This window comes from Stenotrophomonas sp. DDT-1 (assembly GCF_001580555.1).
GTDB lineage: Bacteria > Pseudomonadota > Gammaproteobacteria > Xanthomonadales > Xanthomonadaceae > Stenotrophomonas > Stenotrophomonas sepilia.
Genome location: NZ_LEKR01000038.1, coordinates 1 through 46,636, shown reverse-complemented (window position 1 = coordinate 46,636; position 46,636 = coordinate 1). Strand labels below are relative to the sequence as shown.

Here is a 46,636-nt window from a genome sequence, read left to right as displayed (position 1 = left end):
GTTCTGATGAATGCGACCCTGGCAACCCGTGATCGGCCCTGGGGCCTGATCGCGCTGGCGCTGGCTGTTCTTGCCTGGGCCGGCCTGATGGCAGCTGTATTCGCCTTCGCCGCCAGTTTCGGTTCGCCCGGGGATGGCAGCCATGGCATGCAGGCCATGCAGTACTGGATCCTGGCTGCACTGACCATGCTCGTGCTGTCCTTTGTTGGCAGCCTGGTGGCGATGGTGATGGCCTGGCGTTGCCGCCGCGGCGGCGTATTGGCCGCCATTGCCGGTGGCCTGCTGGTGGTACTGGTGTCGTTGATCCTGATGGTGATCGGGGCCACTCTGGCCTGACGGCGCCTGCGCCATTTGGCAAGTGGCGGGCAGCCGGGGATAATCACGCGGCATTCGTTTTGTCGCCCCCTCTCCAGACAGGTAACCGGCCCGACCATGAGTACGATCCGCAGCATCCACGCCCGTGAAATCCTCGACAGCCGTGGCAATCCCACGCTGGAAGCCGAAGTCATCCTGGAGGACGGTTCGTTCGGTCGCGCCGCGGTTCCCTCCGGCGCCTCGACCGGTACCAAGGAAGCGGTCGAGCTGCGTGACGGCGACAAGACCCGTTACCTGGGCAAGGGCGTGCGCAAGGCCGTGGACAACGTCAACACCACGATTGCCGCCGCGCTGAAGGGCTTCGAAGCCACCGACCAGGCCGGCCTCGACCGTCGCCTGATCGATCTGGACGGCACCGAGAACAAGGGGCGGCTGGGTGCCAACGCGCTGCTGGGTGTTTCGATGGCCGCCGCGCACGCCGCCGCCGCATCCAGCAAGCAGGCGCTGTGGCAGTACCTGGCTGCCCGGACCGGCGTGGCGCCGTCGCTGCCGGTGCCGATGATGAACATCATCAACGGCGGCGCGCATGCCGACAACAACGTCGACTTCCAGGAGTTCATGGTGCTGCCGGTGGGCTTCACCTCGTTCTCCGAAGCATTGCGCGCTGGTACCGAAATCTTCCATTCGCTGAAGTCGGTGCTGAAGGGCCACGGCCTGAGCACGGCGGTGGGCGACGAAGGCGGATTCGCGCCGGACTTCCGCAGCAACGTCGAAGCGCTGGACACCATCCTCGAAGCGATCGGCAAGGCTGGCTACACCGCCGGTGAAGACGTGCTGCTGGGCCTGGACGTGGCCTCCAGTGAGTTCTTCGAGAACGGCAAGTACAACCTGGTCGGCGAGAACAAGCGCCTGACCTCCGAACAGTTCGTCGACTTCCTCGCCGACTGGGCCGCGCAGTACCCGATCATCACGATCGAAGACGGCCTGGCCGAGAACGACTGGGCGGGCTGGAAGCTGCTGACCGACCGCATCGGCAAGAAGGTGCAGCTGGTCGGTGACGACCTGTTCGTGACCAACCCGAAGATCTTCCAGGAAGGCATCGACTCGGGCACCGCCAACGCGATCCTGATCAAGGTCAACCAGATCGGCACCCTCAGCGAAACCCTGGAAGCGATCGCCATGGCCGACCGCGCCGGCTATGCCGCCGTGGTCTCGCACCGCTCGGGCGAAACCGAAGACACCACCATCGCCGATATCGCGGTGGCCACTACCGCCACCCAGATCAAGACCGGCTCGCTGTGCCGCAGCGATCGCGTGGCCAAGTACAACCAGCTGCTGCGCATCGAGGAAGCCCTCGGCGCCCGCGCGCGTTACGCCGGTCGTGACGCGTTCGTTTCGCTGAAGCGCTGAGCCGATGCGCGACTGGCGCTGGATGCTGCTGGTGCTGGCCCTGTTGCTGGGCTGGCTGCAGTACCGCTTCTGGTTCGGTCCGGGCAATTCGGGTGAAGTGATGATGCTCGAAGCCCAGGTCGCCAACCAGGAGCGGGACAATGAGGGCCTGCAGCAGCGCAACGACGCGCTGGCCGCCGAAGTGAAGGACCTCAAGGAAGGCCAGTCCGCCATCGAGGAACGCGCGCGCAGCGAGCTGGGCATGATCAAGCCCGGCGAGAAGTTCTACCGCGTGGTCGAGGATGCGCCGGTCCGTCCGGCGCAGCCCGCTGCAGGCGTCACTGTCCAGGCCGGCGATCACCCGGCGGACGTTCCATGAGCGCGGCGATCTGGGTGGTGGTTCCGGCTGCCGGCCGTGGCGCCCGCTTTGGTGCGCCGCTGCCCAAGCAGTACCTGCAGGCGGGCGGGCAGATCCTGCTCGCCCATACCCTGGACGCGCTGCTGGCGCATCCGGCCGTGGCCGGCGCAATGGTGGTGATCGGCCAGGACGATGGCGACTGGCCGGGCTGGAGCGAATGGGCCGGCAAACCGGTACTGACCTGCATCGGTGGCGCGACCCGTGCCGCCTCGGTGCTGGCCGGGCTGCAGGCACTGCCGGACTCGGTGCGCGCCGACGAATTCGTGCTGGTCCACGACGCCGCGCGACCCAACCTGTCGCTGGCCGATCTTGGCCGCCTGCTTGAAGTCGGGCGTGCCGATCCGGTCGGGGCGATCCTGGCCGCACCGGTGCGCGACACCCTCAAACGTGCGGGCGACGACGGTGGCATCGATGGCACCGAACCGCGCGAGCGGCTGTGGCGTGCGCTGACACCACAGCTGTTCCGCCGCCACCAGCTCAGCCGCGCGCTGTCTGACGCCGCCGCTGCCGGTGTTGAAGTCACCGACGAGGCCATGGCCATGGAGCGCCAGGGCCAGCGCCCGCTGCTGGTGGAAGGCAGCGAGGACAACTTCAAGGTCACCACCCCGGCCGATCTGGACCGGTTCGAATTCGTACTTTCCCGCCGCGCCGGCTGACTGCCTGCGCGGCCCTGCTGCAAGGGCTGCATCCATGAGCACCGCACCGTTCCCGCCCGTCCGTATCGGCCAGGGCTACGACGTCCATGCCTTCGGTGAAGGCGATCACATCATGCTCGGCGGGGTGAACGTGCCGCACAGCTGCGGCGTGCTGGCGCACAGCGACGGCGACGTGATCCTGCACGCCTTGTGCGATGCGATGCTCGGTGCGCTGGCGCTGGGCGATATCGGCCAGCATTTCCCGCCGAGCGATGATCGCTGGAAGGGCGCCGACAGCAGCGATTTCGTGCGCCATTGCGACAGCCTGCTGCGCGAGCGTGGCTGGCGCGTTGGCAACACCGACATCACCGTGATCTGCGAGCGGCCGAAGGTTGGCCCGCATGCGCTGGCCATGCGTGAGCGCATTGGTGGGTTGCTGCAGCTGCCGCTGGACGCGGTCAGCGTCAAGGCCACCACCTCGGAGAAGCTGGGCTTCACCGGCCGCAGTGAAGGCATCGCCGCGCAGGCGGTCGTGTTGCTGGTGGCGGCATGATCCCGCTGCCGTTGGCGTTTGGTGCGCCGCTGTTGACGGCACGCATCCGCACCACGCCGGACGATTTCCAGGTGGATGAACTGCCGGCCTTCGAGGCCACCGGTGAAGGCGAGCACCTGCTGCTGCACATCCGCAAGCGCGGCGCCAACACCGTGCATGTGGCCAAGCTGCTGGCCAAGTGGGCGGGCCTGCCGGAAATGGCGGTGAGCTACGCCGGCATGAAGGATCGGCATGCGGTCACCACCCAGCGTTTCAGCGTGCACCTGCCCAAGCGCATCGCACCGGACCTGGCCGAGCTGGCCAGCGACGAGATCGAGGTGCTCGACGCGACCTGGCACAACCGCAAGCTGCAGCGCGGCGCACTGGCCGGCAACCGCTTCAGGCTGGTGCTGCGCGAGGTGCAGGGCGATGCTGCGGCGATCAGCGAGCGCCTGCAGCAGATCGCCGGGCGCGGCCTGCCGAACTGGTTTGGCGAGCAGCGCTTCGGCCGCGACGGCGGCAACGTGCCTGCGGCATTGGCGATGTTCGGTGGCCGCCGCATGCGCAAGGACCAGCGTTCGCTGCTGCTGTCAGCCGCGCGCTCGGCGCTGTTCAATCGTGTGCTCGCCGCGCGCGTGGAGCAGGGCAACTGGGATCAACCGCTGGACGGTGAAGTGTGGATGCTCGATGGCAGCCGCAGCGTGTTCGGCCCCGAACCCTACACCGACGTGCTGGCCGAGCGCCTGGCGCGTTTCGACATCCATCCCAGCGCGCCGCTGTGGGGCGAAGGCGAGCTGCGCAGCGCCGACGCTGCACGTGAGCTGGAGCTGGCCGCGCTGGACGACGAGGAATCGAAGGCGCTGCGCGCTGGCCTGGAAGACGCACGGCTGAAGCAGGAGCGCCGCGCGCTGCGCCTGCGCCCGGCATTGCTGCAGCATCAATGGCTGGCCAGTGATGTACTGGAACTCTCGTTCGCGTTGCCGCCGGGCTGCTACGCCACCGCCGTGCTGCACGAACTAGGCCCCGTCGAAGACGCCGCGCAGGCCTGACAGAAAAAGGGGACGGAGGGAGTCAACTCGTTTGTGGCACAAACGACTTGATTCCCTCCGTCCCTGTTTCTCAACGCCGTGCCAGCAGCACCAGCACCGCGCCGGTGCCGCCTTGCCCGGCCGGCGCCGAATGAAACGCCAGCACGTCGTTGCGCAGCCGCAGCAGACGATCGACCAGGTTCTTCAGCACCGGTGCACCGCCATCGGACTGCAGGCCCTTGCCGTGGATGATGCGCACGCAGCCATACTCGTGTGCATGCGCTTCCAGCAGGAACTGGCGCAGCAGGGTTTCCGCCTGCGCGGCGGTGGCGCCGTGCAGGTCCAGCTCATCCTGCAACGAATACTGGCCGCGCTTGAGACGCTGGAACAGGCGCGGTGGCAGGTTGTCGCGGCGGTAGCTGGCCACGTCGCCCGCTTCCAGCGGCGTACTGTCGCGCAGCAGCCGGGCGAACTCGCCCGCGGCTTCGGCGTCGTCGCGTTCGGCCATGCGTGCGCGCGGCTTCGGCCGGGGCGCAGCAGGTGCCGGTTCGGCATCCTTGCGCAGCGGCGTCACTTCACCGATGGCCGCACGGAACAGCGCGGCCGGATCTTCGTCTTCAGGGTGCGACATGCGCACAGGGTAAACCGCCGGCGCGGGTCTGCCTATGACGGTTCGATGTCGGCCGTGACCGCCGGCAGGGTAGGACCGGCGGCTCGCATGCGGCACAATAGACGATGCCCTTGCAGGGTCGACGGCTTCCGCAGGGGAGTACGACGGTCCCGCCCACACTGCACGGTGACGGAATCGAATTCTTGGAAAATCAAGCGGTTAAATCGAAGATGCGAATCCTGGTCAGTAATGACGATGGTGTCGACGCCGCAGGCATCCGGATGCTTGCTTCGGTGCTGCGCGAGGCTGGACACGAAGTCACGGTGGTCGCGCCTGATCGCGATCGCTCCGGTGCCAGCAACTCGCTGACCCTGGACCTTCCGATCCGGCTCAAGCGCATCGACCATTACACCGTCTCGGTGGCGGGCACGCCGACCGACTGCGTGCATCTGGCGCTGACCGGCCTGCTTGAATTCGAGCCGGACATCGTCGTGTCAGGCATCAACAACGCCGCCAACCTCGGCGACGACGTGATCTATTCCGGCACCGTCTCGGCGGCGATGGAAGGCCGCTTCCTCGGCCTGCCGGCGGTGGCGGTCTCGCTGGTCACCCGCAACCACGATCCGAAGCACTTCGACACCGCCGCGCGTGCCGCAGTGGAGATCGTGGCCCGGCTCAAGGCCGATCCGCTGCCGGCCGACACCATCCTCAACGTCAACGTGCCGGATCTGCCGTGGAGCGAGGTCCAGGGCTTCGAGGTCACCCGCCTTGGCAACCGCCATCGTGCCGAAGGCTGCATCGCGCAGAAGGATCCGCGCGGCAACGACGTGTACTGGATCGGCCCTGCCGGGCGCGAGCAGGACTCCGGCCCGGGTACCGACTTCCACGCGGTGCGTACTGGCCACATCTCGATCACCCCGATCCAGGTGGACCTGACCCGCTACCAGGCGCTGGAGAAAGTGGCCAGCTGGGTGGGTGGCCTCAGCGCCGCGCTGGACCGGCCGGCATGAGTCCACGCCTGCGACTGCAGCCGGAAGCTGTCGGCATCGGCATGACCTCGCAGCGCGTGCGTGACCGTCTGGTCGATCGCCTGCGCGAAGCTGGCATCGTCGACGAGTCCACCTTGAACGCAATCCGGGTAGTGCCGCGCCACCTGTTCATCGATGAAGCACTGGCCTCGCGTGCCTATGAGGACACCGCGCTGCCGATCGGCCATGGCCAGACCATCTCGCAGCCCTGGGTGGTCGCCCGGATGACCGAGGCGGTGCTCCAGGTCGCGCCGAAGCGCGTGCTGGAAGTCGGCACCGGCTCGGGCTACCAGGCCGCCATCCTGGGCGCGCTGGGCCTGGAGGTCTACACCGTGGAGCGAATCGGTGACCTGTTGCGGCAGGCACGCAAGCGCTTCCGCGCACTGGGCATGAACATCCGCACCAAGCATGACGACGGTCGCGCCGGATGGGCCGAGCACGGTCCGTTCGATGCCATCGTGGTCACCGCCGCGGCGCCTGCACTGGTCGATGAACTGGTCGGGCAGCTGGCTGAAGGGGGGCGCCTGGTGGCGCCGGTGGGTGGCCCGGGCGGACAGTCGCTGGTGCAGCTGGACCGCAAGCCCGATGGCAGCATCGAACAACACGTGCTGGCGCCGGTCACGTTCGTGCCGCTGCTGTCTGGCATGCTCGACTAATCCACGGAGCAGGGTTGCATGAAGATTTTCGGGCCGCTGTACGAGCGGGCGATGAAGTGGGCGGCGCACGAACGCGCGCCGACCTATCTGACGGTATTGAGTTTCTTTGAAGCGATCATCTTCCCGGTGATGCCGGAAGTGATGCTGGCACCGATGTGCGTGGCCCAGCCCAAGCGTGGCTGGTGGTTCGCCACCCTCAGCCTGGCGGGCTCGATGGTCGGCGCGCTGGTTGGTTATGCGCTGGGTCATTACGCTTTCGAGGCGATCAAGCCAGTGTTCGAGGCGCTGGGCATGCTTCCAGCGATCGAGCAGGGCATCACCACCGTGCAGGCGAAGATGGCCGAATCACCGTGGGCGGTGTTCACCTTCCTGGTGCTGGGCGGCTTCATGCCGATCCCGATGAAGGTCTTCACGTGGGCATCGGGTATCGTCGGCGTACCGATGCCGCAGTACCTGTTGAGCATGTTGATCGGTCGTGGCAAGCGCGTGTTCGTGCTGGCCGCGGTCATCCGTATCGGTGGTGCGCGTGCCGAAGCGGCGCTGCGTCGCTGGATTGAACCGCTGGGCTGGATCGCCACCGTGCTGGTGGTGGTGCTGATCGCCTGGCTTGTATGGAGGTCGAAGTTCGCATGAATCCTGATCGTCTGAGCAAGGGAGTGCGCATCGGCGCGCTGGCGTTGCTGGTTTCCACACTGGCCGCCTGCGGTACCGCCACCGTGGTCCGCCCGGGCGGCGGCAACGCTGGTGGCGTGACCACGCCGAAGACCTCGGTACCCAAGCCTGGGCAGACCGTGGTGGTGCGCAAGGGCGACACCATCTATGCGCTGGCCCGCATCCATGACATCACCCCGGCCGACCTGATTGCCTGGAATCGTCTGGACAACCCGTCGACCATCTACCCCGGCCAGGTGATCCGCCTGTATCCGCAGGGGGCCACCAGCGGCCGTGCGCCGACCACGGTGGTCACCCCGCCGCGTTCGGCTGGCAGCAGTGGCGGCAGCACCGCGCCGGCCCCGGCGCCGGTCGGGCCGGTGAAGAGCAACATCGCCTGGCGCTGGCCAGCCGATGGCGCGATCGTCGGCCGCTACGTGGCCGGTGACGCGACCAAGCAGGGCGTGGACATCGCCGGCACCAGCGGCCAGCCGGTCAAGGCAACCGCCAACGGTGTGGTGGTGTACTCCGGTGCCGGCCTGGTCGGCTACGGCGAACTGATCATCATCAAGCACAGCGACCAGTGGCTGTCCGCCTATGGTCACAACCGCAAGCGCCTGGTGAATGAAGGGCAGAGCGTGAAGGCTGGCGAGCAGATCGCCGAAATGGGCCGCACCGGTGCGAACCGCGACATGGTCCACTTCGAGATTCGCTACAACGGCAAGCCGGTCGATCCGCAGCAGTACCTGCCGGCACGCTGATCACCGTGTGATCGGGTAGCGCCGGGTCACGCCCGGCGGCTTTCCGCGCCGCGTCGCGGCGCCGCCCGAGCATGGGCTCGGGCGCTACAGAGTACGTGTGATCCAGGGTACCGCCGGGCCATGCCCGGCGACGCCACGTCAGCCTTCGAGAATGAAGGCGGCGGCGACCTTGCGGCCTTCGCCGGCCAGGATGTTGAAGGTGCGTGCGGCAGCCGGATTGTTCATCACTTCCAGGCCGATGCCGCGGGACAGGCAGGCGGCCATTACCACCGCCGGCGGGAACACCTGGCGGTCACCGGTACCCAGCACGATCAGCGCCGGGTTCAGCGCCAGGATCGGCTCGAGGTCCGCCAGCTGCAACGCAGCGGCACTCGCCACCGGCCAATGCGCGACCAGCTGGTCCGGGGTCAGGAAGAAGCTGCCGTCCAGCACCTGGTCATTGACCTTGGCCGAGCGGCCATCGGCGGCGCGCAGGCTGTAGGCGTAGTCGGGCGGTTCGTGGTTCAGCTGCATGACGGTAGGGCGATCAGCCGCGCGGCAGCACGATCTGGCGCTGTTCCCTGCTCGGGCGGTACAGCACGGCGACGTGGCCGATGCGCTGCACCAGCGCGCTCCCGGTGGCTTCGACGATCTCGCCGATCATCACGTCACGGGCGTCGCGATCCTCGGCGGCGACCTTCACCTTGACCAGTTCGTGGCGCTCCAGCACTTCGTTCAGCTCAGCGATGAAGGCCGGGGTCACGCCCTTGCCGCCGGTCTGCAGCAGGGCCTTCAGGTCGTGGGCTTGGCCGCGCAGGAAACGGGTCTGGGAGGCGGTCAGGGCGATGGACATGCAGGAAAACACGGTTGAATGGGGCGATCAGGGTATCATGAGGACCCCATCAGCCCCTATTTTCAATGGCTACCCGCAGCAAAAGCAGCCAGCGCTGGCTCAAGGAACACTTCTCCGACCCCTTCGTGAAGAAGGCGCAGGCCGAAGGCATGCGCTCGCGCGCCGCCTACAAGCTCGAAGAGCTGCTTGAACGTGACCGGCTGCTGAAGCCGCACATGGTGGTGGTCGACCTCGGCGCGGCACCGGGCGGCTGGTCTCAGCAGGTTCGGAGACAGATTGGCGACACCGGCCGCGTGCTGGCCCTGGACATCCTGGACATGCCGCCGCTGGCCGGCGTGGAGTTCCTTCATGGTGACTTCAGGGAAGAAGCCGTCCTATCGCAGTTTGAAGCCATGCTCGGGGATCAGCCGGTAGACCTTGTGCTGTCGGACATGGCCCCCAATAAGAGTGGTGTAGGCGCGGTCGACCAGCCGCGGATGATGCACCTGGCGGAGCTGGCCCTGGATTTTGCCGACAACCACCTGAAGACCGGTGGGGCATTCCTGATCAAGCTGTTCCAGGGCGAGGGCTTTGACGACTACGTGCGCGAGATGCGCCGCCGGTACGACAAGGTCTCCATCCGCAAGCCGGAAGCCTCGCGCAAGCGCTCTCCCGAGGTGTACGCCTTGGGTCAGGGAAAACGCGCCCACATGAAGTAAGCTCGCAATGTACGCAAGTTCGACCCCCACGCAACGCCAGCACTGAGAGGAACACCGGAGCCAATGAGGATGAACGACTTGACCAAGAACCTCCTGCTATGGGTGGTCGTCGCCGTCGTGCTGATGGTGGTCTTCCAGAGCTTCTCGCCGAAGTCCTCCGGAGCCGGCGCGCAGGGTGCGTCGTACTCGCAGTTCCTGGACCAGGTGGACAGCGGCAACGTGCAGAAGGTCGCTTTCGGCGGCGACATGCGCGGCGGCACCAGCCAGCTGACCTACACCACCCGCGGCGGGCAGACATCCACCATCACCGCACCGTTCGATCGCGACCTGATCAACGTGCTGCGCACCAAGAACGTGGAGATCGTGCAGGAGGAGCCGTCCAGCGGCATCTCCCTGGGCGCGATCCTGATGAATTTCCTGCCGGTCATCCTGATCATCGGCTTCTGGTTGTTCATCATGCGGCAGATGCAGGGCGGGGGCGGCGGTGCCAAGGGCGCGATGTCCTTCGGCAAGTCGCGCGCCAAGCTGCAGGGCGAAGACCAGATCAAGGTCACCTTCGCCGACGTCGCCGGCTGCGATGAGGCCAAGGAAGAAGTGGGCGAGCTGGTCGACTTCCTGCGCGACCCGTCCAAGTTCACCAAGCTGGGCGGCAAGATTCCGCGCGGCGTGCTGATGGTGGGCCCGCCGGGTACCGGCAAGACGCTGCTGGCCAAGGCCATTGCCGGCGAAGCCAAGGTGCCGTTCTTCTCGATCTCCGGTTCGGACTTCGTGGAAATGTTCGTGGGCGTCGGCGCCAGCCGCGTGCGTGACATGTTCGAGCAGGCCAAGAAGCATGCCCCGTGCATCATCTTCATCGACGAAATCGACGCCGTCGGTCGCCACCGTGGCGCCGGCCTGGGCGGCGGTCATGACGAGCGCGAGCAGACCCTGAACCAGCTGCTCGTCGAAATGGATGGTTTCGAGGGTGGCGAAGGCGTGATCGTGATCGCCGCGACCAACCGCCCGGACGTGCTGGACCCGGCGCTGCTGCGTCCGGGCCGTTTCGACCGCCAGGTCGTGGTTGGCCTGCCGGACGTGAAGGGCCGTGAGCACATCCTGAAGGTCCACATGCGCAAGCTGCCGCTCGCCGACGATGTCGAGCCGATGGTGATCGCGCGGGGTACCCCGGGCTTCTCCGGTGCTGATCTGGCCAACCTGTGCAACGAGGCGGCCCTGTTCGCCGCGCGTGGCAACGAGAAGGAAGTCCGCATGGACCACTTCGACCGTGCCCGTGACAAGATCCTGATGGGTGCCGAGCGCCGCTCGATGGCCATGAGCGAAGAAGAGAAGACCCTGACCGCCTACCACGAAGCCGGCCACGCCATCGTCGGCCGCCTGGTGCCCGAGCACGACCCTGTCTACAAGGTCACGATCATCCCGCGCGGCCGTGCGCTGGGCGTGACCATGTACCTGCCGGAAGGCGACAAGTATTCGATGAACCGCGTGGCGATCAAGTCGCAGCTGTGCTCGCTGTACGGTGGTCGTGTGGCCGAGGAGCTGATCTTCGGTGCCGACAAGGTCACCACGGGCGCTTCCAACGACATCGAACGCGCCACCAAGATGGCCCGCAACATGGTCACCAAGTGGGGCCTGTCCGACCAGCTCGGCCCGATCGCCTATGGCGAAGAGGATGACGAGGTGTTCCTGGGCCGATCGGTCACCCAGCACAAGAGCGTGTCCAACGACACCGCGCGCCGCATCGATGAGGAAGTGCGCAAGATCCTCGACGAGGCCTACGCGCGCACCACCGAGCTGATGACGGCCAACCTGGACAAGCTGCACGCGATGTCCCAGCTGCTGCTGCAGTACGAGACGATCGACGCGCCGCAGATCGACGCCATCATGGAAGGCCGCGATCCGCCGCCGCCGGCCGGCTGGAGCAAGTCGAACAAGGATGGTGGCAACGACAAGGACGGCGACGCCCGTCCGCTGCCGCCGATCGCGGGCCCGGCCGAATCGCACTGACGGTCCGCTGCGCGTGACACCAGACGAGGCCGGGGCAACCCGGCTTCGTCGTTTCCGGGCTACCGGCCCATTCCGAAGAACCGAACTGACGCTGGAGCCCGCATGTCTGCCCCGAAGCCCGAACCGATTTCCCACACCGCCGAAATGGTCATCGCCACCGTGGTCGGCGTGGGTGTGGGCCTCGGAGCCGACAATCTGCTGCTGGGCTGCGTGGTGGGTATCGCGGTCGGCATCGTGCTGAGCATCGCCAGGACCCTGTACGTGGACCGCAGGCGCCGCCGCCGTTGAAGGGTGTCGGCAGGGCTGCGCCCTGCACCCGTGGTAGTGCCGGCCACTGGCCGGCAACCTCAATAGCAAAAGCAAAAGCAAAAGCAAAAGCAAAAGCAAAAGCGGGCTTTCCGTGGGATGGCGGGGCGGTGTCGGAGTGCGGGGACGCTGCAAGTACGTCCCTGTAAGCTTGGCAGCCGCATCCATGCGGCTGACACCCCGCCCTCCGACACCGCCCCACCTCTGACAGGTTTCTGCTGCTGTTGGTGGGTGTCGACCTTGGTCGACACGGCAGATCCACGCCATGCGTGGATGCATTTCGATTCCAATTCGAAATATTCGATTCCGATGGAGATTCAGCCACGCATGGCGTGGATCTACTGCAGATCGCGGAAATCTGTCGAAGGCGGGGTGGGTCCGGTTGCGGGGGCGTGAGCCGCATGGATGCGGCGACCGAGCTTACATGGACGTACTTGCAGCGGCCCCCGCAACCGGACCCACCCCGCCATTCTTCAGTGAACCCGCTGTTGCTCCGGCTGTTGCTGTCGCTCTGGCCTCTGCGGGTGCAGGGCGCAGCCCTGCCGAACTAAACTACCTTTCGTTGTCCCAGCAGGATTGCCCATGTTCGATACCTCGCCCCAGCTCGACTGCGCCGGCCGCATCCTGCGCCTCGACCGTGCCCAGGTCATGGGCATCGTCAACGTCACCCCGGACTCGTTTTCCGATGGTGGCGCGCACGACACCACCGAGGCCGCAGTCGCTCATGGCCTGAAGCTGGTCGAGGAGGGCGCGGACCTTCTCGATATCGGCGGCGAATCGACCCGCCCGGGCGCCACGCCGGTATCGGTCGAGGAGGAGCTGGGCCGGGTGATTCCGGTGGTCGAGCAGCTGGCGGCCCGGACCCACGTGCCGATCAGCATCGACACCTTCAAGCCGGAAGTGATGCGCGCGGCCGTGGCCGCTGGCGCCGGCATGATCAACGACATCTTCGGCCTGCGCCAGGAGGGGGCGCTGGACGCCGCCGCGGAAACCGGCGTGCCGGTAGTGCTGATGCACATGCAGGGCGAACCGGGCCACATGCAGGCCGATCCGCACTACGACGATGTGGTCGCCGAGGTGCACGGCTTCCTGGTGCAGCGCCTGTTCGCTGCCGAGATGGCAGGCATCGCGAAGAAGAACCTGCTGATCGACCTCGGTTTCGGCTTCGGCAAGACCACCGGCCACAACATGACCCTGCTGGCGCGTTCGGAGCGCTTTCTGGAGCTGGGCGTGCCGATGCTGGCCGGCCTGTCGCGCAAGCGCAGTCTCGGTGAACTGACCGGTCGCGATACGCCGTCCGAGCGGGTAGCGGCCTCGGTGGCCGCGCACCTGATCGCAGTCCAGCGTGGCGCGCGCATCGTACGCGTGCATGACGTGGCGGCCACAGTTGATGCGCTGAAGATCTGGCAGGCGGTGCAAGCCGTACCGACGCCGCGCGCCGACGCTGCGCCGACAATCCGCTGGCCGGACGAAGACTGATGGGTATCGATCGGCGGCCACTGGCGATCGCCGTGATGGGGCCGACCGCCAGTGGCAAGACCGCCACTGCGATCGCCCTGGCACGGCAGCTGGGTGGGGAAATCGTCAGCGTCGACTCGGCACTGGTGTACCGCCACCTGGACATCGGTTCGGCCAAGCCCGATGCGACGGAGCGCGCGCAGGCGCCGCACCATCTGCTGGACCTGCGTGACCCCTGGCAGACCTACTCGGCGGCCGAGTTCGCCGCCGATGCCGGGCGGGTCGTGGCCGACATCGTGGCGCGTGGCAGGACGCCGATCCTGGCCGGTGGCACCGGCCTGTACTTCCGGGCGCTGCTGCAGGGCCTGTCGCCGATGCCGGAGGCCGACCCGGCAATGCGCGAAGCGCTCAGCGCCGAGGCGGCCGAGCGTGGCTGGGCGGCACTGCACGCCGAGCTGGCCAAGGTCGACCCGGCCGCCGCCGCACGCATCCATGCCACCGATCCGCAACGCATCCAGCGGGCGCTGGAGGTCTATCGCCTGACCGGTATCCCCATTACTGAATGGCAGCGCCGGCCGGGCGTAGGGCCATTGCCGGTGCGCACCCTCAAGCTGATCCTCGCCCCACGCGACCGTGCGGTTCTTCACCAGCGCATCGAGGCGCGCTTCGACGCCATGCTGGGGCAGGGGTTTCTCGACGAGGTGCGGGCATTGCGCGCGATGCCGGAAATGGCTGCCGTGGCGGCGCCCCTGGACCTGCCGGCAGTGCGCGCGGTCGGCTATCGGCAGGCCTGGGAGTACCTGGATGGGGAGGGGGATGCCGCCCGTTTCCGTGACAAGGCGATCTTCGCCACCCGGCAACTGGCCAAGCGCCAGCTGACCTGGCTGCGCGGCGAGCTTGATGCGCGCTGGTTCGACCCCCATGTTGATGGGGAGCGCCTGGCCAGCGCGGTGTCGACCTTCGTCGCACGCTGAATCCCTGCCAGCCGTGTAACATCCATCGGTCGGCGGGCGGCTCGGGGGCCGCGGCAACCGTCGGCAACCCAATAAGAACAATAATCAGGAGTGTGCAATGTCCAAGGGGCAATCGCTGCAGGATCCTTTCTTGAACGCACTGCGGCGCGAACGCGTGCCGGTTTCGGTGTACCTGGTGAACGGCATCAAGCTGCAGGGCACGATCGAGTCGTTCGACCAGTTCGTGGTCCTGCTGCGCAACACGGTCAGTCAGATGGTCTACAAGCATGCCATTTCCACCGTCGTTCCGGCACGCAACGTAAAGGTCGGTCCGGGCGGTGGGTACGTGCAGTCGGGTGAAGGTGGTCAGGCAGGTGATGAAGCAGACGAGTAATACCGGAGCGGTGAATGTTTGACCGCTCGAAAAAGGGTGAACACGCCCTGTTGATCCAGCCCCATTTCGGCAAGCTGGAAGACGATGTGCTCGAAGAATTCGGTGATCTGGCCCGCTCGGCCGGGGCCAGCATCGCCGCGACGATCACTGCGCGCCTGGACCGTCCGAATCCGTCGACCCTGATCGGCAGCGGCAAGCTGGACGAGATCAAGGCTGCGGCCGACGCCAGCGGGGCCGACCTGATCCTGGTCAACCATGCATTGAGCCCGGGCCAGGAGCGCAACCTGGAACGTTTCCTCGAGCGCCGGGTGATCGACCGCACCGGCCTGATCCTGGACATCTTCGCCCAGCGTGCGCACAGCCACGAAGGCAAGCTGCAGGTCGAACTGGCACAGCTGCGCCACCTGGCTACGCGGCTGGTGCGCGGCTGGACCCATCTGGAGCGCCAGCGCGGCGGTTCGATCGGCCTGCGCGGCCCGGGTGAAACCCAGCTGGAAACCGACCGCCGCCTGCTGCAGAAGCGGGTGGAGCAGCTGCAGAAGCGCCTGGAAAAGGTCGAAGTGCAGCGCACCCAGATGCGCCGTGCGCGTGTGCGCAGCGAGCTGCCGCGCGTGGCCTTGGTGGGCTACACCAACGCCGGCAAGTCGACTCTGTTCAACGCCATGACCGGCGCTGAGGCCTATGCCGCCGACCAGCTGTTCGCAACGCTGGATCCGACCGTGCGCCGCATCGCGGTGCCGGGGGGCAACGTGGTGCTGGCCGATACCGTCGGCTTCGTCCGCGATCTGCCGCATGATCTGGTCGCGGCGTTCCGCTCGACCCTGTCCGAGGCGCGCGAGGCCGACTTCCTGCTGCATGTGGTCGACGCTGCCGATCCGCACCGCGAGGAGCGCATCGCCCAGGTTGACGAGGTGCTGACCGCAGTCGGTGCCGGTGACCTGCCGCAATTGCTGGTGTTCAACAAGATCGACCGCATCGACGGCGCCGACGTGCGCCACGATGGCCAGGACGGTATCCCGGATGAGTCGCGTCGTGAGCGGGTCTGGATTTCCGCGCGTGACGGGCGGGGGCTGGAGCTGCTGCAGGCGGTGCTGGGCAAGCGCCTGGGCCTGCAGCATGTCTCCGGCGAACTGCGCCTGCCGCCGGATGCCGGCCGCCTGCGCGCGCGCCTGCACCAGCTGGAAGTGATCCGCAGCGAGCAGGCTGATGAAGACGGTTGGCTGTTGCAGGTCGACCTGCCGATCGCCGAAGCTGAAAAGCTGGCCGCCAGTGCCGATGGCGCCCCGATCCGCGCGCTGCTGCCGGAAAAACCGCCGGAGTGGTGAGGTAGCGGCCGATGCCCGGTAGTGCCGGCCGCTGGCCGGCAACGCGACCGTGCCGGAGGGGCGCGACATCTGGCTGTCATCTGCGGTACAACGTGCAGGTTCTTCACCCCACCGTCATGCCGATGTCCATCCCCACCGACGCTGAACTCAATATCCAGTCCGCCGCGCTTGGGCAGCGCCTGCAGCAGGCCTCGCTGCAGCTGGTGACCGCTGAAAGCTGCAGTGGTGGCTGGATTGCAAAGTGCATGACCGACATCGCAGGTTCGTCGGCATTCTTCGACTGCGGCATGGTGGTCTACAGCTACGAAGCCAAGCAGCGGCTGTTGGGCGTGAGGGCGCAGACCCTGGAGCAGTACGGTGCGGTCAGCCGCGAAACCGTGCTGGAGATGGTGTCGGGTGCGCTGGTCAATTCCGGTGCCGGCATCGCGGTGGCGGTGACCGGCATTGCCGGACCGGGCGGTGGCAGCCCTGGCAAGCCGGTCGGCAGCGTCTGGATCGGCTGGAAGCGGCGCGGCGGCTACGCCCGCGCCGAGCTGTTCCAGTTCGAGGGCGACCGCGAAGCCATCCGCCGGCAAACCGTAGCGGCGGCATTGCGCGGCATCGACGCCCAGCTGTGACATGCTGCTCCGGTAATCGTCCGGAGCACGCATGATGTGGGAAACGCTGGGCACGGTCCGTGACCTGGGCCGACTGCAGGAAATTGCGGTCGTCCTGATCCGCTATGGCTTCGGTGACGTGGTGCGGCGCATCGGCCTGGCCACCACGCTGGAGCGCGCAGGGCGCCTGTTGCACTGGAACGAGGATCGCCAGGAACTGCTGCGGATGACCGCGCCGGTGCGCGTACGCAGCGCGATGCAGGATCTCGGCCCGACCTTCGTCAAGCTCGGGCAGGTGCTGGCGACGCGCGTCGACCTGCTGCCGCCGGAATGGATCGCTGAACTGTCCGAGCTGCAGAACGCGGTACCCGCGCTGCCGTATGCCGATATCCGCGAGCAGCTGGAGGCCGACCTGGGCGCCTCGCCTGCAGACGTGTTCGCCTTCCTCGATGAAATCCCGATGGCCGCCGCCTCGCTGGCGCAGGCCCATCGCGCGCGCCTGCATGACGGCCGCGAGGTGGTGCTGAAGGTGCGGCGCCCCGGTATCCGCGACGTGGTCGAGGCCGACCTGCGGTTGCTGGCGCGCCTGGCCGAAATCGTCGAGGCGCGGCTGCCGGACCTGCGCCGCTATCGTCCAGCCGAGGTCGTGCAGCAGTTCACCGTGTCGCTGCGCCGCGAGCTGGATTTCGCCGCCGAATGCCGCAACGCCGAGCGCATCGCGCGCAACTTCAGTGGTCGTGACGACATCCTGATCCCCAGCGTGCACTGGCAGTGGACCTGCGAAAGCCTGAACGTCCAGGACTTCGTCGACGGCATTCCCGGGCGTGACCTGGCCGGCGTCGATGCGGCGGGCCTGGACCGGCGCGAACTGGCTCGGCGCGGTGCCGGCATCGTGCTCAAGATGGTGCTGGAGGACGGCTGCTTCCACGCCGACCCGCACCCCGGCAACATCCTCTACCTGCGTGACGGCCGCATCGGCGTGATTGACTTCGGCATGGTCGGCGCGCTGTCTGAAGTGCGCCGCTTCCAGGTCGCGCAGCTGCTGCACGGGCTGGTCGAGCAGGACCCGCAGGGCGTGGCCGATGTGCTGCTGGACTGGGCCGGCGGCGTGGAAGTGGACGAGAACCGCCTGCAGCACGACATCAGCCAGTTCGTCGACCAGTATCGCGGCGTGCCGCTGAAGGACCTGCGCATCGGCCTGATGCTGGGTGACATTACCCAGCTGCTGCGCAGCTACAGCCTGACCCTGCCGGCCGATCTGGCGCTGATGATCAAGGCCTTCCTGACCCTGGAAGGCATGGGCCGCCAGCTGGACCCGGATTTCGACATGGCCAGTGCCGCGCGCCCGTTCCTTGAACGGGTGGTGCTGCAGCGCTATGCGCCCAGGGCGCTGCTCAAGCGTGGCCGACGCAGCCTGCTGGGCCTGGTCGACTTCGCCGGGGAATTGCCGCGCGACCTGCGCAAGCTGGTCCAGGCCGCACGCCGCGGCCGCCTCCAGCTGAAGGTGGAAACCACCGCGCTGCAGGGCTTCGGCGAACAGGTGAATCGGGCAGCGAACCGGCTGGTGATGGGTATCGTCACCGCCGCGCTGATCATCGGGTCCTCGATCGTCATGCACAGCGTTGGCGGGGTCTCCAGTCGCTGGCTGCTGGCGCTGGGGGTGTGCGGGTTCATCGGCGCCGGCTTCTGTGGCGTGTGGATCCTGTACTCGATATGGAGGAGCGGCAAGCACACATAGTGTGCTTGCCGCAGCGGTTCCCCACTGGAACCGCGGAATCGCTGCGCGATGCCTGTAGGGCCAATCGCTGGTCGGCTGCTTTTTGCCTTTGCCGCCCGGCCATTGGCGCAACTGCCGAGCATGGCTCGGCACTACAGACCCGGCACTTGCAGTTGTGCGCATTAGTAGTAATACTACTAACCATGGACCTGACCGACACCCAGCAGGCGATCCTGCAGTTGATCGCCGAGCGTATCGAGAGCGAAGGCGCACCGCCGTCGCAGACTGAAATCGCACGTGCGTTCGGCTTCAAGGGCGTGCGCGCGGCCCAGTACCACCTGGAAGCCCTGGAGCAGGCCGGTGCGATCCGTCGCATCCCGGGCCAGGCTCGCGGCATCCGTCTGGTGCAGGCACCGCCGGTCGAAAAGCTCGCCGAGCCGGGCCTTCCGGACAGCGTGCTGCGCTTGCCGGTGCTGGGCCGGGTCGCTGCCGGCCTGCCGATCGGTGCCGACATCGGCTCCGACGATTTCGTGGTGCTGGACCGGGTGTTCTTCTCGCCGGCGCCGGACTACCTGCTGAAAGTGCAGGGCGACTCGATGATCGACGAGGGCATCTTCGACGGCGACCTGATCGGCGTACACCGCACTCGCGACGCCCGTTCCGGGCAGATCGTGGTGGCCCGCATCGATGACGAGATCACCGTCAAGCTGCTGAAGATCGCCAAGGACCGCATCCGCCTGCTGCCGCGCAATCCCGATTACAAGCCGATCGAGGTGCTGCCGGACCAGGATTTTGCGATCGAAGGCCTCTATTGCGGCCTGCTTCGGCCCAATCGTTGACCCGCTCCATAGTGCATTACCCCGCGGTCTTTTGTGGCGATTCTCTGGTTCCACTGAGGTTGGTACGGATGTCCGATAATTCTTTTCAGAGCGCCGGGCAGAATCTCAGCCTGTGCGATACGTCCGACTTAAAGTGAACCCATGGCAAAGAAGACCCCCAAAGACAGCACCCCCAACGACATGACCTCTGCAAGGACCAATACGATGGACGAGAACAAGAAGCGCGCCTTGGCTGCTGCTCTGGGCCAGATCGAGAAGCAGTTCGGCAAGGGCTCGGTGATGCGCATGGGCGACCGCGTGGTCGAGCCCGTCGAAGCCATCCCGACCGGTTCGCTGATGCTCGACATCGCACTGGGCATTGGCGGTCTGCCGAAGGGCCGTGTCGTTGAGATCTACGGCCCGGAATCCTCGGGCAAGACCACCCTGACCCTGCAGGCCATCGCCGAATGCCAGAAGATGGGCGGTACCGCAGCTTTCATCGACGCCGAGCACGCGCTTGACCCGATCTACGCCGCGAAGCTGGGCGTGAACGTGGACGACCTGCTGCTGTCGCAGCCGGACACCGGTGAGCAGGCGCTGGAAATCGCCGACATGCTGGTCCGTTCGGGCTCGGTTGACATCCTGGTGGTCGACTCGGTCGCCGCGCTGACCCCGAAGGCCGAAATCGAAGGCGAAATGGGTGACCAGCTGCCGGGCCTGCAGGCCCGCCTGATGAGCCAGGCGCTGCGCAAGCTGACCGGCAACATCAAGCGTTCCAACACCCTGGTGATCTTCATCAACCAGCTGCGCATGAAGATCGGCGTGATGATGCCGGGCCAGAGCCCGGAAACCACCACCGGTGGCAACGCGCTGAAGTTTTATGCCTCGGTCCGCCTGGACATCCGCCGTATCGGTGCGATCAAGAAGGGCGATGAGATCATCGGCAACCAGACCAAGATCAAGGTCGTCAAGAACAAGCTGGCGCCTCCGTTCAAGCAGGTCATCACCGAGATCCTGTACGGCGAAGGCATCAGCCGCGAGGGCGAACTGATCGACATGGGCGTGGATGCCAAGCTGGTCGAGAAGGCCGGCGCCTGGTACAGCTATGGTGAAGAGCGCATTGGCCAGGGCAAGGACAATGCCCGCGGCTACCTGCGCGACAACCCGACCGTCGCCGCCAAGCTCGAGGCCGAGCTGCGTGAGAAATTCCAGCCGGCCGAAGCGGCCCGCGAGGAAGGCGACGACGAAGGCGACGACGAGTAAGGCTTGCTGTGGGGCAGGGCGGCGCCGTCAGTGACGTCGCCCTGTCCCGCAGGTTCGAATCGCCCAGGGATGGGCAGGGCGCCAAGGACGGCGCCACCCTTGGAGCACCGATGTCCGACGCCGAAGACATTCCCACCGGCCGCAAGCGCCGGCAGCGTGAGCAGACTCCCGTCCAACGGGCGCTGGGCCTGCTGGTCCGCCGCGAGCACTCGCGCAAGGAACTCACCCGCAAGCTGACCGCCCGTGGCATCGAAGACGAAGCCGCGCAGGCCGCTGTCGCCAAGCTGACCGAGGCGGGCTGGCAGGACGACACCCGTTTTGCCGAGAACCTGGTGAGGATGCGCGCCAACACCGGTTATGGGCCGATCCATGTCCGCGCCGAGCTGGGGACCCACGGCCTGGACAGTGCCGCGATTGCTGCAGCGATGGACAGCTACGAAGGCGACTGGCAGGAGAACGCCCGTGATCTGGTCCGCCGACGCTTTGGCGAGGCCGGTCCGCAGGACCTGACGCAGCGGCGCAAGGCCGCCGATCTGCTGGCCCGACGGGGCTTCGACGGCGACAGCATCCGCCGTGCGACCCGCTACGACCCGGACGACTGAGACTGGCGGCGCCGGGCCTGATACCCTTTAGGTTTTCGGCGGTCCCTCGCGACTCTGGCCAACACGGCCGGTGGTCCGGGTCCGCCGGCCCGCAGACTGCCAGCCCCCAATGAACGCATCCGCCAAATTCACGACATCCCAGATCCGCAGCGACTTCCTTGAATTCTTCAAGGGCAAAGGCCACACCATCGTGCCCTCGGCGCCGCTGGTGCCGGGCAATGATCCGACCCTGCTGTTCACCAACTCCGGCATGGTGCAGTTCAAGGACGTGTTCCTCGGCGCGGAGAAGCGTAGCTACGTGCGCGCGGCCGACGTGCAGCGCTGCCTGCGCGCGGGCGGCAAGCACAACGATCTCGACCAGGTCGGCTACACCGCACGCCACCACACCTTCTTCGAAATGCTGGGCAACTGGTCGTTCGGCGACTACTTCAAGAAGGACGCGATCGCCTGGGCCTGGGAACTGCTGACCCAGGTCTGGAAGCTGCCGGCCGAACGCCTGCTGGTCACCGTCTACCAGACCGATGACGAAGCCTATGCGCTGTGGCGCGACATGGTCGGCGTGCCGGAAGAGCGCATCGTGCGCATCGGCGACAACAAGGGTGCGCCGTTCGCTTCGGACAACTTCTGGCAGATGGCCGACACCGGTCCGTGTGGTCCGTGCACCGAGATCTTCTACGACCACGGCGACCATATCGCAGGCGGCCCCCCGGGTTCGCCGGATGAAGACGGCGACCGCTTCATCGAAATCTGGAACCTGGTGTTCATGCAGTTCGACCGCCAGCCCGACGGCACCCTGGTGCCGCTGCCGGCGCCGTGCGTGGATACCGGCATGGGCCTGGAGCGCCTGGCTGCGATCCTGCAGCACGTGCACACCAACTACGAGATCGACCTGTTCCAGGCGCTGATCCGCAAGGCCTCCGAGCTGACCGGCACCGCCGACCTGGAGAACAAGTCGCTGCGCGTGATTGCCGACCACATCCGCGCCTGCTCGTTCCTGATCGTCGACGGCGTGCTGCCGTCCAACGAAGGCCGGGGTTACGTGCTGCGCCGTATCATCCGCCGCGCCCTGCGCCACGGCTGGATGCTGGGCGTGCGCCAGCCGTTCTTCAGCAAGCTGGTGCCGACGCTGGTCGAGCAGATGGGCGAGGCCTATCCGGAACTGCCGGCGGCGGTGGACACCGTCATCCGTGCGCTGCAGGCCGAGGAAGAGCGTTTCGCCGAAACCCTCGATGCCGGCATGAAGATCTTCGAAGACGTGGCCGGCAAGGCCAGCAATGGCGTGATCCCGGGCGTTGACGCCTTCCGCCTGTATGACACCTATGGCTTCCCGCTCGACCTGACCCAGGACATCGCCCGCGAGCGCGACCTGACCGTCGACATCGCCGGCTTCGATGCCGCGATGGAGCAGCAGCGCGAGACCGCGCGCGCGGCCGGCAAGTTCGGTGGCGGCGTGACCCTGCCAGCCGAGCTGGTGGCGACCCTCAGCCCGACCCGGTTCCTGGGCTATGACCGCCTGCAGGCCGACGGCCTGAGCGTGCTGGCCCTGCTCAAGGACGGTCGTCCGGTGCAGTCGGCCGATGCGGGTGACGCAGTCATCGTCATCACCAACCAGACCCCGTTCTACGCCGAGTCCGGCGGCCAGGTCGGCGACACCGGCGTGCTGACCGGCAACGGCGTGCGCATGGTCGTGGAAGACACCCAGAAGTTCGCCGGCCAGTTCCATGGCCATGTCGGCACCCTGTCCGGCGGCGGCCTGAAGGTCGGCGACGTGCTCTCCGGCCAGGTTGATGGCGAGCGCCGCGGCGCCACCATCCTCAACCATTCGGCCACCCACCTGCTGCACGCCGCCCTGCGCGAAGTGCTGGGCACCCACGTGCAGCAGAAGGGCTCGCTGGTCGCCCCGGACCGCCTGCGTTTCGACTTCTCGCACTTCCAGCCGATCAGTGCCGACGAACTGGCGGTGATCGAGCGCAAGGTCAACCAGCAGGTGCGCGCCAACAACGCCGCCGAAGTGCACACCATGGGCATGCAGGAAGCGCTGGACTTCGGCGCGATGGCCCTGTTCGGCGAGAAGTACGGCGAGCACGTGCGCGTGCTGAAGATGGGTGACTACTCCACCGAGCTGTGCGGTGGTACCCACGTCAACCGTACCGGCGACATCGGCCTGTTCAAGATCACCTCCGAGGGCGGCGTCTCCGCGGGCGTGCGCCGCATTGAGGCCGTGACCGGCCAGGGCGCGCTGGACTACGTGGACGCCGAAGAGGCCCGCCTGGCCGAGGCCGCTGAGCTGCTCGGCGGCAGCGCCGCCGACGTGGTCGAGAAGATCCGTGCCCTCGGCCAGCGCCAGAAGCAGCTGGAGCGCGAACTGGAGGCCGTGAAGGCCAAGGTTGCTGCGGGTGCCACGGCCGACCTGTCCGGCCAGGCCGTCGAGGTCGCTGGCGTGAAGGTGCTGGCTGCCCGCCTGGAGGGCTTCGACGCCAAGGCCCTGCGTGACGCCATGGATCGCCTCAAGCAGCAGCTGGGCGACGCGGTGATCGTGCTGGCCGGCGCCCAGGACGGCAAGGCGGCCCTGGTCGCAGGCGTGAACGGCAGCGCAATGGGCAAGGTCAAGGCCGGGGAACTGTTGTCCCATATCGCCGGTCAGATCGGGGGCAAGGGCGGCGGACGCCCGGACCTCGCCCAGGGTGGTGGCGAGGACGGGCCCGCCCTTGCCACTGCGCTGGCTGCAGTCGTCGAATGGGTCAGCCCCCGCCTGTGATGAACCTGGCCGTCCCCCTCCTTGTAGGAGCGGGACGGCTGACGGTACCATTGCGAATCTTTTCCCTTTGTCGTGGTAGCGCTTCTTGACGGAGCGTCAAGCCGGTGGGGGATACCCTTCCACACGGTTCCATGGAGACTTACAAAAATGTTGATCCTGACTCGCCGCGTCGGCGAAACCCTGATGATCGGAGACTCGGTGAGCGTCACCGTGCTTGGCGTCAAGGGTAACCAGGTGCGTATCGGCATCACTGCGCCGAAGGACGTCGCTGTGCATCGCGAAGAGATCTATCAGCGCATCCAGCGTGGTGATGAAGCCGGTGGCACCGGTAGCGAAAATTCTGCCGAATAACGCTTTACCTTCGCACTCGATTAACGTTATGATTCACGCCCCGCTGAGGTGCGACGCACCAGACGCGGAGAAAACCCCGGAGTGATGCCCGAGTGGCCGAAGGGGCTCCCCTGCTAAGGGAGTATAGGGTCAAAAGCTCTATCGAGGGTTCGAATCCCTCTCACTCCGCCAGATACAAAGAAGCGCCTGCAGATCCTCGATCTGCAGGCGTTTTTCTTTGCGCGGGTGCAGGGTCCCGGCGTGCCATCCAGCGATCATTGATCGCTGATGGCGACCGAATCAGGCTCTCCTCAGAGCTTTACCGTCACACCCACCTGGAAGCCCCGCCCCGGCAGCGGCGCGATGTACTTCAGCGGCGAGTTGTGTGGACGCGCTTCCTCATTGAGCAGGTTGCTGCCGTTGACGAACACTTCCATGCCGGCGATGTAGCTGCTGCGCACCGGCAGTTCGCGGCTGACCTGCAGATCAACCAGGTTGAACGCGTCCAGCGGGATTTCCTCGCTGACGTTGCGGCCGAGGTACTTCTGCGTGTCGTAGCAGGTGCTCGACAGCTGCGCCTTCCAACCTTCGCGCTGCCATTGCAGGTTGGCACCGTAGCGGTTGGTCGGCATGTTCGGGAGGTACTCGCCATCGTTGTGGGCGCGCAGCGGATCGGGGTGGTCGGCCTTGTTCTTCACCAGATCGGCGAAGGCAGAGATGTTCAACGTGCCATACCGGCCCAGGTCCAGCACCTGAGATGCGTCGATCTCGAAACCCTTCACCGTGGTGTCGGTCTGCTTCCAGTACTTGAGCGGCAGACGGTTGGCGGTCTGCAGGCCGGAATGGCCGAGGTAGAGATAGTTCTCGTACTTCATCCGGTAAGCGGTGGCCGACAGCTCGAAACCGCCGATGTGGAACAGGCCGGTCAGCTCCAGGTTCTTCGCGCGCTCAGGCTTGAGGTTCTGGTTGCCTTCTTCCTGGGTCATCACCGAATAGTGTGCGTTGCTGGCATACAGCTCGTTGATCTCCGGTGCGCGCTGCGAGGATGCGTAGCGCACCTTGGCGGCGAACAAGGGGCCTAGCTCGACATACGATCCGAGGGTGTAGCTGTTGAGCCGGTAGTCGCGGTCCTGCAATTTCGTGTTGGCGGCATTGCGCGCTGTCTTGAAGCGGCTTGGTTGCAGGTCATGGTCAACGCGCTCGTGGCGCACGCCTGCATCGAAACTGGCCCAGCCGAAGTCCAGCGTCTCCTTCAGGAACACCGCGTTGCTGCGGGTGTCGACGTCGGGCAGGTAGCGCAGTGAACCGCTGCCGGTGACCTGGCGCGACTGGTGGCTGAAGCCGAGCAGGCCGCTGAGCGGACCGACGCGCTGATGGCTCAGAAGCAGCTCGGCCTGGGAGCTTTCGAAGTCGTAGTCATTGGCCTTGGATGCACCGAGGCGCTCGCCCGACGTGTTGTCCAGCCTGGAAACTCGCAGCTCCGCGCGCTCGAACCACGGCAGCGGATCGCGCAGCAGGGCGTCCAGCGCATAGCGTTCGTGCTTGATCACCACGCCCACCGGCAGGCCATCGGCATCGTTCGAACCGAACGACAGGTTCTGCATCGAGAATCCCGGCACGCCGTATTCGCTGTCCTTGGTATCGATGCTGACACCCACGTAGCCACGGTCGAAAAACAGCGTCGAGCCGAAGGCCACCTGCGAGTTGCGTGCGTAGCTGTTGCCCAGCCGGTGATGGTAGTCGGGCGTGACATCGTTGTTGATCTGCTTCTGCACGTACGACGGCGTGCCGGGCACGTAGGCCGGGTTGGCCGGATTGATGTAGGTGCGGCGCTGCCAGACCGAGGTCGGATGGTTGGTGTAGAACGAGAAGTCACCATCGGCCCAGTCCGGATTTTCGCTCATGAACTGGTCGATGTAGGGCTGCGAGGCCTTGTTGTAGATCTGCTGGACGCGCGCCTCTTTCTGGCAGCTGTCGGCCAGCGCCGAGTTGACGCCGCCGCTCGGCGGGAACAGGCGGGTGTTGCAGACGGCGGCCTTGCTGTTGCCCGGGATGTCGTAGTGCGAGATGCGCTGACGCGAGACCTGCAGGTTGGTCGAGAGGTTGCGCTGGTTGTTGAAGTTCATGCGGAAGCCCTGCGCGTCGGCGGCATTGAAGCCCTGGCGCAGGACCAGCTCCATCGACTGCTCCGTGTCTTCCATGCTGCGCGGGATGAGGCCGGAATCGATCTCCACGCTGCCGCCGATCGCATTGCCGCCATAGCGCACGGTATCGGAGGACTTGTTGACGATGACGCTGCGCACGAACAGTGGATCGAACGGAATGTTGATGTCGCCGCTGATCGCGTTCATGCCCAGAATCGACTGGCCGTCCTGCAAGATCTGCACGCGGTTGCCGCTGAGGCTGCGGATGACCGGGGCGCCCGCGTTCGGCCCGAAGGCGCTGCTCTGCACGCCGGAGACATGTTCGAGCAGGCTTCCGAGGGTACGGTTCTGCGCCTGTGGATTGTCGACGGTGACCCGGCTGTCGATGCGCGAGGGCGGGGAGGCCTGGACCTGGAGGGTGGGGAGGGTGGGCTCGTCCGCGGCCTGGGCGGTGTGGACGGCGAGCAGGATGGCAGCAGCAAGCAGGTGGCGACGCATAGCAGGACTCGTGAAATAGGAATGAACTGTTATAACGTAACGATTTGTATCGACAAGGACGTGATGAGGCCATGCCGCCAGACCTGAATCGCGGGAGGCGCGAACGAGGTTGCCGCGCGTTCAGCGCCCTGCCTTGTGCGGGGCCCCGATGCTGTGCACGATCCGAAGCGCTGCGCCCCACAACGCGTCACGCAGCACCTTCTTCACTGGAACGGAGCAACGTATGAAGCTGTTGTCCGCTGTGTTGTTGTGTGCGTGTTCGCTGCCGGCCGGGTTGGCGCTGGCGGTGGAAGCGTCCCCGTCGCCGCTGCTGGGGCGCTGGTCGCTGGACACCGCGACCTCGGCACTGCCCGAGGCGCAGCGTCCGAAGCGTGTGGTGCTGGAGTTCAAGGACGCCGGTGGTGGCCGCTGGAGCTCGCACGTGGATATCGTCCTGCATGATGGCAATACCATGAAGTCCGACGGCACGCTGGCGCTGGACGGTACGCCGGGCCCTTTGTCCGGCACCTATGGCGCGGACAAGGCCAACCTGAAGCTGCCGGCGCCGAACACCCTGGTGATGCAGCTGGTGGACCACGGTACGCCGGCCTCCACCCGTATCTACACCGTGGCCGATGACCAGGCGACGATGACCGAGACCAAGGCGTTCTACGCTCACGACGGGACCCCGATCCTGCAGACCAACCTGTTCAAACGCATGCCGTAGCGATCCTGCGTTCACCACGCCCGCACAACGGGCGTGGTGAACACCGCCGCCTTACACCGGGGCCGGGTCGCGCTTGCCGGTGTCGATGCCATACCTGCCCATGGCGTCCTGCATCCAGCACGCAGCACCATGACCATCACGTTCCAGCGGATCATCGCGTTCAGGCGGCTCTCGACGGCCAGGTCGCCCGGCCGTCCATGCGCGGGTATGCAGGTCGTCGTGCTGCTGGGTGTCCAGCCCGCTCAGCTGATCGATCAGGTAGTGCGCGCGTGGCCGGCCACCGGCCTGCATCACCGCCTGCAGCGATTCACGCCACTCCCGCGTTTCCAGCGGATCGGTATCGAAGGGAATGAGGGCTTGGTTCATGGCTGTCTCCAGAGGGCGCCGGTCGGACGTCTGCCTGGGCGACAACACCGGCAGGGCGCACAGCACTGGAGCGGGGTCGCAACGGCGGGCGCCGTGACGCGAAGGGCGACCGTGGCGGCCACCGAGAAGACAAGCGTAGGCCTGCCCCCCGCGCTTCGGTAGGCGGGCGGGGCTTGGGTCTCTGGCAAGCAAGGGTTGGTGCCGCGCGCCGTATCATGGGCCGATGCGCTGGGCGCTGCCGCTGATCAGGCCGGGGACAGCCCTGGCAGGAACACCGGGATGATCGCCACGCCGATGCCCAGCAGGCACCAGGCGACGATGGGCAACCAGCGCGCCAGGCGTTGGGCGGGTTCCGGCGCACGACGACCGCTGATCCACAACAGCAGCGTGAGCACACCCAGCGCATAGGCGAGGACGACGATTACCGGATGCACATGGATGACCCGGCTGGGTGGCCACATCTGCTGCTGGTAGGCGGTGGTGTGGGCGACCAGCAGCAGGAACAGCAGGCTGCTGAAGGTGTTGATGGCGGTGCGTGCGTTGATGGGAGCACTCCTTGTGCGGGCTGCCGGGACATTGCAGGGGCCGCATTCTAGCGGCTGCCTTCCCGTCGTTGAAACGCCACTGTCATCGATGGCGGTCACCCTGCTGGGCTTTCCAGCCTCGGGGTGGTTGGCCGGCCGTGAACAGCGTGAGGATCTGGGAGAAGAGCTACGAACTGCGGCGCCGGCTGCTGCGTGGCTTCTTCCTGCGTCGCGGTTCGGCCAGCGAGGATGCCGAAGACCTGGCGCAGGAGGTCTACCTGCGGCTGCTGCGCAGCACCGGCGAGGATGCCGACGCGGTCGAGAACCCGGAAGCCTACCTGTTCACCGTGGCGGCCAACCTGGCACGCGAGCACGCCCGCGTGCGGTCGTCGCTACCGCCGCTGGAAGACGTCGATCTGCTGGCCGAAGTGCTGAAAAGCGAAGAAGACATCGAGGGCGAATTCGAGCGTGCGCAGCGCTGGAACGATATCCGCAGCACCATCGCGCGGTTGCCGGCGACCACGCGCCGGGTGATGGAGCTGCACTACCGCGACGGGCTGGACTGCCCGGGAATCAGCCAGCAGCTGCAGGTGTCGGTGCACATGGTGCGCAAGCATATCGGCAAGGGGCTGGACGCCTGCAGGAAGGCGCTGGGCGCCAGGGAGCTCACATGAATCGGTATCCATCACGCAGGCCTGACGACACGATCGAACGTGAGGCGGCGCACTGGTTCCTGTGCAATCGCGAGGGGGGGCTGGACAAGGCCGGGCGTGTCGCGTTCCTCGACTGGATGAAGCGCTCGCCCGAGCATGTTCGCGCCTACATGCGCGCGCTCGCGTTGCACCGGCAGGTGGGGGAGGCGCTGCAATCGCCGTTGGCTGATGCGGCGCTGGTGCCACCGCAGCAGGTCGCCGCCAAGGTGGTGCCGCTGTTCGGTCGTGCGCACGCGCCGCCCCGCGCCGTGCTGCGTCGCGGTCGCGTGCGCTGGTGGACGGTCTCTGCCGCGGCCTGTGTTGCCCTGCTCGGCGTGGGCCTGGTTTCGCAGATGATGCCCACCCAGCAGCTCTACAGTGCCGGGCATGGTGAACTCCGCGACCTGGTGCTGCCCGACCAGACCCAGGTGCGGCTCAACGCGGACAGCCGACTGCGGGTACGCATGAGCTGGTTCAGTCGAAGGGTGGAGCTGCTGCAGGGGGAGGCCACGTTCGACATCGCCCGCGACCGCCGTCCGTTCGAGGTGGAAGTGAACGGCCTGGAGATCCGGGATATCGGCACTGTATTCGATGTATCGCGACGGCTGCAGAGCACCCGCATCGGCGTGGTCTCCGGCGAGGTCGAGGTCTGGAGCCAGGGCGCGGGTGCCCGCCGCCTGGCCCAGCTGGAGCAGGGCCGGGTGGTGCAGGTCGACGCGCGAAGCCATGCCGTCGAGTCAGTGGACATGCCGCTGTCGATGCTGCTGGACTGGCAGCAGCGCAAAGTGTCCTTCCTCGATGAGCGGCTCGATGAGGTGGCAGCTGCCTTCAACCGGCACAACCAGGTGCAGGTGCGCGTACTGGACGAAGGCGCGGCATCGGCACGGTTATCCGGCAGCCTCGACGCGCATCGCATCGGTGCGCTGCAGGCTTTCCTTGAACGCGACCCACGCTTCGTGGTGAGGCGCGAAGGCGACACAGTGCGGGTCGGCAGTCGCTGAGGCCCGCACGGTCGTGAGCTGTCAGAAAAAATTCATCGAATCCGCGTTCTCCACTTCGGTGGAAGCGGGCTCTTACTTGGAAGAAGCCGCTGCCGAGCCACGCAGCTGCGCCTGCTGCCTTCTCTCTTCCAAGGACCCGTGATGCGCAACACGCTCTACCTGTCGATCATCCTCGCCCTGTCTCCCTGCAGTGTGCCAATGGCGGCCGCGGCCACTGCCGATGGCCTTGAAACCCGCGTGTCGGCGGCGATCGCGGCGCAACCGCTGGCACGTGCACTTGAGCAGCTGTCGCGCAGTTCCGGCGTGCAGTTCCTGTACTCGGGCAGCGGTGAAGCGCACATGGCCGGGGCTGTGCCGCGGGGCGCCACCGTCAAGCAGGCGTTGGACGCACTGCTGGCGGGTACCGGTCTTGGCTACACAGTAGTGGATGGCAATGTCATCGCCATCGATCCGGCACCCGCACGCAATGCGCCGAAGCCAGCCGCGCCGATGCCGCGCGAGGCCGGGGCGGTGCTGGCGCCGACCCTGGGCACGGTGAAGGTGATTGCCGCGCATGAGGTCATCGACCAGAAGAAGTCGTCGCCGGTGATCAAGGATTCGGTGGTCTACGACGAGATGGACAGCTACGGCGACGAGACCCTGGCCGAGAGCCTGATGGCCGCTCCAGGCCTGAGTGCGGTGGAGGATGCCGGCGAACCACGCTACGTGACCGTGCGCGGCGTGCAGGCCAACCTCAACTACACCACCATCGATGGCATCGCGATCGCCAGCGTGGGGGGCAGTGGCTCCGGGGAGCGCATGAACAACCTCCAGCTGATTCCCAGCGACATCGGTACCCGAACCGACATCTACAAGAGCTTCAGTGCGGAGCAGGCACCGGATGCGATCGGCGGTGTGATCGACATCATCAGCCGTAGTGCCTTCGACCGGTCTGGCAGGTACGTGTTTGCCGATGTGGCAGGCATCTATTCCACTGCCGAGACCAACGTCGAGCGCAGCGCCGGCGGCAACCACGAGACCCTGGGCCATTTCGGCAAGAGCGCCAAGATGGTGTTCTCCAACCAGTTCGGCGCCGACCAGGAATTCGGCATCGTTGCGGTGGCACGCTATGAGCAGCGTTCACGCAACAGCGTCAAGCGCTGGGTGGAGTCGAACTACTACTACAACGACGCTGGAAAATACCTCACCGACGGCACCACCGGTCCGGACGAGGCCAAGGGCTGGAACGGCCTGCGTGCGCCTGGCAACTTCAGTACCGGCACCTATACCAACTTCATCACCAACTTCGGTGGCTCCGCCAAGCTTGAGTGGAAGCCCTCGGATGATCCGTTCTACGCATCGCTGCTGCTGTACTCGTACCGGTTCTACGAGAACTCGACGATGAACAAGACGGATCTGTATGGCAACGCCAAGTTTCCGATCCGCAACCAGACCGAGGACAGCGGCACCACCCAGATCAACAGCATCTACATCAAGAACCGTCACGACCGCTGGGACCGCAGCAACCGTGGCGCCATCGCCAGCTTCAACTGGGACGTCGGCGACCGTTCGCGCCTGACCCTGCGTGGTGGCCACACCGAAGAGACCTTCCACAACAACCAGGTCTACTGGGGTGTGCGCGCCTATCCAAGCAATCTGTTCGTCGACTACGAGAATGACAGTCACGGGTTCCCAAACGCGGTAGCGGTTTCTGATTCCAGCCTGTTGACCAGCTCCGCGTTCAAGCTCAATCCGGCGCAGGCCTATGTCTCCCCGCGCGATGCCAAGGAGAGCATCGACAACCTGCGCGCGGACTTCAGCTACAACATCGACGCCGACGCGCGTGGCTTCGGCCTGGCCACCGGTGCCGAGTACCGCCACCTGAAGATCTGGCAGGACATCGACTTCGACTACTTCAGGAGCAGTGCCACGCTCAACGACTACCTGTACCCGGGGTCGACGCTGCTGGGCAGCGTGCCGGGCTTCCCTCTGATCGACAACCGCAAGTGGAACGAGGAACTGCTGCCGAAGCTGGGCAACAACAATGCGGCGTATCCGAATGCCAACTTCACCAGCGACTACAAGTACGTGGAGGACATCACCAATGCCTATGTGTCCGCTCACTACGCCTGGGACCGGCTGCTGCTGATCGGCGGCCTGCGTTACGACCACACCCGCTTCGATGCCTACAGCCCGTTCAGCGATGATGGCGGCAGTACGTATACCTCCGCCTTCCGCAACACGAGCGGTGGCTACAACAACCTGCTGCCTTCGTTGAATGCGACGTTCAAGCTGAGCGAGGACCAGCGCCTGCGCTTCTCCGCCAGCCGTACGCTGGGCCGGCCGACGCCGAGCAACATCGCCCAGGCCACCAGCACCAGCTGTGGCGATGACGAGGAGGGCAGGGGCTTCTGCACCATCAAGCAGGGCAATGCCAACCTGCAGCCGCGCCGTTCCACCAACGTCGACCTGGCGTGGGACCTGTATTTCAACGGCAACAATGGCCTGGTCTCGGTGGCGCTGTTCGACAAGGTGATCAAGGACGATATCTACACCCTGACCACGTTCGAGAACGTGGGGGACACCCGCTACCGGGTCACCCAGCCGATGAACACCGACGAGTCGAAGCTCCGTGGCGTTGAGTTCGCGGTGGCCAATCGCAATCTGCAGTGGGGCCGCCAGCGCTTCGACATGTACTTCAACGCGACGCGTCTGGAAGGCCAGACCAACTACCGCATCACCGATGGCACCGAGCGGCGCCTGGACCGCCTGCTGTACCAGCCGGACTGGTCGCTCAATGGGTCGGTGATCTGGCGCATGCCGTGGAAGAGCTCGCAACTGCGCCTGTCCGGAACCTACCGCAGCCGGATGCTGGTCGACTTCGGTGACACCGAATGGCTGGATTCGTACTACGACCCATACATGACGTTCAACATGGCTTTCAGCCACAAGGTCGGCAAGCACGTAACGCTGAAGTACGAGGCCAAGAACCTGTTCAACACCCAGCCAACCTACAGCACCGGTCCGAACGGGCGTTTCCGAACCGAGATCGACGACTACGGCCGCTTCTTTTATTTCCACATCATCTACAACTGAGGGGTCATCCGTGGAGACGATCAATCGCAGGCGATTCCTGGCCTTGGCCGGCCTGTCGGCCGCAGGGGCCTGGATGGGCACGGCGCGCGCACTGGCCGCGCAGACCGAAGCCACTGCACTGAACCCACGCAACCTGCTGGCCTCGCCGCGCTTTGCCAGCACGCCCTTCACCCTGGGCGTGGCCTCGGGTGATCCCTCGGCCGATGGCATGGTGCTGTGGACACGGCTGGCGACCGAGCCGCTGGTGTTCGGTGGTGGCATGCCGGCCCGGCCGATGGTGGTCGAGTGGCAGCTGGCAGCAGACGAAGGCATGCGCAGGGTGGTACGCCAGGGCTCGGCAATGGCGCATCCCGAACTCGGCCACGCGGTGCACGTGGAGCTGGAAGGGTTGGCACCGGGCCGACCCTACTGGTATCGCTTCACCGTAGGCGGCCACGCCAGCGCAGTGGGTTGTACGCGCACGCTGCCGTCAGCCACGGCAGCGGTGGACCGGGTGCGCTTTGTGGTGGCTGGTTGCCAGCACTACGAAGAAGGCCACTACACCGCGTGGCGACGCATCGCCGAGGAACCGCTCGATTTCGTCTTCCACTATGGCGACTACATCTACGAAGGCGAAAGCCAGCCGGGCCTGCGGAAGATGAACGGCCAGCCGTTCACCAACCTGCGCAACCACGTCGGCCCGCAGATCTACACGCTGGATGATTACCGCCGCCGCTACGCCCAGTACAAGAGCGATCCCGACCTGCAGGCCGCGCATGCGGCGGCACCGTGGTTCGTCACTTTTGACGACCATGAAGTGGACAACAACTGGGCCGGTGCCGAAGACCAGGATGACACGCCCAGCGAAGTGTTCCTGCTGCGTCGCGCACAGGCGTTCCAGGCCTACTACGAGAACATGCCACTGCGCCGCTCGGCATTCCCGCGCGATGGCCACATGCAGATGTACCGGCGCGCACGCTACGGCACGCTGATGGACCTGCACCTGCTCGATACCCGTCAGTACCGCAGCAAGCAGGTGAACATGGCGTTGCGTGAGGAGGTGGAATCGACGGAGCGCAGCATTGTGGGGGCGAAGCAGGAGCGCTGGCTGTTCGACGGCTTGGCCGATGCTGCACCGCGCTGGCACACGATCGCCCACCAGGTGGCGCTGGGCAACTACATGCGCGAGAAGGACGGCGTGGTGCAATCGTCCGACGACCAGTGGTCAGGCTATCTGGACAGCCGCCGGCGCCTGCTTGACCACATCCAGAAGGTGGGCTTCGGCAACGTAGTGACTGCCTGCGGCGACGCGCATCGCCACTATGCGAGTGATCTGGTGCAGGACCACCGTGACTCGGGCGTGATCTCAAGCGAGTTCCTTGCCACTTCGATCACGTCGGGGGCCGATGGCCAGGGCGTTGACGCGTATGCCATGAACCAGCTTGCGCACAGTCCCTACCTGAAGGCGACCACCGACAAGCGTGGCTACGTGCTGTGCGATGTCACCCGCGATGCTTGGATCGGCGACATGAAGACGCTGGATACCGTAATGCAGCCGAATGGCGCGCTGCAGAGCTGGAAGCGCTATGCGGTGGAGCACGGCCGGCCGGGGCTGCAGGAGGCCTGAATCTACCGGTCTGCGCTGTAGAGCCGAGCCCACGCTCGGCTGCTTTTTCGGTGCAATGCGACCAGGGCGAGAAGTAGCCGAGCGTGGGCTCGGCTCTACAGAGGGCTCCTCAATCGTGCTCGAACCGCAATGGCTCGCTGCCCATTGCCGGGTCACTGGTGCCGGGGCGCCCATCCTCGGCGCGGCCGGCCAGTCGCAGTGCACTGTCGCCCGCACCGATGCGCAGGTCGTACCACCCTGCGGTGGGCGCCGCGTCCCACGCCACCGTGGCCTCAGCATGCGCCGGCAGCACCAGCGCCTGCTCCGGCATGTGCCCGGCATAGGCGCCGGCCTGCACCCGCACATTCTGCGCGCTGTTGTGCAGATTGCGCAGGTGCAGCCGTAGCTGGCCGTCCGCGCGCTCGATCGAAGCCTGCACGGCAGGCGCCTTGACCGCACCCTGGAAGTGGCGGTGGAAGCCGTTCGGACCAAGCAGCCAAAGGTCATAGCGGCCCTGGGCGTCCAGCGGCCAGCGCTCGCGCAGTGGCGTACCTGGCAGCAGCGTGTAGCGGCGTGGTACCGCATCCAGCCGCAGCCGATCGTAGACATGCAGCACGGCCGCCGCGCCTTCGCAGGACAGCGTCAGATCCACACCCGAGGCATCGACTGCGGCAATCGATGCCTGCGGACGATAGGGTAGGGCGCGCGCCGGGCGTACACCGCTTTCCTGTTTCGCTGGTTTCAGCCCCTCTGGCAGCGTGGGCACGGTGCGTCCCGGCAAGGCAGCGGCGCGTGCGGCAACCGCACTCACGTCGGGCAGGCCGCGGACGAACGGGCGGGTATCGCGCTGGGCAAAGTCGAACGCAGTGCTGAGGTCGCCGCAGACCGCGCGGCGCCACGGCGAGATGTCCGGTGCGGCCACGCCAAAGCGGCGCTCGATCAGCCGTATGACCGAGGTGTGGTCGTACACCTGCGAATCGACCCAGCCGCCGCGACTCCACGGCGAGATCACGTACAGGGGCACGCGCGGTCCCAGACCGTACGGGCGCCCGCGCAGTTCGGCGAGATCGTACTTTTCGTCACCCGGTGCCGGGTGCCGGTGGTACTCGCCTTCGGTGCTGACCGAGGACACACCCGCCCAGCCACCGTCCACCGGCGAAGGCGGGGCAGGGGGCGGCATGTGGTCGAAGAAGCCATCGTTCTCGTCGAACATCAGCAGCAGGGCGGTGCGGCTCCACACGTCCGGATCGGCGGTCAGCGCATCCAGCACGCGTGCGGTATAGGCCGCGCCCTGTGCCGGGCTGGACGGGCCGGGATGTTCGCTGCCGGCCGCGTCGGCGATGATGAAGCTGACCTGCGGCAGGCGCCCGTCAATGACGTCCTGGCGCAGCTGCGTCAGGCCCCGCGTGCTGACCCCGCGCGCGCGCAGCTGCGGGTCATGCCCTGGCGCCGCGCGGTGGGCCTGACGGAAGGCCTCGAAACCCGCCAGCGGGTTGTCGGTGAAGTTGTCGGCCATGTCCTGGTAGATCTGCCAGGACACGCCGCCCCTCTGCAGGCGCTCGACATAGCTGGTCCAGCGGTACGACGCCGGGTGCCCACCCTGTTCAGGGAAATTGTCGTGCGAGTTGGCGATCACCGGGCCACCAGCGTGGGCCTGCGGATCGTTGTGGCCGGTCCACAGGAACACCCGGTTCGGGTTGGTGCCGGCCTGCATTGCGCAGTGGTAGGCATCGCAGATCGTGAAGGCATCGGCCAGCGCGAACTGGAACGGTAGGTCGCTGCGCTGGAAGTAGCCCATCGAGTGGTTCTGCTTGGCCTTCGGCCATTGCCCCATGCGACCTTGGTCCCAGGCGCGCTGCGCATCGGGCCAGGTATGCGGCGTGCCTTCCACGCGCATGTAGCCGAAGTGCGCGGCGGTATCCAGCGGGAACGGCGCGATCGCGCGCTTGCCGCTGGCATCGGGCTGCAGCCACAGGCTGCGGACGCGGCCACCTGCTTGCAGCGCGGCGGCCGGGGCGACGAACCGATCACCGAAGCCACGTACGCCCGGCAGCGTGCCGAAGTAGTGGTCGAACGAACGGTTCTCCTGCATGAACACCACGATGTGCTGCAGGTCTTCCAGGCTGCGCGTCTGCGCGGCGGGGGCGATCGCTGCGGCCCGGGCGATGCTGGGCAGCAGTGGAGAAAGGCCGGCGGCAACGCCGGCCTGCAACAACCGGCGTCGGCCGATATCGGTCACGGGCTCACTCACAGGTCCACGCGGAAAGAGATCCCGACGGTGCGCGGAGCGCCGATGAAGGCGTTGTCGCGCCCGTCCACCCCTGCAAGATACCGCTTATCGGTGAGGTTGCTCACCACCAGGTTGGCGCCCATGCCCTTCAGGCGCGGCGACAGGCCCTGCAGGTCGAAGCCGATGTTGGCGTTGAACACGGTGGCCGACGGCAGCTTGTTGACGTTGGCGGCGTCGAGATAGCGCGTGCCCAGGTAACGGCCGGACAGGCCGAAGTTCCAGTTCTCACCCTGCCAGTCTGCCGACAGGACGAGGGTCTGTTCGGGCTGGCCGATCACCTTGGCGCCGTCGACGATGCCCAGCTGGGTATCACGCGCGGCATCGCCACTGCCCAGGTACTTGGAGCGGTTGTAGGTATAGGCGGCGTTGAGGCGCCAGCCGTTGTCCCAGCCATAGCCGAACGCCGCTTCCAGGCCGTTGCTTTCCACGCCGCCGAAGTTCTCGTAGACACCGTCGGTCTCGCCCAGGTAGTCAATGCCGCTGACGAAGCCGGCCGGCAGGTAGACGATGCGGTTGTCGAACTTGATGTTGTACAGCGTGACCGAGGCGGTCAGCGGCCAGCGGCTGATGCGCATGCCCACTTCAATGTTGTCGGCGGTCTCCGGCTCGACGTTGCGGAAGCGCTGCGGGTCGGTCTCGCCGAGCACGCCGGAAGGAATCGCGGCGAAGTTCTGCGAGAAGCCGGCGAACAGCTCCATGCCTTCCACGCCCGGCGCCCAGGTCAGGCCGGTGGACAGCAGCGGGTCGGACCTGGAATCGGATCTGACGTGCTCGCTGGCACCGATCACGCGGCGGCGCGACTGGTCGACGAAGAACTGCTTCACGCCCAGGCGTGCGCTGAACGGCCCGAAGCGCGCCACGTCCTCGACGTAGTACATCTGCTCGTCAACCTTGTACTTGTCCTCGAACTGTACCCAGTACGGTTGATGGTCGAAGGCGATATCCTGGCCGACGTTGAGCAGGCGATGCCAGTCGCGGCGTGCCGATCGGTCCAGCTTCTCCACCCACAGGCCGCCACGGATCGTGTTGTCGACCGTGCCGAAGGTCTGCCGCCACTCGACGTCGGCGGTCACGCCCATGCGGTCGTTGTCGTAGTGCGTGTGGCGATACGACTGCGCGCCCAGCACGTTGCCGGCGTAGCAGTTCGGATCATATTCGGCAGCGAAACCCAGCCGCGGTGTGCAGTTGGCCAGGCGCTGCGCGGCACTGCCGTCGGGATTGACGAAGAAGATCTGGCCACGGTTGCTGCCGCCGTACACGGTCTTTCCTCCGATGTACTCCGACTCGGGGCGGCCCGCTCCGTCATCGCTGACCTGCGCAAGGTACGGTGGCAGCCAGTCGCCACGACCTTCCATGCGGTGTCCGTAAGCCGCCACCGAGGCCTTGAAGCCGTTGCCACCGTCGAAGGCCGCGCGCAGGTAGCCGAAGGTGTTCTCGCGCAGCGCACGCGAGCCGGAACGGTAGTTCTGGTCCAGGTAGGGAATGCCGGTGAGGGTGCCGACCAGGTTGTCACGATCAGGATTGGTGGCGAAGCCCTTCGGTGAGACGCTGGTGTATTCCGGCTCGTCCGCATCGTTGTAGGACAGGTAGCCGGTCAGCGTCCAGCGATCCAGTTCGGTGATGAACTTGCCGGCGATGTGGTCGTTGCTGGCGTGCCCGGTGCCGTCGATCCAGTCATGCACCTTCGACGAGGAGGCGCTGACCCATGCGCGGGTGTGGCCGCCGAGCAGGCCGGTGTCGTAGCGCACGTAGTACTTGCGCGCCTCGTTGTCACCGGCGCCGACCACGAAACGCAGGCGGCTGTCCTGCAGCGGGTCGCTGGTGAGGAAGTTGAGCGTGCCGCCCAGCGCTTCGTTCGAGCGCGAGGAGATATCAGCGGTGCCCTGGCTGACTTCCACTGTCTCCAGATCGAGGGTGTCGATGTAGCGGTTGGCCAGCGAGCCGCCGCCGTAACCCGAACCGCCGTTGGGCAGGCCGTCGATGGTAGTGCCGATCTGCTGTGTGTCGCGGTTGGTGACGAAGCCACGCATGCTGATCTGCGTGCCCCACACCGATGAGCCGGTGGCATCGGCTTCGCTGACCACCACGCCGGGCACTTCATTGAGCGCGTCGTTGACGCTGCTCATCACGGTCTGCCGGTTCAGCGTTTCCGCGCGCACCGCCGTCTTGGCGTAGCTGGTGGCCTGGCCGATCACCTGTACCTGGTCAAGGGTTCGCGCATCGCTGCTGCGCGCTTCGGCAGTCTCGCCCTGCGGTGCTTCGGCCAGGGCGTCCAGTGCGGGGGCGATCAGCAGGGCAAGCAGCGAGACACGGGGAAAGCGCGCAGACGTTCGCATCGAGACCGGACCTTCAGAAGAGGGAAGCCCCGGAGTGTCGGCAGTGCCAATGACATCGGCATGACGTGGCGATGCAGGAATCGTGTTGTGCGACGGCCGGCACCTGCTGCCGGCATCAGTACCGCGCGTCCTTGGGTTTCGGGTCGCGCGGCCAGTCCTTGCCCTTGTTGGCGAAGTCCGGCCGCGGCTGGTTGATGAAGTAGCTGGCGATGTCCACCGCATCCTGGTCGGGCATCACCTGCTGCCCCAGCGGAGGTTCGCGGGTCACTGCCGGTGGCATGTTGTGCTTGACGAAACCGGCCGCCTTGTACAGGCGCGCCATGCCGGCGCCGATGTTGAAGCTGTGGTCGCCCCACAGCGGTGGGAAGGCGATGTCACCACTGGCGTCGCGCCGGCCTTCGCCGTTGTCGCCGTGGCAGGCGGCGCACTGCACGGCGTACAGCGCCTGGCCGCGGACCGGGTCCGGGGTCAGCGTGCTGTCGATGGGCCCCTCACTGGGGGCGGCCACCTTTGCACCTTCTGGCACAGGACTGCTCAACCACGCCATGTAATCGAGCATCGCGCGTATCTGCGGCGAGTCCTTCGGCAGCGGCTTGCCGTTCATCGAACGCTGCAGGCAGCCGTTGATGCGCTCGGTCAGCCCGATCACCTTGCCCGGACGCGGCATGTAGCGCGGATAGGCGCCGCCGCCGGTATTGAAGTAGTGATTGCCGAAAGGCCGCTTGCCCTCGGCCATGTGGCACGAGTTGCAGTTCAGATCGTTGCCGACATTGTCCGGCAGCAGCCGTGCGGTCTCGTTGAGGATACGGCGGCCGAGCATCACCGATTCGGCATTGCCGAGCCCGGCGATTTCTTCGGCGCTGGGCGCATGGTAGTGCCCGAGCACCTTGCCCTGCGCATCGAGGATATCGATCGTGCCGGTCACGGCGGCATCCAGATCCGGGTACAGATGACGGTAAGCGAGGGTACCGGCGCCGGCCAGCAGCACGATGGTGATCGCACTGCCGATCAGCAGGCGGGAACGCGTGCGCGAACGCTTCATCGTGCGGCCTCCTGCGGAACGTAGTGCACCGGCTTGTCGCGCACCACCCGGCGCATGCGCGCCACGTCGACCTCGCTCACTGCGCTGGCCTGATTGCCCCAGCTGCTGCGGATGAAGGTCAGGATCTGTGCCAGCTGCGCATTCGGCAGCTGCTCGAAGCCTGGCATGGTGAAGGCCATGCGGTCGTGCGGGGTCTGTGGCGTGCGGCCGCCGATCAGGGTCACCTGCACCAGCGAGCTGGGATCGTCAGCGAACACGATCGAGTTGCCGGCCAGGGCCGGATAGACGCGAGGCATGCCGCGGCCGTCGGCGCGGTGGCAGGCCTGGCAGTGCTCGGCATAGGCCAGCGAACCGGCCACGCGGTAGTCGCCGCTGCGCAGTGCGGCGGTGGTGGTGTCGGTGCCGGGCGACCACTGTGCGCTGCGTCCTTCGCGGGCGGGCAGCTGCTTCAGGTAGCGCGCCATCGCCAGCAGGTCCGCGTCGGACAGGTACTGCGTGCTGTGCTCGACCACATCGGCCATGCCGCCGAAAGCCGCCGAACGATCGGTGCGGCCGGTGCGCAGGAAGTCGACGATCTCGCCTTCGCTCCAGCTGGCCAGGCCGGTCGATTCGTTGCGCAGGTTCTTCGCGTACCAGCCTTCCAGCACCGAACCGGACAGGAACTGGCGGCTGCCATCATCGGCCATCGCCTTTTCCTGGAACGCCAGCCCGCGTGGCGTGTGGCAGGCACCGCAATGCGCCAGGCCTTCCACCAGTTCGGCACCACGCTGCTGGCCGGCGTCCAGCGACGGATCCGGGCTGAAGCTGCGTGGGCGTGCGAACAGCAGTTGCCACCATGCCAGAGGCCAGCGCATGTTGGCGGGCCATGGAATCGTGCTGTCGGCGTTGTCCTGCTTCACCGGCTGCACCGAGCCCATGAAATAGGCGTACAGCGCTTTGATCTCGGCGTCGCGGGCAACCACGTACGAGGCGTACGGCATTGCCGGATACAACGGCTGGCCATCGTGGCGGATGCCACGGCGCACCGCGCGTTCGAAGTCGGCGTAATCGTAGGCACCAATGCCGGTCTGCGGATCGGGCGTGATGTTGGTCGAGTAGATCGTCCCCATCGGCGTCTGCATGCCGAGGCCACCGGCGAACGGCTTGCCGCCCGGCGCGGTGTGGCAGGCCGCACAGTCGGCGGCGCGCGACAGGTACTGCCCCTGTGCGATCAGCGCCGGGTCGTGGATGTCGACCTGCGCGGCCTGCCGAGGTGCGAACCAGTAGGGCGTGCTGCGGGCGATGCCATAGGCGGCGGCCAGCGTGGCGGCCAGGGCAATGGCGAGCTTGAACGAGGTGCGCATGGGGGCACTGTGGGCAAGCATGCCGGCGTATTCATTGATCCGGATCAATGACTGAACGGATACAGCTTGTACACCAAGCTGAATCGTTCCTGCGCTGTCATCAAGTCGTCATCCGCGCGCGATAGATGACCGGTCTATCGGGGCGTTAACGTCCCAGCCTGTCTGATTCATCCCTATGACGTGATATGAAGCGCCTGCTGCTGCTGTTGCTGGCATGCGCCGGCCTGTGGCTGGCTGCATGCTCCTCCTCCATCAATGCCTCGTCCACCTCGCTCGCCGACAGGCTGATCGCGCCAGGTGGTGTATCGACCCTGCTCGATCGCCCGCGCATCGCCGCGGCCATCGCCGAACTGCCCAACCGCCATGGCTTCGCGCCGGGCCGCGATGGCGTGCCGATCTTCTGGCGTGTGTTCGATCCCGGCGATTACGGCGCGCGTTACCACTACCTGCCGCAGCGCCACGAGAACGGCCTGCCGCTGGATACCGGCCTGAGCCTGGCGGTGCCGCAGCCGTTCCGTGCGCAGACGCCGCGCGGCACCGTAGTGCTGCTGCACGGCTGGATGATGAACGGTGATTCGATGCTGCCATGGTCGCTGCAGCTGGCCGAGTCCGGCTACCGCGTGGTCACGCTCGACCTGCGCAACCATGGACAGTCCGGTGCCGGTCCGTCCGGATACGGCACCTACGAATCCGATGACGTGGTTGATGTGATCGGTGAGCTGCGTGCACGCGGCGAAGTAACCGGCCCGCTGTACCTGTTCGGTGTGTCCTATGGTGCGGCCACGGCGGTGTTCACCGCCGACAAGCTGGGTGACCAGGTGGCCGGCGTGGTGGCGATGGAATCGTTCGCCAATGCCGGTGCGGCGATCCGCACGATGATCCCGCACCTGATGGGACTGCAGCCGGAGGGCCTGAAGGCGCAGGCGGTGGCGTCGTACGCACGCTGGCGCTATGAGGGCCAGGACATCAACCAGGTGATCGCCGCCGCCAGCCGCCGTATCGATGTCGATCTGGACCGCGTCGACGTCGCGCGTGCGCTGGCCGATACCCGCGCCTGCGTGCTGTTGCTGCACGGGCAGGGCGACCAGCATATTCCGGTCAGCCAGGGCCGGCAGCTTGCGCAGGCCAACCCGCGCGCGCACTACATCGAGATGCGCGGCGAGGACCACATCACCCTGCCGCTGCGGCTGGACCTGCTGGCCGGCGTGGTCGACGACTGGATGGCGCGTGACGAGCACCACCCGCAGAGCACGTGCCCAGCCCCACAGCTGCCGGCCCAGGCCGAATGGCTGGCACACGGCTGAAAAATGGGGACGGAGGGGATTAAGTCGTTTGCAGCACACTCGGGGCAGATGCGACTTAATCCCCTCCGTCCCCTTTTTCTGTCAGGCCACGCGTCGGGCCAGTGAGCGGGCGGAGGCGGCTACGCCCAGCAGCAGTACGGCGACGCACAGGAAGGCAAAGCCGAGGCTGGTGGCGTGCGCCACGGCGCCGATCGCAGCCGGGCCAGCGAGGATGCCGGCGTAACCCAGTGTGGTCACGGCAGTGATTGCGATGCTTTCCGGCATCACCCGCTGCTGGCCTGCCATCGAGAACAGCGCCGGCACGATGTTGGCGCAGCCCAGCCCGACCAGTACGTAGCCGGCCAGCGCCACCGGAAACGAGGGCACCAGTGTGGCCAGGGTGAAGCCTGCCGCGGCCGTGATACCGCCAAAGACCAGGGTGCGGGTGCGGCCGAGGTGCTCCACGATGCCGTCACCTAACAAGCGCATTGCCGTCATCGCCAGGGTGAACAACGCGAAGCCGGCGCCGGCCTGGTCACGCGGCACCTGCCGCACTTCGGCCAGGAACACGGCGCTCCAGTCCAGCATCGAGCCTTCGGCGAGGAACACCACGAAGGCCAGTACGCCGATGAACAGCACCACGCCATGCGGCAGTGCCAGCAGGGGGCCTTCGTGCAGGATCCGTTGCGGACGCCAATGCGGCGCCGACAGCATCGCAACCAGCAGCAGTGCCACCACCGAAACCAGCGCGGCCAGCCACAGCGGCGTGCCGAGGATCAGCAGCCCGGTCATGCAGCCAGCACCGACGAATCCACCGATGCTGTAGAAGGCGTGGAAGCCGGACATCATCGCGCGCCCGGCATCGCGCTCGACCGCCACCGCCTGCATGTTCATCGCACAATCCAGTGCACCGACGCCGGCACCGAACACGAACAGCGCCGCGCCCAGCGACACCGGCGAGGGTGCCAGCACCAGCAAGGGCAGGGCGCACAGCATCATCGCGCAGGTGATCACCATCACCCGGCGGCAACCCAACCGCCCCGTCAGTGCACCTGCCAGCGGCATCGCCAGCAGCGAGCCGAGCCCGAGGCACAGCAGCACGGCGCCGAGGCTGGCGTCGGTCAGCCCGGCCTTGGCCTTGGCGTAAGGCACCATCGGCGCCCACGCGGCGGTGGCGAATCCAGGAATGAAGAAGGCGGCACGGGTGGCGTGCTGCTGGGCACGCGGAGGTGAAGGCGTCATGCGAGAGCGGATCCGGATAAACACTGCCATGAAAGCGTTTCCAGTCGCATCGGGCAAGGGGCATTCGGGTCACCGAAGGCCGAATACGATTGCGGGCCGTCCATCAGGCGCAGCGGGCCCGGCGATGCCTTTCCGCATCGCCGGGCCACGTCTTCAGGACAGGGCGTGTTTACAGCGGCAGGTCGAACACCAGCACTTCGGCGTCGTTGCCGTTTTCCAGGGTCAGCTGGGCTTCGTCACTGACCTGCAGCGCATCACCGGCTTCCAGGGTGATGCCGTTGACCTGCAGCTGGCCACGCGCCACCTGCACATAGGCGCCACGACCGTTGCCGAGGGCGTGATGCAGCTTCTGGCCGCCATCAAGAATGGTGGCGAAGATGCGGGCATCCTGGTGGATGCGCAGCGAACCGTCGGCGCCGTCCGGCGAAGCGATCAGGCGCAGCTGGCCGCGCTTGCTGTCCGGCGAGAAGTGGGTCTCTTCGTACGACGGCACGATGTTCTCGGTGTCCGGGAAGATCCAGATCTGCAGGAAGTGCACGGTCTCGTCGGCCGAGTGGTTGAACTCGCTGTGGGTGACGCCGCTCCCAGCGCTCATGCGCTGCACGTCGCCGTAGCGCAGCACCGAACCGGTGCCCATCGAGTCCTTGTGTTCCAGTGCACCGCCCAGCACGTAGGAGATGATTTCCATGTTGCTGTGGCCGTGGGTGCCGAAGCCCTGGCCGCCGATCACCTTGTCTTCGTTGATCACCCGCAACGGGCCGAAGCTGACGTAACGGGGGTCGTAGTAGTTGGCGAAGGAGAAGGTATGGCGCGAGGACAGCCAGCCATGCTCGGCCAGGCCACGGGTAGCGCTCTTGCGGATCTGCAGCATGAGGGAATCTCCTTGTTCGATGGTTTCGATGGGGCGGGGTGGGCCAGTGACCGCTGTGTTTCCCCGTTGGAGAGAAGTATCCGCTTGCGTCCGAGGTTTGAAAAACGGATAGTTTTGACGACCATCATCGAAAAATTCGAATGCTCAAGCTCAGCCTCGATGCCCTGCAGATCCTGGATGCCATCGATCGCCGTGGCTCCTTTGCCGCCGCCGGCAAGGCCCTGCACAAGGTGCCCTCGACGATTTCCTATACCGTGGCCAAGCTGGAGGAGGATCTGGGCGTGCAGCTGTTCGACCGGGTCGGCCCACGTGCAGAGCTGACCGAGGCCGGGCGCGCGCTGCTGGACGAAGGCCGACACCTGCTGCGCGCGGCCCGCGAGCTGGAGCTGCGGGTGCGCCGGGTGGCGTCGGGTTGGGAGACCGAACTGACCCTGGCGGTGGACTCGGTGTTCCCGACCTGGCTGCTTGGGCCGGACATCGCCGCATTCCGTGAGGCCGAGGCACCAACCCGGTTGCGGTTGATCGGCGAGGCCCTGTCCGGCACCTGGGAGGCCCTGCTCGACCGCCGTGCCGACCTGTTGGTCGGCGCGCCGGGCGAAGGGCCCAGTGGTGGCGGCTATGTGGTCGAGCCGCTGGGAACGGTGGCGTTCGTGTTCGCGGTGGCACCCGATCATCCGTTGGCCAACGTGCAGGGCGTGCTGGGCCGTGAGCAGCTGGTCGAGCATTGCGCGATCGCCGTTTCCGATTCGGCGCGCAGGCTGCTGCCGCGCACGGTGGGCCTGTTGATGGGGCAGGAGATGCTGACCGTGCCAGACATGGCCAGCAAATTGAAGCTGCAGTGCGAAGGCGTGGGCTTCGGCTTCCTGCCCGAGCCATGCGCGCGCGCTGCTGTGGCGCGTGGCCAGCTGGTGATCCGTGAGGTGGAGGAACACAAGCCGGAGGAAACGTTCTGGCTGGCCTGGCGCACCGGTGAGGATGGCGCGGCATTGCGCTGGTGGCGCGAGCGTCTACGCAGGCCGGAGCTGCTGTCGCAGTGGTGGCAGGCAATGGCACGGGGGTAGGGGTACGGCAGGGCTGCGCCCTGCACCCGCCGAAGCAACAGCCATAGCCAAAGCCGAAGCCGAAGCAAAAGCTGGTTTCCTGAGGGATGGCGGGGTGGGTCCGGTTGCGGGGGGCGCTGCAAGTACGTCCATGTAAGCTCGGTCGCCGCATCCATGCGGCTCACGCCCCCGCAACCGGACCCACCCCGCCTTCGACAGTTTTCCGCGATCTGTCGGAACGGCATGGACCGCTGTTGGTAGGTGTCGACCTTGGTCGACACAGTAGATCCACGCCATGCGTGGATGCTTTTCGAGCTCGATTCGAAATATTCGATTCCGATGAAGATTCATCCACGCATGACGTGGATCCATCAGATCGCGAGAATCTGTCAGGGGTGGGGCGGTGTCGGAGTGCGGGGTGTCAGCCGCATGGGCCCGAGGCATGCCTCGGGCGGGTTGGGCAGGACGCCCAACCCCGGTCTTGCCGTGTGCGCAGGAAAGCGCACACGAGCAAGCGGCTG

42 protein-coding genes, 1 tRNA gene and 1 pseudogene are annotated in these 46,636 nt (G+C 66.3%); 32 read left to right on the top strand and 12 right to left on the bottom strand.

Features of this window, described 5'->3' with window-relative positions:
- Positions 1–6 precede the first annotated feature (6 nt).
- The 6 genes from AB839_RS21755 to truD all read left to right on the top strand — a co-directional run bounded on the left by AB839_RS21755 (position 7) and on the right by truD (position 4,338).
- The gene (locus tag AB839_RS21755; RefSeq protein ID WP_061480167.1) at positions 7–336 is read left to right on the top strand and encodes a hypothetical protein; all 330 of its coding nucleotides are present in this window, start codon (positions 7–9) and stop codon (positions 334–336) included.
- A gap of 96 nt (positions 337–432) precedes the next feature.
- Entirely contained in the window at positions 433–1,725 is a 1,293-nt protein-coding gene (eno, locus tag AB839_RS16340; RefSeq protein ID WP_061480166.1) for a phosphopyruvate hydratase, read from the top strand.
- 4 nt (positions 1,726–1,729) lie between these two features.
- Positions 1,730–2,083: a cell division protein FtsB gene (gene ftsB / locus AB839_RS16335; RefSeq protein WP_005416028.1), complete on the top strand. Its 354-nt coding sequence runs from the start codon at positions 1,730–1,732 to the stop codon at positions 2,081–2,083.
- Positions 2,080–2,778, top strand: coding sequence for a 2-C-methyl-D-erythritol 4-phosphate cytidylyltransferase (gene ispD, locus AB839_RS16330; RefSeq protein WP_005416029.1), 699 nt, complete (start codon positions 2,080–2,082; stop codon positions 2,776–2,778). The genes ftsB and ispD overlap by 4 nt, the downstream gene beginning before the upstream one ends.
- A 34-nt stretch (positions 2,779–2,812) precedes the next feature.
- Complete coding sequence (ispF, locus tag AB839_RS16325; protein ID WP_061480165.1) at positions 2,813–3,310, top strand: 2-C-methyl-D-erythritol 2,4-cyclodiphosphate synthase; 498 nt, start codon at positions 2,813–2,815, stop codon at positions 3,308–3,310.
- Positions 3,307–4,338 carry a tRNA pseudouridine(13) synthase TruD gene (gene truD, locus AB839_RS16320; protein ID WP_061480164.1) on the top strand — a complete coding sequence of 344 codons (1,032 nt, stop codon included), beginning with the start codon at positions 3,307–3,309 and terminating at the stop codon, positions 4,336–4,338. The genes ispF and truD overlap by 4 nt, the downstream gene beginning before the upstream one ends.
- Positions 4,339–4,408: 70 nt before the next feature.
- Here truD and AB839_RS16315 read toward each other — a convergent pair whose 3' ends face one another.
- Positions 4,409–4,948, bottom strand: a complete 540-nt coding sequence (locus AB839_RS16315; RefSeq protein ID WP_061480163.1) for a Smr/MutS family protein — start codon at positions 4,946–4,948, stop codon at positions 4,409–4,411.
- Positions 4,949–5,157: 209 nt separating this feature from the next.
- Here AB839_RS16315 and surE point away from each other — a divergent pair, with 209 nt between their 5' ends.
- Genes surE through AB839_RS16295 form a run of 4 tightly spaced genes read left to right on the top strand, consistent with a single transcriptional unit; the run spans position 5,158 to position 8,023 of the window.
- The gene (surE, locus tag AB839_RS16310; RefSeq protein ID WP_061480162.1) at positions 5,158–5,937 is read left to right on the top strand and encodes a 5'/3'-nucleotidase SurE; all 780 of its coding nucleotides are present in this window, start codon (positions 5,158–5,160) and stop codon (positions 5,935–5,937) included.
- Positions 5,934–6,611: a protein-L-isoaspartate(D-aspartate) O-methyltransferase gene (locus tag AB839_RS16305; protein ID WP_061480161.1), complete on the top strand. Its 678-nt coding sequence runs from the start codon at positions 5,934–5,936 to the stop codon at positions 6,609–6,611. The genes surE and AB839_RS16305 overlap by 4 nt, the downstream gene beginning before the upstream one ends.
- 18 nt (positions 6,612–6,629) lie before the next feature.
- On the top strand, positions 6,630–7,244 hold the full coding sequence (locus AB839_RS16300) for a YqaA family protein (protein ID WP_005416033.1): 615 nt from the start codon (positions 6,630–6,632) through the stop codon (positions 7,242–7,244).
- Positions 7,241–8,023, top strand: coding sequence for a peptidoglycan DD-metalloendopeptidase family protein (locus AB839_RS16295; RefSeq protein WP_005416034.1), 783 nt, complete (start codon positions 7,241–7,243; stop codon positions 8,021–8,023). The genes AB839_RS16300 and AB839_RS16295 overlap by 4 nt, the downstream gene beginning before the upstream one ends.
- A gap of 138 nt (positions 8,024–8,161) precedes the next feature.
- Here the strand turns inward: AB839_RS16295 and AB839_RS16290 are convergent, their stop codons facing one another.
- Both AB839_RS16290 and yhbY read right to left on the bottom strand, forming a co-directional pair.
- Positions 8,162–8,536 carry an Mth938-like domain-containing protein gene (locus tag AB839_RS16290; RefSeq protein WP_061480160.1) on the bottom strand — a complete coding sequence of 125 codons (375 nt, stop codon included), beginning with the start codon at positions 8,534–8,536 and terminating at the stop codon, positions 8,162–8,164.
- Between the two features lie 13 nt (positions 8,537–8,549).
- A complete protein-coding gene (gene yhbY / locus AB839_RS16285; protein WP_057495897.1) occupies positions 8,550–8,855 on the bottom strand; it encodes a ribosome assembly RNA-binding protein YhbY in 306 nt (101 codons plus the stop codon).
- A gap of 65 nt (positions 8,856–8,920) precedes the next feature.
- Here yhbY and rlmE point away from each other — a divergent pair, with 65 nt between their 5' ends.
- The 15 genes from rlmE to AB839_RS16210 all read left to right on the top strand — a co-directional run bounded on the left by rlmE (position 8,921) and on the right by AB839_RS16210 (position 24,269).
- Positions 8,921–9,553, top strand: coding sequence for a 23S rRNA (uridine(2552)-2'-O)-methyltransferase RlmE (rlmE, locus tag AB839_RS16280; protein WP_006431652.1), 633 nt, complete (start codon positions 8,921–8,923; stop codon positions 9,551–9,553).
- Positions 9,554–9,622: 69 nt separating this feature from the next.
- Positions 9,623–11,557: an ATP-dependent zinc metalloprotease FtsH gene (gene ftsH / locus AB839_RS16275; RefSeq protein ID WP_061480159.1), complete on the top strand. Its 1,935-nt coding sequence runs from the start codon at positions 9,623–9,625 to the stop codon at positions 11,555–11,557.
- A gap of 102 nt (positions 11,558–11,659) precedes the next feature.
- Positions 11,660–11,845, top strand: a complete 186-nt coding sequence (locus tag AB839_RS16270) for a hypothetical protein (protein WP_061480158.1) — start codon at positions 11,660–11,662, stop codon at positions 11,843–11,845.
- A gap of 600 nt (positions 11,846–12,445) precedes the next feature.
- Complete coding sequence (gene folP, locus AB839_RS16265) at positions 12,446–13,342, top strand: dihydropteroate synthase (RefSeq protein ID WP_061480157.1); 897 nt, start codon at positions 12,446–12,448, stop codon at positions 13,340–13,342.
- On the top strand, positions 13,342–14,295 hold the full coding sequence (gene miaA, locus AB839_RS16260; protein WP_061480156.1) for a tRNA (adenosine(37)-N6)-dimethylallyltransferase MiaA: 954 nt from the start codon (positions 13,342–13,344) through the stop codon (positions 14,293–14,295). Before folP ends, miaA begins: the two co-directional genes overlap by 1 nt.
- A 97-nt stretch (positions 14,296–14,392) precedes the next feature.
- Complete coding sequence (gene hfq / locus AB839_RS16255) at positions 14,393–14,668, top strand: RNA chaperone Hfq (protein ID WP_004152891.1); 276 nt, start codon at positions 14,393–14,395, stop codon at positions 14,666–14,668.
- Positions 14,669–14,682: 14 nt separating this feature from the next.
- A complete protein-coding gene (gene hflX, locus AB839_RS16250) occupies positions 14,683–15,993 on the top strand; it encodes a ribosome rescue GTPase HflX (RefSeq protein ID WP_061480155.1) in 1,311 nt (436 codons plus the stop codon).
- Positions 15,994–16,109: 116 nt separating this feature from the next.
- Entirely contained in the window at positions 16,110–16,610 is a 501-nt protein-coding gene (locus AB839_RS16245; protein WP_180871021.1) for a nicotinamide-nucleotide amidohydrolase family protein, read from the top strand.
- Between the two features lie 34 nt (positions 16,611–16,644).
- Positions 16,645–18,327 (top strand): 2-polyprenylphenol 6-hydroxylase, encoded by a 1,683-nt coding sequence (gene ubiB, locus AB839_RS16240; protein WP_061480168.1) that lies wholly within the window; start codon positions 16,645–16,647, stop codon positions 18,325–18,327.
- 182 nt (positions 18,328–18,509) lie between these two features.
- The gene (lexA, locus tag AB839_RS16235) at positions 18,510–19,145 is read left to right on the top strand and encodes a transcriptional repressor LexA (protein WP_005416045.1); all 636 of its coding nucleotides are present in this window, start codon (positions 18,510–18,512) and stop codon (positions 19,143–19,145) included.
- 204 nt (positions 19,146–19,349) lie between these two features.
- Positions 19,350–20,387, top strand: coding sequence for a recombinase RecA (gene recA / locus AB839_RS16230; RefSeq protein ID WP_005416046.1), 1,038 nt, complete (start codon positions 19,350–19,352; stop codon positions 20,385–20,387).
- 110 nt (positions 20,388–20,497) lie between these two features.
- Positions 20,498–20,989 carry a recombination regulator RecX gene (recX, locus tag AB839_RS16225; RefSeq protein ID WP_061480154.1) on the top strand — a complete coding sequence of 164 codons (492 nt, stop codon included), beginning with the start codon at positions 20,498–20,500 and terminating at the stop codon, positions 20,987–20,989.
- Positions 20,990–21,098: 109 nt separating this feature from the next.
- The gene (alaS, locus tag AB839_RS16220; protein WP_061480153.1) at positions 21,099–23,747 is read left to right on the top strand and encodes an alanine--tRNA ligase; all 2,649 of its coding nucleotides are present in this window, start codon (positions 21,099–21,101) and stop codon (positions 23,745–23,747) included.
- A gap of 147 nt (positions 23,748–23,894) precedes the next feature.
- Positions 23,895–24,098: a carbon storage regulator CsrA gene (csrA, locus tag AB839_RS16215; RefSeq protein WP_004152909.1), complete on the top strand. Its 204-nt coding sequence runs from the start codon at positions 23,895–23,897 to the stop codon at positions 24,096–24,098.
- Between the two features lie 78 nt (positions 24,099–24,176).
- A tRNA-Ser gene (locus AB839_RS16210) sits at positions 24,177–24,269 on the top strand.
- 119 nt (positions 24,270–24,388) lie between these two features.
- On the opposite strand, the gene AB839_RS16205 is transcribed toward AB839_RS16210, so the two are convergent.
- Positions 24,389–26,719 (bottom strand): TonB-dependent receptor, encoded by a 2,331-nt coding sequence (locus AB839_RS16205; RefSeq protein ID WP_061480152.1) that lies wholly within the window; start codon positions 26,717–26,719, stop codon positions 24,389–24,391.
- Positions 26,720–26,942: 223 nt separating this feature from the next.
- On the opposite strand from AB839_RS16205, the gene AB839_RS16200 reads away from it, so the two are divergent.
- Positions 26,943–27,425: a hypothetical protein gene (locus tag AB839_RS16200; RefSeq protein WP_061480151.1), complete on the top strand. Its 483-nt coding sequence runs from the start codon at positions 26,943–26,945 to the stop codon at positions 27,423–27,425.
- A gap of 113 nt (positions 27,426–27,538) precedes the next feature.
- Here AB839_RS16200 and AB839_RS16195 read toward each other — a convergent pair.
- Positions 27,539–27,791 (bottom strand): annotated as a pseudogene (locus AB839_RS16195) (hypothetical protein); the annotation flags it as partial.
- A 245-nt stretch (positions 27,792–28,036) separates the two neighbouring features.
- The gene (locus tag AB839_RS16190; RefSeq protein WP_061480149.1) at positions 28,037–28,435 is read right to left on the bottom strand and encodes a hypothetical protein; all 399 of its coding nucleotides are present in this window, start codon (positions 28,433–28,435) and stop codon (positions 28,037–28,039) included.
- A 38-nt stretch (positions 28,436–28,473) separates the two neighbouring features.
- On the opposite strand from AB839_RS16190, the gene AB839_RS16185 reads away from it, so the two are divergent.
- The 4 genes from AB839_RS16185 to AB839_RS16170 all read left to right on the top strand — a co-directional run bounded on the left by AB839_RS16185 (position 28,474) and on the right by AB839_RS16170 (position 34,689).
- Positions 28,474–28,989 carry a sigma-70 family RNA polymerase sigma factor gene (locus AB839_RS16185; RefSeq protein ID WP_061480148.1) on the top strand — a complete coding sequence of 172 codons (516 nt, stop codon included), beginning with the start codon at positions 28,474–28,476 and terminating at the stop codon, positions 28,987–28,989.
- Positions 28,986–30,008, top strand: a complete 1,023-nt coding sequence (locus AB839_RS16180; protein WP_061480147.1) for a FecR domain-containing protein — start codon at positions 28,986–28,988, stop codon at positions 30,006–30,008. Before AB839_RS16185 ends, AB839_RS16180 begins: the two co-directional genes overlap by 4 nt.
- 141 nt (positions 30,009–30,149) lie before the next feature.
- Positions 30,150–33,083: a TonB-dependent receptor gene (locus AB839_RS16175; RefSeq protein WP_061480146.1), complete on the top strand. Its 2,934-nt coding sequence runs from the start codon at positions 30,150–30,152 to the stop codon at positions 33,081–33,083.
- A gap of 10 nt (positions 33,084–33,093) precedes the next feature.
- On the top strand, positions 33,094–34,689 hold the full coding sequence (locus AB839_RS16170; RefSeq protein WP_061480145.1) for an alkaline phosphatase D family protein: 1,596 nt from the start codon (positions 33,094–33,096) through the stop codon (positions 34,687–34,689).
- A 109-nt stretch (positions 34,690–34,798) separates the two neighbouring features.
- Here the strand turns inward: AB839_RS16170 and AB839_RS16165 are convergent, their stop codons facing one another.
- The 4 genes from AB839_RS16165 to AB839_RS16150 form a co-directional block, all read right to left on the bottom strand.
- Entirely contained in the window at positions 34,799–36,907 is a 2,109-nt protein-coding gene (locus AB839_RS16165) for a phospholipase C, phosphocholine-specific (RefSeq protein WP_061480144.1), read from the bottom strand.
- Positions 36,908–36,915: 8 nt separating this feature from the next.
- Positions 36,916–39,294 (bottom strand): TonB-dependent receptor, encoded by a 2,379-nt coding sequence (locus AB839_RS16160; RefSeq protein WP_061480143.1) that lies wholly within the window; start codon positions 39,292–39,294, stop codon positions 36,916–36,918.
- 115 nt (positions 39,295–39,409) lie between these two features.
- Entirely contained in the window at positions 39,410–40,336 is a 927-nt protein-coding gene (locus AB839_RS16155) for a c-type cytochrome (RefSeq protein ID WP_061480142.1), read from the bottom strand.
- Complete coding sequence (locus AB839_RS16150) at positions 40,333–41,679, bottom strand: cytochrome c (RefSeq protein WP_061480141.1); 1,347 nt, start codon at positions 41,677–41,679, stop codon at positions 40,333–40,335. The genes AB839_RS16155 and AB839_RS16150 overlap by 4 nt, the downstream gene beginning before the upstream one ends.
- A 185-nt stretch (positions 41,680–41,864) precedes the next feature.
- On the opposite strand from AB839_RS16150, the gene AB839_RS16145 reads away from it, so the two are divergent.
- Positions 41,865–42,983 (top strand): alpha/beta fold hydrolase, encoded by a 1,119-nt coding sequence (locus tag AB839_RS16145; RefSeq protein ID WP_061480140.1) that lies wholly within the window; start codon positions 41,865–41,867, stop codon positions 42,981–42,983.
- A gap of 81 nt (positions 42,984–43,064) precedes the next feature.
- Here AB839_RS16145 and AB839_RS16140 read toward each other — a convergent pair whose 3' ends face one another.
- Both AB839_RS16140 and AB839_RS16135 read right to left on the bottom strand, forming a co-directional pair.
- Complete coding sequence (locus AB839_RS16140) at positions 43,065–44,204, bottom strand: MFS transporter (RefSeq protein WP_061480139.1); 1,140 nt, start codon at positions 44,202–44,204, stop codon at positions 43,065–43,067.
- 169 nt (positions 44,205–44,373) lie between these two features.
- The gene (locus AB839_RS16135) at positions 44,374–45,075 is read right to left on the bottom strand and encodes a pirin family protein (protein ID WP_061480138.1); all 702 of its coding nucleotides are present in this window, start codon (positions 45,073–45,075) and stop codon (positions 44,374–44,376) included.
- 140 nt (positions 45,076–45,215) lie between these two features.
- Between AB839_RS16135 and AB839_RS16130 the strand changes: the two genes are divergently transcribed.
- Positions 45,216–46,136 carry a LysR substrate-binding domain-containing protein gene (locus AB839_RS16130; protein WP_061480137.1) on the top strand — a complete coding sequence of 307 codons (921 nt, stop codon included), beginning with the start codon at positions 45,216–45,218 and terminating at the stop codon, positions 46,134–46,136.
- The last annotated feature ends 500 nt before the right edge of the window (positions 46,137–46,636 follow it).

Bases quoted from the DNA above. Each gene is read 5' to 3' on its own strand.
- hflX (WP_061480155.1), top strand. From the start codon at position 14,683: ATGTTTGACCGCTCGAAAAAGGGTGAACACGCCCTGTTGATCCAGCCC.
- ftsH (WP_061480159.1), top strand. From the start codon at position 9,623: ATGAACGACTTGACCAAGAACCTCCTGCTATGGGTGGTCGTCGCCGTC.
- AB839_RS16305 (WP_061480161.1), top strand. From the start codon at position 5,934: ATGAGTCCACGCCTGCGACTGCAGCCGGAAGCTGTCGGCATCGGCATG.
- AB839_RS16140 (WP_061480139.1), bottom strand. From the start codon at position 44,204: ATGACGCCTTCACCTCCGCGTGCCCAGCAGCACGCCACCCGTGCCGCC.
- AB839_RS16295 (WP_005416034.1), top strand. From the start codon at position 7,241: ATGAATCCTGATCGTCTGAGCAAGGGAGTGCGCATCGGCGCGCTGGCG.
- rlmE (WP_006431652.1), top strand. From the start codon at position 8,921: ATGGCTACCCGCAGCAAAAGCAGCCAGCGCTGGCTCAAGGAACACTTC.
- ispD (WP_005416029.1), top strand. From the start codon at position 2,080: ATGAGCGCGGCGATCTGGGTGGTGGTTCCGGCTGCCGGCCGTGGCGCC.
- surE (WP_061480162.1), top strand. From the start codon at position 5,158: ATGCGAATCCTGGTCAGTAATGACGATGGTGTCGACGCCGCAGGCATC.
- recA (WP_005416046.1), top strand. From the start codon at position 19,350: ATGGACGAGAACAAGAAGCGCGCCTTGGCTGCTGCTCTGGGCCAGATC.
- ispF (WP_061480165.1), top strand. From the start codon at position 2,813: ATGAGCACCGCACCGTTCCCGCCCGTCCGTATCGGCCAGGGCTACGAC.
- AB839_RS16160 (WP_061480143.1), bottom strand. From the start codon at position 39,294: ATGCGAACGTCTGCGCGCTTTCCCCGTGTCTCGCTGCTTGCCCTGCTG.
- AB839_RS16200 (WP_061480151.1), top strand. From the start codon at position 26,943: ATGAAGCTGTTGTCCGCTGTGTTGTTGTGTGCGTGTTCGCTGCCGGCC.
- AB839_RS16155 (WP_061480142.1), bottom strand. From the start codon at position 40,336: ATGAAGCGTTCGCGCACGCGTTCCCGCCTGCTGATCGGCAGTGCGATC.
- AB839_RS16150 (WP_061480141.1), bottom strand. From the start codon at position 41,679: ATGCGCACCTCGTTCAAGCTCGCCATTGCCCTGGCCGCCACGCTGGCC.
- ubiB (WP_061480168.1), top strand. From the start codon at position 16,645: ATGTGGGAAACGCTGGGCACGGTCCGTGACCTGGGCCGACTGCAGGAA.
- AB839_RS16145 (WP_061480140.1), top strand. From the start codon at position 41,865: ATGAAGCGCCTGCTGCTGCTGTTGCTGGCATGCGCCGGCCTGTGGCTG.
- truD (WP_061480164.1), top strand. From the start codon at position 3,307: ATGATCCCGCTGCCGTTGGCGTTTGGTGCGCCGCTGTTGACGGCACGC.
- AB839_RS16290 (WP_061480160.1), bottom strand. From the start codon at position 8,536: ATGCAGCTGAACCACGAACCGCCCGACTACGCCTACAGCCTGCGCGCC.
- AB839_RS21755 (WP_061480167.1), top strand. From the start codon at position 7: ATGAATGCGACCCTGGCAACCCGTGATCGGCCCTGGGGCCTGATCGCG.
- recX (WP_061480154.1), top strand. From the start codon at position 20,498: ATGTCCGACGCCGAAGACATTCCCACCGGCCGCAAGCGCCGGCAGCGT.
- AB839_RS16130 (WP_061480137.1), top strand. From the start codon at position 45,216: ATGCTCAAGCTCAGCCTCGATGCCCTGCAGATCCTGGATGCCATCGAT.
- AB839_RS16205 (WP_061480152.1), bottom strand. From the start codon at position 26,719: ATGCGTCGCCACCTGCTTGCTGCTGCCATCCTGCTCGCCGTCCACACC.
- AB839_RS16180 (WP_061480147.1), top strand. From the start codon at position 28,986: ATGAATCGGTATCCATCACGCAGGCCTGACGACACGATCGAACGTGAG.
- AB839_RS16315 (WP_061480163.1), bottom strand. From the start codon at position 4,948: ATGTCGCACCCTGAAGACGAAGATCCGGCCGCGCTGTTCCGTGCGGCC.
- AB839_RS16135 (WP_061480138.1), bottom strand. From the start codon at position 45,075: ATGCTGCAGATCCGCAAGAGCGCTACCCGTGGCCTGGCCGAGCATGGC.
- csrA (WP_004152909.1), top strand. From the start codon at position 23,895: ATGTTGATCCTGACTCGCCGCGTCGGCGAAACCCTGATGATCGGAGAC.
- AB839_RS16245 (WP_180871021.1), top strand. From the start codon at position 16,110: ATGCCGATGTCCATCCCCACCGACGCTGAACTCAATATCCAGTCCGCC.
- alaS (WP_061480153.1), top strand. From the start codon at position 21,099: ATGAACGCATCCGCCAAATTCACGACATCCCAGATCCGCAGCGACTTC.
- AB839_RS16175 (WP_061480146.1), top strand. From the start codon at position 30,150: ATGCGCAACACGCTCTACCTGTCGATCATCCTCGCCCTGTCTCCCTGC.
- eno (WP_061480166.1), top strand. From the start codon at position 433: ATGAGTACGATCCGCAGCATCCACGCCCGTGAAATCCTCGACAGCCGT.
- AB839_RS16270 (WP_061480158.1), top strand. From the start codon at position 11,660: ATGTCTGCCCCGAAGCCCGAACCGATTTCCCACACCGCCGAAATGGTC.
- ftsB (WP_005416028.1), top strand. From the start codon at position 1,730: ATGCGCGACTGGCGCTGGATGCTGCTGGTGCTGGCCCTGTTGCTGGGC.
- miaA (WP_061480156.1), top strand. From the start codon at position 13,342: ATGGGTATCGATCGGCGGCCACTGGCGATCGCCGTGATGGGGCCGACC.
- AB839_RS16300 (WP_005416033.1), top strand. From the start codon at position 6,630: ATGAAGATTTTCGGGCCGCTGTACGAGCGGGCGATGAAGTGGGCGGCG.
- lexA (WP_005416045.1), top strand. From the start codon at position 18,510: ATGGACCTGACCGACACCCAGCAGGCGATCCTGCAGTTGATCGCCGAG.
- hfq (WP_004152891.1), top strand. From the start codon at position 14,393: ATGTCCAAGGGGCAATCGCTGCAGGATCCTTTCTTGAACGCACTGCGG.
- yhbY (WP_057495897.1), bottom strand. From the start codon at position 8,855: ATGTCCATCGCCCTGACCGCCTCCCAGACCCGTTTCCTGCGCGGCCAA.
- folP (WP_061480157.1), top strand. From the start codon at position 12,446: ATGTTCGATACCTCGCCCCAGCTCGACTGCGCCGGCCGCATCCTGCGC.